Here is a 56814-nt window from a genome sequence, read left to right as displayed (position 1 = left end):
TGCGTGGTAAGCTTTCAAATCGTTTTCGATCTTGGCGGTCAGACCGTTATGCACCATGTCGTAACCGACATCGATGGCAGAGGCGAAACCAAGCGCGTCCGTGCTGCCATGGCTCTTGATGACGATGCCATTCAATCCCAGGAAAACGCCGCCATTGACCTTACGCGGATCCATCTTTTCACGCAGCACATCGAATGCGCTTTTAGCGAGAAGATAGCCGATCTTGGCAAAGAAACTGCGGGAAATCGCTTCGCGCAGCAAAGTGGTGATTTGGCGTGCCGTGCCTTCCGCAGCCTTCAGTGCGATATTGCCGGTGAAGCCTTCGGTGACGACCACGTCCACCGTGCCCTTGCCGATATCGTCACCTTCGACGAAGCCGCGATAATCGATGGTGGCGAGGTCCGCCTCACGGATAAGGCGACCGGCTTCCCGGACTTCTTCCTGGCCCTTCACTTCTTCGACACCGACATTGAGCAGACCGACAGTCGGGCGATCCACATCAAACAGCGCCCTTGCCATTGCGCCACCCATAAGGGCAAAGTCGAGAAGCTGCTGCGAATCTGCGCCGATCGTCGCACCGATATCGAGAACGATGCTTTCGCCACGCAGTGTCGGCCAGATGCCTGCAATCGCCGGGCGCTCGATGCGCGCCATGGTGCGCAAACAGAACTTGGCCATGGCCATCAGGGCGCCGGTGTTCCCAGCAGAAACAGCCACATCCGCCTCGCCGACCTTCACCGCTTCGATGGCACGCCACATGCTGGACACGTAACGGCCCCGGCGCAGCGCCTGGCTCGGCTTTTCATCCATCCCTACGGAGACTTCACAATCGAAGAATTCCGATTTTGCGAGAAGCTGGGGATGTTGCGCCAGAATATGATCGCACTTGTCCTTCTGCCCATAAAGCAGAAATGTCACGTCGTTGTGCCGCTCAAGCGCCTTTGCAACACCGGGTATGACAACATCAGGGCCGTGGTCCCCGCCCATGACGTCAATTGCTATTCTGATCACTCGTCCCTGATCCTTCTGACCGCATGGCGGTATTTTTCGGGCGAAAATACCGTTTCCGCGCACGCTTACAACTGAATTGTTCTCTTCTTACGAAGGCGTTCAGTCTTTTTTCCAGTCTTTCAACACCGCAAAGGGCGATGGTTTTTTATCATCCATTGGGGTCTTGTCGCCAAATCCATCAAAATCGACCCCCGCCTTTCGCGGATAGGGATCGATAGCAAGCGCGGCAAACTCGGCGACCACAACGCCTACATCGATCGTGTCACCGACAAACTGATCGGGAATATCCGGCCCGTCGGGATCAAGCACGATCTCGCCATCTTCATTCGTCGTCAGTCGCGCGAGCTTCGAACCTTCCGGAACGAAAATCTGCTCTACCTTTTCATCGATCACGCTGGAGACAGGTTCCAGCGTTACAACGCAGGCCTGTGTCACTCCGGCCTGCACCTGACCTTTGATTCTGATGCCGTCCCTCTTCCAACGCGTTACCTGCAATTCGCTCCTCAGATAATCGACGGAGAGAACATCCCAGAATTTCGCAAGCGCAGCCAGTTCTTCCGGGCTCGCCTCCAGACCAATCCTGACCGGATTGGCAGAAATATGGCCTACCTTGACGAGATAGGAAAAGGGCGCGTCATCATTTGCCGCATGGGGCGATTTCATTGAAAACCTCAAAATCCGGTGAAGGCAGCGTGGCGCTTCCCGTCACGACCGCATCTTCCGACTGCGAAGACAGCGTTTCAGACGCCATCATCATCCATTTCGCGAGAGCGCGCATGTCTGGCGCGGTCTCGTCTGCCTGCGGATATATATTGCGACGCAGCGCTGCCGCAAGAGCATCGGCATCCGCGCCATCGAGTGCGGCCGCGTAGGATTCCAGTCGGCCATAGAACATGCCTGCAAATTTCTTCATCCGTTTCGGCACGCCCTGGTCGCCGATGCCGAGTTCGCGCATGGAGTGATCGAGGTCCTGAAAGAAGGCGTCGACGATTTCCTGAGCGATCTCCTGTCCGCTGATGGATGCGTCCTTGGTGCGATGGAAATACAGAATCATGACGATTGCCAGCATCTCGAAGCGCCCCATCACCGTGTCGGGCACATCCATGTGGAGATAAAAACCCGGCTGACGCGCGGCTTGCGTCAATATCGCATATTGACGGTCAACGATGGCGCGATTGTTGTTTTTCTTCTTGAAAATCCCAAAAACCATCGAAAAATCCGAATATCGATCGACGAAATCGCGTCCCGCCCATCGCACTTGTTGCATGATCGTGAAAGCTGGTTTACCGAAGCATCCGAGAATTGCAATGCCGGGTCAGTCACGTTCATCATCGTGCTGAAACAGTAACGGAAAAGCGCTGGCAAACGGCAGCCGTCTCCGAAACATGTTGCATTCCATGGTGAAACGGGGAATTCCTGTCCCCGGATTGACATAATCGTGTGTACAGAAGCGGTACGACACGCAATGCCGGAAGGTGCCATTCATGATCGCAGTCGGGGAAACGCAGGTGAGCAAGCAGAAGTCGGGCGGAAAAACCAAATTTCTGAGCAAAACCGCCATCGCCGTCGTCATTGCTTCGAGCCTGCTTGCGGCCTGCTCCAGCACGACGGACGTTTTCCACAATGGCTATGTGCTGGACGAGCAGTCCCTGCAATTGATACCGGTCGGCTCCAGCCGTGAGCAGGTGCTGCTGACCATGGGAACGCCATCGACCACGGCAACCTTTGGCAATGAGGTTTTCTATTACATCTCGCAGAAGCGCGTTCGCAAAGCCGCCTTCATGAAACCGCAGCTGGTTGAGCAGAACATCCTGGCGATCTATTTCGACAAGAATGGCGTCGTGACACAGAAGGCGAACTACACGCTTCAGGACGGCAAGGTCTTCGACACGATTTCTCGTACCACGCCGACAGGCGGCAAGGACCTTACGTTCCTTCAGCAGCTGCTCTCCGGTGGTCCTGCGGGTGCCGGCATCGCCAAGAGCATTCTGGGCGGCAACAACAACAGCTACTGAGCAAGGCGCTCGTCCCAATTCGGAAACCGGGTATCGTCGCGATGCCCGGTTTTTTTGTGTTTGAAGAGCTCGCATTTGCGCGCAAACAAAAACGGGACCGTTACCGGCCCCGTTTTTTCAATCTTGCTCTGTGTCTTTAGCCCACTCATCGCGCTTTTGCGAAAATCGAATCCGATTTTCGAGCCGATGGTGTAGCCGACAGATCAGCCGACGATTTCGGTTTCAGCGAACCAGTAGGCGATTTCCTGAGCAGCAGTTTCCGGGGCATCGGAGCCGTGAACCGAGTTCTCGCCGATGGAGAGAGCAAAGGTCTTGCGGATGGTGCCTTCGGCAGCCTGGGCAGGGTTGGTTGCACCCATGATTTCGCGGTTCTTGAGGATGGCGTTTTCGCCTTCCAGAACCTGAACGATGGTCGGGCCGGAGGTCATGCCCTCAACCAGTTCGCCGAAGAAAGGACGTTCCTTGTGAACGGCGTAGAAGCCTTCTGCTTCGCGCTTGCTCATCCAGACGCGCTTGGATGCGATAACGCGCAGGCCGTTTTCTTCAAAAACCTTGGTGATGGCGCCAGTGAGATTACGCTTGGTTGCGTCCGGCTTGATCATCGAGAATGTGCGTTCAATCGCCATTATTGCGGTTCCTTGTCATAGAAAGAAAGTGGGCGGTGTTTACCCGCCCAAACGCCCGAAAACAAGGGGGCTTTCCGTAATTGGCAGAAGCTGCGTGACATTTCACGCCGCTGTCACACTGCGCCCCTTCGCGCCATGCAGATCGAGGCAGCGCTCGAACCAGTCTCGAACAGGATCCTTGGCAGCAAAGAGATCGACGCCGCTGGCGACCCTCGACCACTGAAGCGCTCCGAAGACGATATAGTCGGCGAAGAGCGGGCTTTCGCCACCGAGAAACGGCTGACGGCTGAGCATCTTGCGGATGGGCTCCAAACGAGTGGGAAAAGCGGCAATCTCCGCATTACGCTCGGCAATGACGTCTTCCAGTGCAGCACCGAGCGCCTTCGTTCGGCTTTCGCGGAAATAGGCTTGGTCCTGATCATCCAGCATGTCATGAATATCAAGAAGCGCGATCCGGACGATGGCCGGATGGAGCTGCGTCTGCGACCAGCTTTCGACAAAGCGTGAGAGCGCCTTGCCGCCCTCCCCGTTGAACAGCGACGGCTGATCCGGATAGGCCTCATCGAGATAGACCGCGATGTCGAAGCTGTCCTTTACCAGCCTGTCGCCATCACGCAAAACCGGCACCGTTTTCGAAAAGCCGTTTTCGATGCCGGGGATCGCGGTGAAAGCAAGCGGGCGCTCTTCGAAATCCAGCCCTTTATGCGCCAGCGACAGAACGGTTTTCCAGCAATGGGGCGAGAACGGACGGCTGATGTCACGGCCGCAGAGCGTGTAAAGCGTAATCGACATGGTCACTCCTGTTTTTTCAACACCATTGAACAGGCTGATGCGGCGAAAATCAAACCACCAGTCTTCATATCTGCCATCACAGAGTTTGAAGTGAGACGACCAGCGGTGAGACGGAGTTAGAAGCGATAGAGAAACAACTTCGTTTGACGGGCGTCATGCACTTCCAGAACATCAAGCGGAGTGACACCGGGAATCTCGAAGCTATTGGAGACAAGCAACGTTCCTTTACGCATCTCAGCCTTGGCCTTTTCGTAAAGGCCGGGCATCGGCACCGGCGACAGGAAGCAATAGACCAGATCATATTGAGACAGCTCGGCATCCCAGAGACTTTTATAGCGGATCGCCGAATTGGGGCGACGGTTCATCGCAACCAGAAGCTTGGAGATCAACGTCAGAAGCGGCGCCGTCTCATAGCCATCGACCCGGACACCCGGGTGAGCCTTTGCCAGATAGATGACGATACCCCCCGTACCGCTTCCGAGATCGGCACAGGATTTCGCATTTTCCCGGGATACCAGACCGCTAATCGCGTTCCAGGTCTGCCGGTTTGTCATATAAAACGGCACCTGCTCCTTGGCACCGTTCCAGAAGACCAGCACGCAGGCGATGAATGCCAGACCATAAGCCCAGGCCGGCACAACATCATTATAAACGACCGCGAAGGGAAGCAGGATTTGCACCGGCACCCAGAACCACCAGAGTCGGAGAAGACGACCGATAAGCGCTGAGAACACACCCTGCATCAGCAGGATTTCGAAAAGACCGAGTGGCAGCCGCCAGCCCATGCGCTGAACGATCACGAAGCCGCCGAGCACGATCGCCTGGGAGAGAACGAGCCTGAGGAGGTTCAATATCGGCTGGAGAATACGGCTCATGGGCGGGTTCTTTTTGACGGCATCACACCCCCTACCCTGTAGAAGCTCACGATGGCGCGGGGCTTGCCGCTTCTCCATCTTGCAAGCTCCCGTAAACTCGGCCAAAAGGCTGGCATGATTACGATTACCGACCTTTCAGCCCGTATCGCAGGCCGCCTGCTTCTCGACAATGCCAGCGTCTCGCTGCCTGATGGCGTCAAAGCGGGTCTTGTGGGGCGCAATGGCGCGGGAAAATCGACGCTATTTCGCGTCATCACCGGCGATCTCGGTTCTGAAAGCGGCAGCGTCACCATTCCAAAGCATGCGCGCATTGGCCAGGTGGCGCAGGAAGCACCCGGAACAGAAGATTCGCTGATCTCCATCGTGCTTGCCGCCGACAAAGAACGGGCGGCCCTGTTGCAGGAAGCGGAAACGGCGACCGACCCGAACCGGATCGCTGACATCCAGATGCGGCTCGTCGATATCGATGCGCATTCGGCGGAAGCGCGCGCCTCAGCCATTCTCGCAGGTCTCGGTTTTGATCAGGATGCGCAGTTGCGCCCCGCCTCTTCATTTTCCGGTGGCTGGCGCATGCGCGTAGCGCTTGCCTCGGTGCTCTTCGCCGAGCCCGACCTACTGCTGCTTGACGAACCTACCAACTATCTCGATCTCGAAGGCACGCTTTGGCTGGAAGATTACATCCGCCGCTACCCGCACACCGTCATTATCATCAGCCATGACCGCGATCTTTTGAACAACGCTGTCAATTCGATCATCCATCTGGACCAGAAGAAGCTCACCTTCTATCGCGGCGGCTATGACTCCTTCGAGCGGCAGAAGGCGGAAGCCGACGAATTGCAGATGAAGGCTAAAGTGAAGAGCGATGCAGCGCGCAAGCACTTGCAGAGCTACATCGACCGCTTCCGCTACAAGGCCTCTAAAGCCAAGCAGGCGCAAAGCCGTATCAAAGCGTTGGAACGCATGGGTACTGTTGCTGCCGTCATCGAAGATCACGTCCAGCCGATCACCTTCCCCGAGCCGGAAAAGCAACCCGCCTCGCCGATCGTCGCCATCCAGAGCGGGGTCGTCGGCTATGAGCCGGGCAAGCCGATCCTTAAAGGCTTGAATCTGCGCATAGACAACGACGATCGGATCGCGCTGCTGGGGTCCAACGGTAACGGTAAATCCACTTTTGCCAAATTCATTTCTGGACGTCTTCCCGCGCAAGCGGGGGATTTGCGTTTGGCCCCAGGTCTGAAGATCGGCTTCTTCGCTCAGCATCAATTAGATGATCTGATGCCGAATGAAACGCCGGTCGAGCATGTGCGCAAGTTGATGCCGCAGGCGGCGGAAGCACAGGTGCGTTCACGCGTGGCACAGATGGGACTTGCGACGGAAAAAATGTCAACCGCTGCCAAGGATTTGTCAGGCGGCGAGAAAGCCCGTCTGCTGATGGGGCTCGCCGCGTTTCATGCGCCGAACCTCCTTATCCTCGACGAACCGACCAACCATCTCGACATCGACAGCCGCCGCGCACTGATCGAGGCGCTGAACGATTATAATGGCGCCGTGATCCTGATCTCGCATGACAGACACCTGATAGAAGCAACCGTCGACCGCCTATGGCTAGTGAACAATGGTACGGTCACGAGCTTCGAAGGCGATATGGAAGAGTATCGGGACATCGTCATCGCGTCTGGCAAGAAGAAGGACGAGAAGGTCGAGGTCGCTGGGGACCAGGCATCCAAGGCCGATCAGCGCAAAGCCAACGCCGAAAAGCGCGCGCAACTTGCGCCGCTGAAGAAAAAGATCAACGAAATCGAATCCTTGACGGCGAAGCTTGAGAAACAGATTCAAACGCTCGACACGGAGCTTGCCGATCCGACGCTGTATGAAAAGGCGCCGGCCAAGGCAGCAGAAAAGGTCAAGCAGCGCGGAGAAGCGGCCGCCAAACTTTCTGCAGCGGAAGAACAATGGCTGCTCTTGTCCAGTGAATATGAAGACGCGATGGGTGGATAAATGAAACGTTACTTCCCCAGCGGGAAAGTAACGCACCGTTAACCATAATGAGAGAAAGCTCGGCAGCAACGTCATCCCTGATTTGCCGAGCTTTTCATGCGCTTCTCCTCACTCTTCGTGTCCGCAGCCATAGCGCTGTGCCTTTCCAGTTGCGCAGGCAAGCCGCAGGCCGACGGGTCGCTAAAAAGCGCCTTTGCCGCCACGATGCCCGACAAGCCAACTGCAGGTGCACATGATCCTGTCGCACTGTCGCCTGCGGCATGGATGCGTCCACGCAACCCTATGGGGCTTGCCGGTCGCGACATTGAGGTGTCGTCCTTAAAAGATATCGCTCTTGCCAATAAGGAAGTCGTGCTCAGCTTCGATGATGGCCCTGTCCCCGGAAAGACAGAGCGGATCCTCGCGACACTTAACGACTTTGGCGTGAAGGCTACCTTCCTGATGGTTGGCGAAATGGCGCAGGCGCATCCGGCCATTGCCAAGAAGGTCGTTGCCGAAGGACATACGATCGGTAGCCACACATTCAGCCACCCCAATCTGCGCAGCCTCGCATTCGACCGCGCAGTGGCGGAGATTGCCAAGGGTGAAAGAGCGGTGTCGAAAGCAACCGATACTGACGTGATGTTCTTCCGCTTTCCCTATCTCGCAGACAACAACAACCTTCGACATATGGTATCCGAGCGCGGTCTCGTCATCATGGATGTCCAGGTCGATTCCAAGGATTACTTCACCGACACGCCAGCCCTCGTCGCGTCACGCACGATTGCGGCCCTTCGTCACCGCGGCAGCGGGATTATCCTGATGCACGACATTCACAAGCGCACTGCCACCATGCTTCCAGCGCTGCTGACCCAGTTGAAAGCGGAAGGCTACAAGGTGGTGCATCTGGTGTACAAAAAGCCCGCTCAGAAGTCGTTGCTGGTTGCATCCATCAACTGATTTGCGGTGACAGCATCAAGCAACAGCTTGCCCGAATGGCGGTTTCTGATACAAGTCATAAAATATTATTTTTAGAGCATCACACGGGTCTTAAAAGCATGTCAGCCATCAAGCTTGCCATCGTCGGCGTCGGCAAAATCGTTCGCGACCAGCATCTTCCAGCCATTGCCGCCAATGCGGATTTCGACCTCATTGCGACAGCTAGCCGCCACGGTACGGTCGAAGGCGTGCCCTCTTACCACACGATCGAGGAATTGATCGCAGCCGTACCTGACGTCACAGCCGTGTCGCTCTGCATGCCGCCGCAATATCGTTACGAGGCTGCCTATGCGGCGCTCAACGCTGGAAAGCATGTCTTCCTCGAAAAGCCACCGGGCGCAACCCTTTCAGAAGTACAGGATCTGGTTCGCCTAGCAGACTCAAAGGGCCTTTCGCTCTTTGCCAGCTGGCATTCGCGTTATGCGCCCGCCGTCGAAGCAGCAAAGAGCTTCCTGGCCTCCACCAAGATCAACAGCGTTCACGTCATCTGGAAGGAAGATGTGCGCCACTGGCACCCGAACCAGGAATGGATCTGGCAGGCCGGCGGTCTCGGTGTCTTCGACCCCGGCATCAATGCGCTGTCGATCATTACCCATATCCTGCCGCGCGCGCTGTTCATCACCAAGGCAACGCTGGAATTCCCGGAAAATCGTGACGCGCCGATTGCAGCCGACATTCATTTCTCCGACGTGACGAAGGTGCCGGTTCATGCCGAATTCGACTGGCGCCAGACTGGCAAGCAGAGCTGGGATATTATCGCCGAGACAGAGGCAGGCCAGATGGTACTGTCCGAAGGTGGGGCAAAACTCTCCATCAATGGCGAATTGAAATTCGCCGAGCCTGAGCGTGAATACCCTGCCCTTTACGAGCGATTTGCCGAGATCATCAAGGCGAAGACGTCCGATGTCGATCTTGCCCCGCTGACTCACGTCGCCGATGCATTCCTGCTCGGTCGTCACAAGTTCGTGGATTCCTTCTACGACTGATCACAAGGTCATCGACAGATTTTGCTGATAAACAAATGGCCGGGAAGACCCGGCCATTTTCATTGATGCGATCTTCTCAACGAGACGGCTGAGTGTCAGCGGCCAATGGCCTTGCGCCATGCGGCGAAGGCCGTCTGATGCTCATCCTTGGTGCAGGGGTAAAGGCCGATGATCGTCTCACCCGCCTTGACGCGCTCCACGACGAAATCCTCATAAGCCGTCATTTCGACCGCCTCGTTGGCCACTTCGTCGGCAATGCCGGCGGGGATAACAATCACGCAATCTGCATCGCCGACGATGATGTCGCCAGGAAAGACCGGCGCGTCACCGCAGCCGATGGGGCCGTTGATCTCGATCGCCTCATGCTTGGTGAGGTTTGTCGGGCTGGATGGACGGGTGTGATAAGCCGGGATATCCAACTCGGCAATGGTTGCCGCATCGCGGAAGCCGCCATCGGAGACGATACCGGCACCGCCCCGCACCATCAGGCGGGTGACGAGAATGTCGCCGGCAGAAGCAGCACTCGCATCCTTGCGGCTATCCATGACCAGCACGTGACCGGGAGGGCAGGTCTCGATTGCCACGCGCTGCGGATGGGCGGGGTTGCGGAACTCGACCAGCTGGTTACGGTCTTCGCGCGCCGGCATGTAGCGCAGGGTAAAGGCCGGGCCCACCATGTTCTTGCCCTTGTAGCCAAGCGGGCGAACCCCCTGAATGACTTGGTTGCGCAGGCCGCGCTTGTAAAGCGCTGTGGCCAGCGTCGCGACGGAAATCGTCGATAGTTTCTCGCGGGTTTCGCTGTTCATGGTTGTGTCCTCGTCGTGATAGATAAAGGCATTTCACGCCTTGTGAATGGGTTCATCGATGAAGATGCCACCCTGATATTTTGCGATGGCCGCTTGCGGATCAGGCCGCGGCACGATCCGTTCGATTTCCTCACGGAAGCGCGCGGCATTGTCGCGGCGCTCCCAGCCGAGAAAATCTACATGGGAATTGTCCCACCAGGAATCGTCGTTGGCAGACACGCCCCAGATGATGGGGCAACCAAGCTTTCCCACGCGGAAGACCGCCTCGATCAGCGAGACGAAATCGTCATGGCTGAGCCAGGTGGAAAGCATTCGCCAATCCATTGGCTTTTCGGTACAGGAACCGATGCGGACAATCGCCGTCTCCTGACAGAACTTGGAGTGATAGAGGCTCGCCATCGCCTCGCCGAAAATCTTCGACACGCCGTAAAGACCATCGGGCAAGAAGGGCATCTCCGGGGTCAGTTGCGTGCCCTGGGGATAATAGCCAATCGTGTGATTGGTGGAGGCGAAGAGGATGCGTGGCTTTCCGTTGGCTCGCGCCGCTTCATAGAGATTGTAGACTCCACGTAGATTGGCGTCTTCGATCGGATCATAGGCCTTCTCAACCGAAATGCCGCCCAGGTGAACGATGCCATCGCAATCTTTCACCAGATCATGGACAGCGTGAGCGTCCTCCAGCGCACAGCGCATTACTTCCTCATGCGGCCCGGCCGGTGCGGCAATCTCAACCACATCCGACAGGCGGACGATTTCGGCAACATGACCGAGGCGCCCGCGCAGCATTCTGCCCAGCTGGCCGCCCGCACCTGTGATCAGCAAACGCTTCATCATCGACCCAATCCTTTAAAAGATATCCGGCTCGCCAGCGCTGCGGCCGAAATCCGTCTGGAGAAAATCGAAGTCGCAGCCCTTGTCGGCCTGGGTCACGTGCTTGGCGAAAAGATAGCCGTAGCCACGCTCGTAGCGAGGCGCCGATGGCTGCCATGCGGCGCGGCGGCTGGCGATCTCCTCTTCACTGACCAGCATGTCGAGGCGACGCGCCGGCAGATCGAGGCGAACGATGTCGCCGGTTTTCAACAGTGCCAGCGGACCGCCGACAAAACTCTCCGGCGCGACATGCAGCACGCAGGCCCCATAGGAGGTGCCGGACATACGCGCGTCGGAGATGCGCACCATGTCACGGTGGCCCTTCTTGATCAGGGCCTTGGGGATCGGCAGCATTCCCCATTCCGGAAAGCCCGGTCCGCCGAGCGGGCCTGCATTGCGCAACACCAGAACGTGATCGGGGGTGACATCGAGATTCTCATCGTCGATCGCGGCCTTCATGTCGGGGTAGCTGTCGAAGACAAGCGCCGGACCTTCATGGACATGGAATTTGGGATCGCTGGCCGCAGGCTTGATCACGGCACCATCCGGGCAGAGATTACCGCGCAAAACGGCAAGAGAGCCTTCGGCATAGACCGGGTTGTCGAGCGAGCGGATGACGTCGTCATTATAGACTTTGGCGCCTTCCAGGTTTTCACCCATGCTCCGCCCAGTGACCGTCAGCACCGAACAATCGAGGCGGCTTTCCAGCTGCTTCATCAGCGCGCGAAGGCCGCCGGCGTAATAAAAATCCTCCATCAGATAGTCCTTGCCCGAAGGACGGACATTGGCAATCAACGGGGTGACGCGACCGAGTGCATCCAGCTCGTCCAGCGTCATGGGTACGCCTGCGCGGCGGGCCATGGCGATCAGGTGCACGACGGCATTCGTGGAGCACCCGGTTGCCATGGCAACGATCGCCGCATTGCGGAAGGCCGCTGGGCTCAAGATGCGGTCAGGCGTCAGATTCTCGTCAACCATCTCGACGATGCGGCGACCGCAAGCGGCGGACATGCGCTGATGACCTGAGTCGACGGCAGGGATCGATGAGGCACCGGGCAGTGTCAGACCGAGAGCATCGGTGATCGCCGTCATGGTGGAGGCTGTGCCCATGGTCATGCATACCCCGGCGGAGCGCGCGATACCGCCCTGAACGCCGCGCCACTCCTCATCGGTCACGTTGCCTGCGCGCCGCTCGTCCCAGTATTTCCAGGCGTCGGAGCCGGAGCCGAGCGTCTTCCCGGCATAGTTGCCGCTCAACATCGGACCTGCGGGCAAATAGATCATCGGCACGCCAGCGGAGATGGCTCCCAGCACGAGGCCGGGTGTCGTCTTGTCGCAGCCACCCATCAACACCACGCCATCGAGAGGATGGGAACGGATCATCTCTTCCGTCTCCATCGCCAGCATGTTGCGGTAGAGCATGGAGGTTGGCTTGGTGAAGCTCTCATCGACGGAGAGCGACGGCATCTCGACGGGAAAGCCACCGGCCTGGAGCACGCCGCGCTTCACATCCTTTACACGTTCTGGAAAATGCGAATGACAGGTGTTGAGCTCCGACCAGGTGTTGAGAATGCCAATGACCGGCTTGCCGGCAAAATCCTCTTCGGAGTAGCCGAGCTGCATCATGCGGGAGCGGTGACCAAAGCTGCGCAGATCGTCGGGCGCGAACCAACGAGCGGAACGGAGTTTTTTCTCAGTCATGTCAAACATCCTGCCTGAGCGTCAGCCCGCTCGTCGTATCGAAAAGATGAACGTGTTCGATTGGTGCCGACATGCGGATCACTTCTCCAGGGGAGACCGAAGTCTGACCGGATAGGTGTAGCGTCACAGGCGTACCATCGCCCAGATTACCGTAGAGATAGGATTCGCCGCCCAGTTGCTCGGCTGTGCGTACCGACATTGTGAGCGAGCCCTCGCTGCCGTGCTTCACATGGTTAGGACGAATACCAAGTGTCACTTTCTGGCCGGGCGCATAGCCAAAGCCGGTCTGCGGCAGCGGAATGAGTTCACCCGTCGCGATCTTCAGCTGCGGTGTCGGCCCAGAGATCACCTCACCGGCGAAGAAATTCATTTTCGGCGAGCCGATAAAACCGGCGACGAAGAGGTTGGCTGGGCGATTATAAAGATCGAGCGGGACGCCAAACTGCTCGAGCTTGCCAGCGCGCAGAACAGCAATCTTGTCAGCCATGGTCATGGCTTCGACCTGATCGTGAGTCACGTAGATCATGGTGTTGCCAAGCCGCTTGTGCAGGGCGGAGATTTCACCGCGCATATCGACGCGCAGTTCAGCGTCAAGGTTGGACAGCGGTTCATCGAAGAGAAAAACGCGCGGTTCGCGCACCACGGCGCGACCGATCGCAACACGCTGGCGCTGGCCACCCGAGAGATCCTTGGGACGGCGCTCCAGCAACTGATCGATCTGCAGCATCTTGGACACCTGGGCGATCTTTTCGACGATCTCCTTTTTTGGCGTGCCGATATTTTCCAAACCAAAGGAGAGATTTTCGCGCACCGTCATATGTGGATAAAGCGCATATGACTGAAACACCATGGCAAGACCGCGGTCTGCCGCCGGCACGGTGTTGACGACATCGCCGCCGATGACGATATCGCCGCCGCTCAAGGCTTCCAGGCCGGAAATCATGCGCAGAAGCGTCGACTTGCCACAGCCGGAAGGCCCAACGAACACGCAGAATTCGCCATGCTTGATATCGAGATCGATCCCCTTGATCACATCCAGCGCGCCATATGTCTTTTTGACCTGACGAAGCTCAATACTTGCCATTGTCGTGTCTCCTCCCGAAGCTTATTTGCCGCCTGTCGACGCAATGCCGGTGGCGATGTATTTTTGCAGGAACATGAAGACCAGCGCGATCGGAGCGAGCGTCAGCACGGTCATGGCAAGCAGATTGCTCCATTCCGTCGTCATCTCTCCCTGGAAGGAATTGAGCGCCAGTTGCAGTGTAAAGTTGTCGTTGCGGGTCAATACGATGAGCGGCCATAGGAAGTCGTTCCAGCGCCACATGACCGCAAGGATTGCCAGAACCGCAAGGGCCGGAGCAGAGAGCGGCAGGATGATGCGCCAATAGATTTTCCATTCGCTCGCCTTGTCCATGCGTGCCGCATCGAGAATCTCATCCGGAATGGTCAGCATATATTGGCGCAGCAGGAACACGCCTGTCGGTGTCGCCGCCCCCGGAATGATGACGCCCCACAGACTGTTGATCATGCCAAGCTGGCTGGTGATGAGAAAGAGCGGCACGAGCACGACCGTCTGCGGGATCATCAAGGTACCGACGACCATCGCCAATACAGCACCCCTGCCCTTGAACTGGTATTTCGACAGGGCAAACGCCGCCATAGAGTTGACGATCAGCATGATCACGGTCGATGTCACGGTGATGAAGACCGAGTTCCAGAAGTAGAGTGGGAAGTTGAAACGCTGGAAAAGCTCCGTGTAGTTTTCCGTCGCCAGCGATACACGCTCTGCCGGCTTCAGCTCGTTGAACGGCATCTTCACGACTTCTGCCGGTTTCGCCGGGTCGATGACCTGCGCGACAAGCCCGATACGGCGGATCATGCCGTAGGTCTTGCCGTCCTTATCGGTATAGGCGGGCAGCGGTGCTGCCTGCCCGTCCACCACAAGGGTCTCCTGCGTATAGGGCAAAAGGCGTGGCGGAAAGCGCTGGAGATCAGCTTCCGTCTTGAAGGAAGAGAGGACAAGCCAAACCACTGGGCCGAACATCAGTATCACAGCGAGACCAAGATAGGCGTAGGATAGCCAGTCGGTCCAATGCAGCTTGCCATTGCGACCGCGTGTGCGGGTCAGAAATGCAACGATCCTAGCCATCGACCTTGCTCCTGTTTGCCCGGAATTGCAGCGCAGTCAGCACCACGAGAACGACGGCGAGAAGCAGCGAAGCTGCAGCTGCAAGGCCGAAGTTGCGGGGCGTGCCGGCAAAACCGGTCTGATAGATGTATTGAATGATGAAGGTCGTCGCAGAGCCTGGACCGCCGCCAGTGAAGGCGAAGATTTCGTCGAAGGTCTGGACGCCCTTGATCAGCGATAGAACCAGAACCACTAGCATCGTCGGCGCCAGAAGCGGCATGGTGATGCGGCGGAAGATGCGCCAAGGGTTGGCCTTGTCGAGTTCGGCTGCCTCGTAAACGTCACGCGGGATCGCCTGCAATCCGGCAAGCAGGATCAGCGTGTAGAAGCCCATATGCGCCCAGACCGAGAGGAAGACGGACCAGCCGAAGGCAAGGTTTGCTTCCAGAAGCCAATCTACCGAACTCAGACCCATGGATTCCATCGCGGCGTTCAGCACGCCGAAGCGCTGCAAGATCCACTTCCAGATCAGCGCCACGACGACGGGCGACAAAAGAACAGGGAAGAAGAACACGGCGCGGAAAAAACCACGGGCGCGGATATCGCGGTTGAGAATGATGGCGGTTATCAGCGAGAATCCGACCATGAAGCCCACCTGAAGCACGACGAAGAACAGCGTGTTCCACACCGAGCGCCAGAAGAGATCCTGCTGACAGGAATTGGGATCGAGATAATTGCCGCAGGACATCAGCGCGGAGAAATTCCCACCACCGACGAAAGGCCGATCGGCAAGCATGATCTGCTCGGTGCCGGTCACCGAATAGGCGACGTTCAGCAGGATCGGCAGAAACGCGAAGATGGCGAAGAGGATTAGGTTGGGGGTGAGAAACACCCAGGCAATCCGTCGATGTCCGAGAACCTTCTGCAAGAAGGAGAACGGCAGTTCGACAATGCCCATCACTGGCGCAATCAATTTATACATGGGGCTCCTCCTTCGATCCGGCGCGGCGCGGTATCGGCCGCGCCGGAAGGCGTTGGATCACTTCGCCTGCTTCAACATTTCCTCAACGTCCGTCTTGGCGCGGGCCATGGCTTCATCGACAGTGAGCTCACCGACGATGGCCTGGGTGACGCGCTGGACAGAGATGTTGAACATGGCGCGATTGTTCTTGTAGCCCTGATAGGTATAGGCAATCGGGCTGATGCCGGGAATCTGATCGAGCCAGGCATTCATGGCCTTCTGCGTCGAAGGGGTCGCGCCGGTATAGGTCACGCCCTTGTCCGCGACTGACTTCTTGGCCGGAACGTTGCGGGTACGCACCGTGAAGTCGAGGTAATTTTCGTCTTCAGCCAGGAAGTTCAGAATATCGGCAACAATCTTCGGGTTCTTGGTCTGCTTGAAGCCGACGATGCCGGTCCCACCAGGCATGCCGGTGCAGGCTGCACCACCGCAAGGCTGCGGAACAACTTCCCAGTCGAAGGCGTCGCCCACCTGACTGTCGAAGCGTGCTGTCTGCCAGCTGCCGGAATAGTAGTAAGCGAGCTGGCCGTTGATGAATTCCTGACCGGCGTCGCGATAGGTATTGCCCCCTTGGCCTGCCCAGACGTCACGCGCCATGGTGCCGTCCTTGTTCCACTCGACGAACTTCTTCACGAATGTCGTAAAGCCTTCATCGACCAAGATCGGTTTGCCTTCCGCGTCAAAAATCTTGGCGCCGTAGGAAATGGCCGGACCGGCGATACGGTGGCCGGAACGGTCGATCGCCATCGGGTAAGGCGTGCTGGTGGCCTTGGCAACGGCAGTCGCAGCCTTTGCCCAATCATCCATCGTCGCGTCCTTGCCGGGCACGGCAACATTGGCCTGATCGAAGAGCGTGCGGTTGATGAAGGCGCCAGTGATGGTCAGCTGGGTATGCATGCCGTAGATACCCTTGTCGTCAGGGCCGCTGCGATACCATTTTAGCACGTTGGAGAAATTGTCTTCCCAGTTCTTCGCGTCCACGTAGGGCGTCAGATCGAGATAATAGCGGTTGAGGCCGCCAAGGTCGGTGACGGTTGCGAAGTCAGGGCCGCTACCACCGGCGAGCTGAACCGGCAGACCTTCCAACAGTGCCTTGTAGGGCACGACGTCGGTGACGATCTTCACATCCGGATGCTGCTTTTCGTAGCGCGCGAGAATGTCCTTCAGGATTTCGCAGCCATTGCCATCATAGGCGCAGGTGAAGCGGACTTCCTGCGCGGCCTGAGCGCCACCGGCGAAAGACGCCGTCCCCAGGGCTAACGCTGCAAATGCGATCTTGTGTTGACTGATCATCTGGTTTCCTCCCGTTAGATGATTATGCTTTAGAGCGTCGTGCTTCCTTTGGGCCGCATGACGCTCTACTGCTTTGAGTCCACGCATCGTGGTTTCTGAAAAATCGATTCCGGTTTTCAGGCCGATGCGTTGGCGTCTACCGGCCGTGGAGCCCAACCCTTGATCCACTCACCTTCCGCCGCCTCTGCCAGCCGCACGGGCCTGCCCTCCCGCGCCGAGCGATAGATGGCTGTCACCAGTTCGATGGATTGCAGACCGTCATTGACGGTGACTTCCTTACCCCCGCGCCCCTCCATGGCGTCGGCGATGGCCTCGACGAAACCGGTGAAACCGTTTTCGCCTTCGCCGACTGTGGCAAGAACCGCATCGATCTGATCTTGGGTCGTTGGTGCGCGTGCTATGAAGCGCCACTTGTCCTCTGCCGGGCGGTAGGGCAGCGAACCGCTTTCGGCAGTAAAGCCTTCAAAGCAGAAGCGCAGACGCGATGTATCTTCCGCCGCACCGAGCGTCACCGAACTGGTGGCCAGCGCGCCGTTCTTCATGCGGAAGCTCAAGGCTGCGCAGTCTTCCGTCTCGATCGTGTTGACGCGCGTATCGGCCATGGTGAAAACTTCCTCGACCGGACCCAGCACGTGGCAGATCAAGTCATGCGCATGGATCGCGTGACCGAGGATCGCGCCGCCGCATTCGCCTTTCCACGTGCCACGCCAAGGGATGTCATAATAGCCCTTGCCGCGGTTCCAGTGTACTTCCGAGCTTGCAACATAGGCCTTGCCGGCAAGGCCGGCATCGATCAGCGCGCAAAGCTGACGCATCGCCGGGCCGAAACGATATTGGAAGACCGGGAAGATGCTGCGGCCTGTCGTCTTGACGGAGTCGAGAAGCGCATTCGCCTCTTCCAGCGAGCGGACCAGCGGCTTTTCGCAGACCACGTCCTTGCCGGCGGCGTGCGCCTTCAGCGTGATCGGAAAATGTAAGTGCGGCGGCAGGCAGACGTCGATCAGATGAATGCTCTCATCCGCCAGAACCTCGTCCAGATCCGCCGTAACGTGGATAGACGTGCCATAAGCAGCACCGCGCGCGCGCTCCACATCGAGATCGCAGATCGCCTTGACGGTGAAGCGCTCGGGTAGAGCGAGATACCCCTTCAGATGCTCGGCACCGATACCGGCGCCAACAATGGCGACGCCAATCATGCCTTTGCTCCTTCGGCCTTGGCTTGCGCCTGAAGCGACAGTTCGCAGACCTTGAAGACGTGTTCATGCGTCATCGCCGTTTCGGTGCGATTGCGAATGTCGTCGCATACGCGTCCGAAATATGGGAGGCCGGCGTCGGAGGCATCGATATAGTCGCAGCGATCGCCGTTGACGAGAATGAGACGGTCGGTGCCTTCGCTGTTACCGATATCGACATATTTGCGCAGCTCGATATAGCCCTCGGTGCCGAGGATCGTCAGGCGGCCGTCACCCCAGGTCGGCAGCGCATCCGGCGTATACCAGTCGACGCGGATGTAGCCGTGGCCCTTGTCACCGCGCAGCAGCACTTCGCCGAAGTCCTGCAGGCCCGGATCGCCTGGGTTCGCGTAGTTTGCGACGGTCGCGGACACGACTTCCACCTCGGTGGAGCCGGTGAAGAACATGAACTGGTCGATCTGGTGGCTGGCAATATCGGTGATGATGCCGCCATAGGCTTCGCGCTCGAAGAACCACGTCGGACGAATCTGACGGTTCAGACGGTGCGGGCCCATGCCGATGGTCTGGATGACGCGACCGATGGCGCCGGCGGCGACCAATTCGGCAGCCTTGGTGACACTTGGCACTTCGAAGCGCTCGGAAAAATCGACGGTCCAGATGCGATTGGTTTTCTTCACTGTCTGACGGATGCGCTCGAGTTGCTCGAATGTAGTGCAGCCCGGCTTGTCGGTCATGACATCCTTGCCAGCTTCCATCGAAGCGACGGCAAGGTCTGCGCGCTTGGAGGGGATATCGGCGATCACGACGAGATCAATGCTGTCATCTGCAAGAAGCGCTTCCTTCGTGGCCGCACGCGGCACGTCGGGGAAACGCTTGACGAAGCCTTCGACTACGTCAGGCTCGCCTTCCGTCCACCAGCCGACAAACTCAGCGCCGGCATCCATCAGGTTCTGTGCCATGCCAAAAATGTGGCGGTGCTCTATGCCGAGAGCCACAAACTTGATTGCTTTAGTCATCGTTGCAGTTCCACTTCCTTGCCGGTTTCGGCCGAGTTGATGATCGCGTCGATCAGTCCGTGAGATAAAAGAGCCGCTTCACCCGTCACGACCGGCGGGCGCGCTTCGTTGAGGGCGTCTGCGAAATCCTGGAACACGCCCTGATGCCATTCATGCGTGAAGGCCATTGGATCGGCGCCGCCGCCGGTGCCAGCGGCTGCGCCGCCAAATATTTCCTGTCGTCCATCGCGCCAGTCGAGATGCAGCAGACCGGAAGCGAGCCGGAGGCTGGCGTTATCGAAATGCAGGAGGATCGATTCCGCCGAACCTGGAAAGCTCGCGGTGCTCGCAACCAGCGAACCAACCGCGCCGCTTACAAAGCGAAGGCCCGCAGAAACGTAATCTTCCGTTTCCATCCGGTGGAAACGGGTCGTCGCCGCCATGGCCTGAACGCGGGATACGGGACCCGTCAGGCTCAGCGCAAGATCGATGGTATGAATGGCCTGAGAAATCAGAACACCGCCGCCGTCACGCGCCAGAGTACCGCGACCGGGCTCGTCGTAATAGGATTGGGCGCGCCACCATGGCACGGAAATCTCGCAGAGACCGAGCTCCCCAAGCGTTCCGCCTTCAACGAGCTCGCGCGCCTTCTGCGACGCAGCCCGCATGCGGTGCTGGAAGATGATACCGAGCGTGATGCCGGCATCACGGCAAAGCCGTACCAGATGCTCAGCCTCGTCCGTGTTACGGGCAACTGGCTTTTCCATGAGGATGTGCTTGCCGGCGCGTGCGAAGACTTCGACAATATCCAGGCGCGCATTCGGTGGCGTCGCGATAATGGCAAAATCCACATCCCGGTCAGCAGCCGCCTCGCCGACCGACGAGTAGACTTTAACGTCATAGCCCGCGCTCTCAGTGGCCTCTTCAGCCAGCGCTTTAGCGCGACCGGAACCGCTATCGACAATACCCTTCAGCCTGATTTTGTCAGAACTTCCTGCACAGGCTAGCACATGCGTCTTCGCCACCATTCCGGCGCCGATTATGACGCAGGTCTTGATATTCTGCATTTTAGGGAGCCTCCCTTCCCATTGCGGCATAATTTGCATACCGGTATGCCGGTTGTCAACTCACTTGTGTTCCGGTATACCGGTTAAAAATCGCTGGAGTGAAAATGCCCAAAATTCCGATGACAAGCGGCTCTGTCCCGACCATGGAGAGGCTGGATCTGAACCGCCCCGTGGTGGATCAGATCTACTCCGCACTGAAGTCCGCCATCCTGTCGCGTGAGCTTTTCCCGGGTCAGGCCGTATCCGAAAACGAGATTGGCCAGTCCTTCAATTCAAGCCGCACGCCGGTGCGCGAGGCATTAAGCCGCCTTAGAGACGACGGTTTGATCGTCACGCTTCCCAGCCGTGGCACCTACGTCTCCAAACTTTCGGAAAAGAATATCCGCAGCTCGCAGTTCATCCGCGAGGCGCTTGAGGTCGCAGCCGTCGAGAAGCTGTGCCACATCGGGCTGTCAGCCGAGGCGGAGCAAGAGATCGAGCATGCGCTGAACGGTCAACGCAAAGCGATGCAACGCGGCGATCGCAAGGCGTTTCGTATGCATGACGATCAGTTTCATAGCGCACTTGCGGCAGCCACAGGCATGGAGAGGCTTGAAACGCTGCTGATCCGCGAAAAGGCAGGCCTTGATCGCCTGCGTGCTCTCGCCATTACCGACGAGGCGCATATGGCCGGGTTGCTGAGCGAGCACGAGGCTGTCTATGGAGCGGTCCAGGACGGCAATGGAGCGCTTGCGGCAGAGGAATTGCGCAAACATCTGCGACGCGTGCTCGGCATTCTGGCGCAGGTCTTTGCCAACCATCAGGACTATTTCGAGTAAGCCTGCGCCGCCACCGACACTGGATAAATGATCATGACGACTGCACCCTACGGACAGCTTCCTGCCGAGACACTTGCCATGTCACAGGCAACACTGCTCTGCGACACGATCAGCACACTGGCGGAATCCCCTGTCTGGGATGAGAAGCGCCAGGTCCTGTTCTGGTGCGACATTCTCGGCAAGACGGTGCGATCGGCTGCGCTCACACATGGCCAGTATCGCGAATGGTCTTTCCCAAGCACGGTGTCTAGCCTCGGACTTTGCGACGATGGCGACCTCATCATCGCTTGCGGCATGGATATTGTTGTCCTCGATCCAGATAGCGGTGCCATCAGTCCGCTGTGCAGCATTCCTTCGCCGGAAGACGCTCCTTTCCGACTGAACGACGGACGCATCGGCCCTGATGGTGCCTTTTGGGTCGGCACCATGCACAATGTGCCGCTTGCGCAGATGGAGCCACGCGGCGAACTTTGGCGGGTGACGGCAAGTGGAGCAGAGCGCATGCAAACCGGCCTGACCTGCCCCAACGGCCTTGCCTTCTCTGAAGATGGTTCGGTGATGTGGCAGAGCGATTCCATTCAGCGGTGGATCCGGCGCCGCGTCTTCGACAAGAGCGGCGGCACCTTCGACGAGGGTGTACTGGTTGCGCAGATGACCGAGGAAACGGGCAGGCCCGATGGTGGCTGCCTCGATCGTTCTGGCATTTATTGGAGTTCGGGCGTGTCCGCTGGGCTTATCAATGCGTTTTCGCCCGACGGCACGCATCTCGGCGCGACTGCGGCGCCCGTCCCGCACCCGACCATGGGCTGCTTCGGTGGGCCCGATTTCAGCACTTTTTTCCTGACTTCGCACCGTCACAACATGTCTTACGAACGGCTGCAAAAGGCGCCATTATCCGGCGGCGTGTGGGTCATTCCGACAACCACGACCGGTTTTGCCGGGTTTCGTTTTCGTCGTTGATGCGCTGGAGGCTCACGCCTTTTTCTGCCAGCGGCCTTCCGGTGATTGCTGCCAGTAAGTAAGAGCGTGCCCCTCACCTTTCAGCTTCTTCCACTGTGCCCTCGCCGCCTCGAGTTGTCCGGCATCATAGCCATCGAACATGAAGACGATTCGCTCGTAAGGCTCAAGCGCTGGCGGCTCTGCGCCATCGACAAGAAACCGGACCGTTGCCTGATTGACGTTGCCTTCGCTTGAGGTGAGCAGCACCGGCTGATCGGACGAATTTGCGGCGGCATCGGTGGCGTGCGGCAGAAAGCTGTCGTCGCGAAATGTCCAGAGAAGTACGTCGAGCGCATCGCGCTTCTCATCGCTTCCCGTCTGGACCGCGACCTTCCAGCCGCGCTCCAGCGATTTCTCCAGAAGCGGCGGCAAAGCATCCTCCAGCTTGGATTCCGTCAGATGATAAAACAGGACTTCCGTCATCGGGACATTGCCGCCGTCATACGTCACCTCAGTCTTCGTAGTGGGCGCGGACCAACTCATCGAGAAGCCGCACGCCGTAACCGGATCCCCAGGACTGGTTGATCTCGGTCAAAGGCGAACCCATAGCTGTTCCGGCAATATCGAGATGTGCCCATGGGGTATCACCGACGAAGCGTTTGAGGAATTGTGCGGCTGTGACCGAACCGGCCAGCCGACCGGCGCTGTTCTTCATGTCAGCAAATTTCGAATCGATAATCTTGTCGTAATCCTTGCCGAGCGGCATGCGCCATAGTCTTTCCTGCGTGGTCTCACCGGCGCCGATCAGTTGACCGGCCAGTTCATCGTCATTGCTGAAGAGGCCCGCCTGAAGATTGCCCAGCGCCACCGTGATCGCACCGGTCAGTGTGGCAAGATTGATCATGAATTTCGGCTTGAAACGATCATTGGTGTACCAGAGCGCATCCGCCAGAACGAGACGGCCCTCGGCGTCGGTATTGATGATCTCGATTGTCTGGCCGGACATGGAAGTGACGATGTCGCCGGGGCGCTGCGCGTTGCCATCCGGCATATTTTCCACCAGCCCGATGACGCCGATGACATTGGCCTTGGCTTTGCGCGCAGCCAGCGTATGCATAAGGCCCGTCACCGCAGCCGCGCCACCCATATCGCCCTTCATGTCTTCCATACCGGCGCCGGGCTTCAGCGAAATCCCGCCGGTGTCGAAGACAACGCCCTTGCCGATAAAGGCAATCGGCTCATCCTTCTTGGAGCCGCCATTCCACTGCATGATGGCAAGCCGTGGCGGGCGAACCGAACCCTGCGCGACGCCCAAGAGAGCGCCCATGCCAAGTTTCTTCATTTCCTTTTCGCCAAGGATTTCAACCTCAACGCCGAGTTTCCTCAAGCTTTCAGCTTTCTCGGCAAACTCGACGGGCCCTAGCACATTCGGCGGCAGATTGACGAGATCGCGCGCCAGAATCACGCCGTCGGCAACAGCCTGAGCGGCGTCGAACGCCTTCTTCGCCTCTTCATGGGCAACCGTCACGATCGTCACATCGACCCGCTTCGGCTTCTTTTCCTCGTCGGAGGACTTCTTGGTCTTGTAAGTATCAAAGCTATAGGCACGCAGCAGAAGTCCAAGCGCGAAATCGGCAGCGGTCTTGCCTTTTACATCGAGGCCCGGAACATCGAGATAGACGACAACCTTTTCCGCCTTCTTGAAATTTGCAGCAGCGCTACCACCGGCTCTCAGCCAATCATGGGCTGTCAGCTTCGTTGCCTTGCCAAGACCGATGACGACGATGCGATCGGCTTCGGATCCCTGTGGTGCGAGCACGTCGAGAACGCTCATAGACTTTGCCGCAAAGCCCGATACCTTCGCGGCCTTTTCCAGCACGCCAGCAGGATCGACATGCGCTTGGCCTGCCGCCCCGTCTTCTCCGGACGCGCGAAGAAGAATGGCGGTGGCATTCTCACATGAGGCAGAAGCGGCGAAGGAAATATCGAAACTGGCGGACATCTTGATGCTCATCTTGCTGTTTTTTAAGGGGTGCGCGGATCATGAGCCTTTCCGCCCGTGACGCAACCCCGGCATGGCGCGTTGCAGTGTCAAATTTGTGGATGGAGAGCGGTGGCCTGGAACTGACGAAAAAGTTTTTCTCGCCCCTCTCCACAAAAAGCCACAGCGACAGGAAAAATGACGGTGCAGAAGAAATTTGTGGCGGGTGCGGAGTCGCCAAGCGTGATCCATACGATTACATAGGGCCAAATCCCTGCGAGGGGAAAAGAATGAAAAATGTGACCAGGGACTAAATGGCGCTTCTCGAACGCTACATATTGCGACGCACGACGCAGATGGTTCTCGTCGCGCTCATGCCTGTGCTGGCTATCATCTGGACGATCCAGGTTCTGCAAAGAATCAACCTCGTCACCGATAGCGGCCAGTCCATGGGCTCATTCATGACGCTTGCGACGATGCTGTTGCCGACGCTCATACCGGTCGTCTTGCCATTCGCGCTGGTCATCGGCGTGACGCAGACGCTGACGGCAATGAATACCGATTCCGAACTGGCGATCATCGATGCATCCGGCGCTCGTCGCACCATCATATACAAGCCCGTCCTCATTCTCGGTGCGGTGTTGAGTCTCGTCTCCTTCGGCATCACCAATTTCGCCGAACCGCCTGCTCGCGCCGCGGCGCGGCAAATGGTGGCGGAGGCCTATGCCGATCTGTTGTCTTCCGTCATCGAAGAAAAGACTTTCCGCACGATCCAGGATGGACTCTACGTGCAGATCGGCCAGCGTCAGGGCCGCATCTTGCGCGGTCTTTTCGTGGCTGACCGACGCGATCCGAATTACGACCTCATCTATTATGCAAAGGAAGGCATGATTGACGAAGGCGGTACATCGCTGACCATGCGCGACGGAGAGGTCCAGCAGAAGACACCAGACGGGAAGGTTTCCGTCGTCAAATTCCTGTCCTATGCCTTCGATCTATCAACCATGTCTGAGAAATCCGACAAGGAGCCGTCGCTTTCTGCCAGTGATGCCAGCCTCTCCTTCCTGCTCTCGCCCGATCAGGATCTGGACGGCTACAAAAAGAACCCCGGCACGTTCCGATCGGAATTGCACCGGCGTCTCGTCGACTGGATGTTTCCCTTTGTCTTTGCACTGATCTCGCTGGTCGTCGCGGGTGATGCGCGCTCCCATCGCGAGGCGCGACTGCACCCGATGGTGGTCGCGTTGGTGACCGCCTTCATGCTGCGCTGGCTTGGCTTCTATTTTACCAATCAGGTCAAGCAGAGCGCCGTTTTCATACCGCTTGTCTATGCCGTACCGGTGGTGAGCGGGCTTATTGCCGCCTATCTGCTCGCGACAGGCCGGAAACTTCATATGCCAGCCTTCATCCAGCACGCGAGCAGAATGCTTCAACGCCGTATCAGCCCTCCAAAGGCTAGCGGCAATGGAGGACAAGGCGCATGATCTTCGGAACGCTTGCCCGTTACTTTCTTCGCCGCTATGCCGTTACGACCTTCTGGTTTTTGCTCGGCGTCTCCTCGATCATTTTTCTGGCCGATTTCAGCGAAACGGCACGCCGCATGTCGGCTCTTCCCGGCTATTCCGTGCCTGCCGCGCTCGGCCTGACAGCGCTCAGGCTGCCTCTTATTCTGCAGCAGACCGTCCCATTTGTCGCACTTTTCGTCGGCATGACGACGCTGATTTCGCTCAATCGCCGTTACGAGCTGGTCGTGACTCGCGCAGCCGGTATCTCCGTCTGGCAGTTCATGCTCCCCTTTATTACCGGAGCGATCCTGCTCGGCATTCTGTCCATCACAGCGCTCAATCCTCTAGCGGCGTGGGGAGAAAGCAAATCGCTTTCGGTTGAAGCAGGATGGCGCAACGATGGCAGCGGGCCCCGCCAGCAACAGGTCATTCCCTGGTTGCGTCAAAGCAGCGGCGGCCAGGATACGATCATCGGCGCCAAGAGCTTCGAGGACAACGGCACGCTGTTGAAAGATGTGGTGCTCATTCACCTCGATAAGAGCGGCAATATCCTTTTCCGGCAGGACGCAAGCTCTGCGAAATTGGAAGATGGTTACTGGCTTCTTAACGACGTTTCAGAGATTCGACCGGGCCACGTGCCCACGCATCAGGCAACAGCGAGAATCAGTACCAATTTGAGACAGGAATTCGTTCAGGAGCGTTTGACGCAGCCGGAAACCGTTGCTTTCTTTGATCTTTCCAGAAAGATCGAAGTGGCAAAATCATTTGGCCTGTCATCGAAGGCGCTTGAGACCCAGTATCATTTCATGCTCTCGATGCCGTTTCTGCTCGTAGCGATGACCTTGATTGCAGCGACTGTTTCTCTAAAGTTCAGCCGTTTTGCACAGTCTCGTTCCGTGATTCTCGGTGGAATCCTTTCCGGCTTCGTGCTTTATGTGGTAACCGTGCTTGTAAGGGCATTCGGGAGTAGCGGCGTTGTTCCGCCCTTCGTTGCGGTCTGGATTCCAGTGATCGTAGCGTTGGCATTAGGGGCAACCATTCTGCTTCATCAGGAGGACGGCTAGTGGCGGTATTTGACCGCGGGAATATCAGACGGCTTGCGGCAGCCCTTCTGACAGGGGCTTCTGTGTGCGCATACGTTGCGACCGCATCCAGCGCTTTTGCTGATGACGGCGTGATGGTCGGCGACGCTCAAGACCAATCAAAACTCCTGCTAACAGCAAATGAACTCACCTATAATCGCGACGCTGAACAAGTGATCGCAACGGGTGGCGTGCGCATGAAATATTCGGGCTACCGCATGGTGGCCCAGCGTGTTGAATACAACCAGGGAACTGGTCGGGTGGTTGCTCGCGGCGATATCGAGTTGATCGAGCCGGGTGGAAACCGTATCTATGCCGACGAGCTGGATGTCACGGACAACTTCTCTCAAGGCTTCGTCAATGCCTTGCGTGTGGAAACGACTGACAATACCCGCATAGCAGGCGAAAGCGCCGAGCGCGTCAATGAGGATGTCATGATCCTCAACAACGGCGTCTATACGGCATGTCTTCCCTGCTCCGAACGACCGGACAAGCCGCCATTATGGCAGGTCAGAGCCGAGCGCGTGATCCAGGACGGCAAGAGCCAGACCGTGCGACTTGAGAAGGCGCGTTTTGAGCTGTTTGGCAAGCCGATCGCCTATCTTCCTTTCATCACGGTTCCCGATAACCGGGTAAAGCGCAAGTCGGGCTTTTTGTTCCCGCAAATGAGCATAACGGACAAGCTCGGCTTCGGGATTGGCGTTCCCTACTATCAGATCCTCGGCGATAGCGCCGATCTGACCGTCACGCCCACCTACTATACGGCCCAGGGCCTTCTGCTGCACGGCGAGCTGCGTCAGCGTTTCGAAATGGGAACGCACACGCTCACATTTGCCGGCATCGATCAGAAGGACCCCTCCCGCTTCGATGCAGGAACCAGCGACTCGCTGAACGACCGTCGTGGCATGGTAGCCAGCAAGGGTGACTTCAAGATCAATCCTCGCTGGTCCTTCGGCTGGGATGTCATGGTGCAATCGGACAATAACTTCGCACGCACCTACGACCTCAAAGGCTACAAGAGCGAAACGCAGACCAACAAGCTTTACCTCTCCGGTCTCGGTGACCGTAACAGCTTCGATGCCAATGCCTACTACTTCAACGTTCAGGACAAGGACGACTTCGAAGCCGAGGAACGCCGACAGGCAATGGTTCACCCGGCCATCGACTATCGCTACTTCGTACCGGACCCGGTTTACGGCGGCGAGCTTTCGCTGACGACCAATCTGACGAGCCTGACAAGGCGTGATCAGGATGCCTATTTGCTTGGAACATCCAACCGATTCCCAGGCCTAGAGGGAACCTATACGCGGCTATCTACCGAAGCGGAGTGGAAGAGGACCTATACGTTTGACAGCGGCGTCCAGTTGACACCGCTTGCAGCGCTTCGGGGAGACATCTTCTCCACCGACATGAGCACACAGGGTTTTGCTTATAACAGCATGATCAATGACGATGCGGCGTTCCGCGGCATGGCCACATTCGGCCTGGAGGCGCGCTACCCGATCCTGTTCACTGCTCAGAACAGCAACCATGTCATCGAGCCGATTGCACAATTGTTCGTGCGTCCGGACGAGCAATATGCGGGCCAGCTTCCGAACGAGGATTCTCAGGCCTTCGTTTTTGACGCGACCAATCTCTTTGAACGCGACAAGTTCACCGGCTTTGACCGGATCGAAGGCGGCACACGCGCCAATCTCGGTTTCCGCTACAACGGTACCTTCAATAACGGCTATGGCATTCGTGCGATTGTGGGTCAGTCGTACCACCTGGCGGGCGAAAATTCTTTCGCATCCACGGATCTGGTCAATGTCGGCGCCGACTCCGGACTTGAGTCTGATCGATCCGACTACGTGACTATGGCAGCAATCGATGCACCGATCGGCCTGTCCTTCTCCAACAGCCTGCGTCTCGACAAGGATAATTTCGAGATCAACCGCATGGAGAATAGTGTTCACTACGCGGACAACCGTTTCACCGGGAAGGTCAGCTACACGCAGGTCAAGGCACAGCCGAATTATGGCTATGATCGTGATCGTGACATCATCCAGACCTCCGGCAAGCTTCGTCTCAATGACAACTGGGCGCTGTTCGGGGCGATCAACTACGATCTGAATAATAAGTTCTCCAGCGAACGTCGTATCGGTGTTCTGTATCAGGACGAATGCACCATCTTTACCGTCAGCTATTCCGATGAAGGCAATCTGAGCACGGTACGTGAAGCGGCAAACGACTGGTCGATCAATGCCCGCATCGCCTTCCGTACGCTCGGCGATATCAGCGTCGGCTCCGCCGCAGAGGATTGGAGCAAGGCAGACATTGGCTGGCAACCGAACACTTACTGATTGACTGCTGGAAATTATCGAGATGCGGCGGGATTTTCCCGCCGTTTTCGTTTGATGGGCGAAACATCAGTCGTGTGCAGAGATAAGCAAAGATTATGCGTGTGAGAGCGCCTGCTGGACCATGGGATTGACGATTTCTCGGTAAAACGGGTCACGCTCGCTCAGCCAGGGCTTTCGTCACGCTTTTGCCGCAGATATCGACGATCTCGTATCGGCGAACGATTGCCGTAGCAATCATTCCAGTGATATACACGGGCACGTTCATATTTAGGTTCGCAGCGTAAGGACAGACAACGCCGCAAGGTACGGCTGTAACCTTCATGCAGCGGGAGTTTCAAGAGCACTGTCTGGGCACTCGTCCCACGTCATGCCGAGAGGGAGAGAACAGGATGAACTTCGGAAAGAAGGCGATGCGTGGCGTCGCGTTTGCCTTTGCGATCTTCGCAGTTCCCATGATTGTCGCACCACAGGCAAATCGTGCTTTTGCCGATAGCGCGGTTAAGATCGTCGTCAACAAGACACCAATCACCTCCGACGACATAGCGCGCCGCGTCGCTTTCCTGAAACTACAGCGCCAATCCGGCAATCTCAATGACAAAGCGCGTGAGCAGTTGATCGATGAGGCGCTGAAGCGCGACGAGATCGCCCGCGTCAAGGCGTCTGTCAGCACTGCGGATGTGGATGCAGCTTTCGCGCGCTTTGCTGCCACGAACAAGATGACGAAAGACCAATTGACCAAAGTATTGGCCCAGGCAGGCGTTGGCGCTGACCACTTCAAGTCGTTTATCGCCATCCAGATGAGCTGGCCGCGCCTTGTAAACGCGCGATATGGCGGCAAGAACCGCATGTCGACTCAAGATTTCGTCACGAGGCTCAAGGAACGCGGGCAAAAGCCCGTCACGACGGAGTATTTCCTTCAACAGGTTATCTTCGTGGTGCCGCAGTCGAAGAAGTCCATCGTTGGCAAGCGCAAGAGCGAAGCGGAAGCATCTCGCAAGCGTTACCCCGGCTGCGAACAGGCAAAGACTTTCGCAGCGACGATGCTGGATGTGTCGATCAAGGATCTCGGTCGTATTCTTGAACCGGAACTGCCGGCAGAATGGAAAGACATGGTCATCAAGGCGCCTGTGGGCGGCACCACCGGCACCCTCGTGACCGACAAGGGCGTGGAATATCTCGCGGTCTGCAAGAAGCAACAAGTGTCCGACGATTATGCAGCGGAAATCGTTTTCCGGGCCGAGGACCTGACCAAGGCCGAGAAGGGTGAAAACCCGAATGAAAAGAAGTATCTGGATGAGCTTCGCAGCAAGGCGCAGATTACCAGAACGTGAGTGAAGTGCGGCGCTCCTTACTGTTGCGCCCCTCTATTGACATAGATGCTACCGTCGGCAGGATCTCCCTGCCGGTTACGGCATAACAGGTGAAAGCTCCAACGCATTGTCTTCGCTCAAGCTGCCTCTTGCTCTTACCCAAGGCGACCCCGCTGGAATCGGTCCCGATATCGCACTCGCAGCCTGGGCGAAGCGCGCGGAATTTGACGTTCCACCGTTCCTGTTCATCGGCGATCCAGAGGTCCTGACGAGCAGAGCGAATATACTCGGCATGCCCGTCAGCGTGGTGACGTGCGAAGCAGAAGAGGCGTTCTCTGCCTTTTCGTCCGCCCTTCCCGTTCTTGCCGTTCCCGTCGGCTTTGACGTTCAGGCTGGACAGCCGCATGTAGGGGCTGCCCATTCGACCGTAAAAGCCATCGAGATCGCAGTTTCACTCACGATGGAGAACAAGACTGCGGCCGTCGTTACAAATCCCATCGCCAAATCCGTCCTTTACGAAGCCGGGTTCGGGTTTCCAGGCCACACGGAATTTCTTGCCGATCTGGCATTGAAGCATACAGGCCAGGCAGCAAGGCCGGTCATGATGATTGCTGGCCCAAAGCTGCGGGTCGTGCCTGTGACCATTCATATTCCACTCAAGGATGTCGCGTCGGCTTTGACCCAAGACTTGATCATCGACACCTGCCGCATCGTTGCCAACGATCTGAAGAGCAAGTTCGGTATGGATGCTCCGCGGCTGGCGGTGGCCGGGCTTAATCCTCATGCGGGAGAGGACGGCGCTATCGGCCTGGAAGATCGCGACATCATCCATCCGGCGACCATGCGACTGCGCAAGGATGGTATCGATGCATTCGGCCCGCTGCCCGCCGATACGATGTTCCATGATGCAGCGCGCAAGCGTTACGATGTCGCCATCTGCATGTACCACGATCAAGGTCTAATACCGGCAAAAGCGCTCGGCTTCGATGATTCGGTCAATGTCACGCTCGGCCTGCCCTTCATCCGGACTTCACCCGACCACGGCACAGCCTTCGGCATTGCTGGACAGGGTATAGCCAGTCCGTCCAGTCTCATCGCAGCGCTGACGATGGCGGCACAGATCGCCGAGCGACAGGCCTCGTGATGGCAGCCATCGATGGTCTTCCGCCTCTGCGCGACGTCATCCAGCGCCATGGTCTCGACGCGAAAAAATCGCTGGGCCAGAACTTCCTCTTCGACCTTAATCTTACCCAGAAGATCGCGCGCACCGCGGGCCCGCTCGACGGCGTGACTGTTTTCGAGGTTGGTCCAGGGCCTGGCGGCTTGACGCGGGCCATCCTTTCTCTTGGAGCGAAAAAGGTGATCGCAGTCGAACGCGACAGCCGTTGCCTGCCAGCGCTTGCGGAGATCGCAGATCATTATCCAGGGAGGCTTGAGGTCATCGAGGGCGATGCTCTCAAGACTGATTTCGAGACGCTGGTTCCCAAGGGCGAACCGATCCGTATTATCGCCAACCTTCCCTATAATGTTGGCACGCAGCTTCTGGTGAACTGGCTTTTGCCGAAAGAATGGCCACCATTCTGGCTGTCCATGACGCTGATGTTCCAGAAGGAAGTCGGGCAGAGGATCGTTGCCGAGGAAGGCGATAATCACTACGGTCGCCTGGGCGTGCTCGCCGGATGGCGCACAGTGCCGGAAATGGCATTTGACGTGCCACCGCAAGCCTTCAGCCCGCCGCCCAAAGTCACCTCGACTGTCGTGCATCTGTTGCCGAAGACAAAGCCGTTGCCTTGCGATGTGGAGAAACTTGAGAAGGTCACGGAAGCCGCCTTCGGCCAGCGAAGAAAGATGCTGCGTCAGAGTGTGAAGAGCATCGGTGGAGAAGCGCTGCTTGAAAAGGCTGGCATTGACCCCACACGACGCGCCGAAACGCTTTCAGTAGAAGAGTTCGTACGATTGGCAAACAGCTTGTAATCCTTGCTGAGCGACAACTTGATCGACATCCATCTCGCGTCGAGTCGCGCCGAGAAGGACGCCCTGAACAACGCCGGTTTTTAAACACAGGTGCGATCACTCTTCAGGCACCATGCACTGTGTCATCCAGCAGACAAGCCAGACACTGGTCCTGGCCCATTCCTCGAATCGACCAATTATCGCCAGCCAAACCGGCTTGCCTGGATTGCGGTTCTGCGGGAGGACCAATCTGGATGCCTTGGCTGTCCGCCAGAAGACATCGAGAGTGCCTGAGCCTCTACGGCTGTCCTGTCATGCCGCGTCCAGCCACGCACGATGGGCCCTACGCTTAGAACCATGCACTCACGTGGAAAGCTGCACAGCAGTCGCCTTTGGGCGAAAGACGCCACCGACGACAAACCTTAGGATAAAGAGCTGGCGACATGCGCCTTTGATGATTAAAGCTGCGGCTCTTCTTCGAGCAGGCTTCTGACAAAATCGAACATGCCGTGGCGTCGGTCGCGGCGGACACGTTCGGCCTTCACGATGGCTTCAACCGCCGAGAACGCCGCCTGGAGGTCATCGTTGAGGATGACATAGTCATAATCGCGCCAGTGCTCGATTTCGGCGCGCGAGTTGGCAAGGCGTGTGCGGATGACTTCTTCGGTGTCTTCGGCACGCCGATGCAAGCGCGATTGCAGTTCGGTCATCGTTGGCGGCAGGATGAAGATCGAAACGACGTCCGCTTTCATCTTGTCCTGAAGCTGTTCGGCGCCCTGCCAGTCGATATCGAACAGCATGTCGCGACCTTCAGACATTGCCTGTTCCACGGGCGCACGCGGCGTCCCATAGAAATTGCCATGCACCTCAGCCCATTCCAGAAGCTGATCGCTGTCGCGCAGTCCCTCGAATTCGCGCTTGGTGATGAAGTGATAGTGAATGCCTTCGATTTCGCTTTGCCTGCGCTGGCGCGTGGTGACGCTCACAGAAAGGCTGATATTCTTATCCCTCTCCAGCAGGTTTCGAGCAATAGTGGATTTGCCTGCGCCGGATGGCGAGGACATGACCAGCATCAGACCCCTGCGGGCGATATGGACGGGAGAGCTATTCGCTGGCACCATAGAGCCTACTCCAGATTTTGAACCTGTTCGCGGAACTGATCGATCACGACCTTCAATTCGATACCAGCAGCGGTTACAGCACTGGCATTGGATTTGGAACAGATCGTATTCGACTCGCGGTTAAATTCCTGTGCAAGAAAATCGAGCTTGCGTCCGACCGGCCCGCCTGTGGCAAGAAGTTCCCTCGCGGCAGAAACATGTGAGGTCAGCCGGTCGATCTCTTCACGCAGATCGGCTTTGGTCGCAAGCAATGCGGCTTCCGCATAAAGACGCTCGCGATCCAGTCCGCTTGTGCCGTCACCGATCAGGGCGATCTGGGCTTCCAGCCTTGCGCGAACATGCTCCGGCTGGCGGGACGGATCAGCATTGATGATCGACGTCAGTTGTTCGATCCGGTCGATATGGGTCGACAGAAGCGCATAAAGAGATGTCCCCTCGCGCTCACGCATGGATCTCAGGGCCGCAACGGCAGCCGAGAAGCCAGCAACGATATCGGCATTGCGCGCGCTCTGAACCTCTTCTGTTTCCACCGGCTCGCGAAACTCCACTAGACCGCGCACCGACAGCAACGTGTCGAAGCTGATCGGCGCATCGCTGATCGCACTGCCCAATTCCTGCTTAAGGGCAAGGACCGCATCCAGTGCATCACGGTTGACAACAGCCTCAAGCTTGGTTTCGGAGGCTGACAGCGAAAGGCCCGCTTGAATGTTACCTCGAGACAGGGTTTGCGATGCGATGTCGCGAAACGCCGTTTCCAGTGCCTCCATGCCTGACGGCAGACGCAGACGCAGATCCAGTCCCTTGCCGTTTACGGAGCGTAACTCCCATGCCCAGCGGTACCGCCCGGAGGTCCCTTCGCTGCGCGCGAAACCCGTCATGGATTGCAATGTCATGCGATTGTCCCCCAGAAGCTCTATGCGGTCACGCAAAGCGCGACCGCAACAAAGCCAGTCTCATCAATTGGCAGGTTTTTCTGCTTGATTGCCGCCGGGTTGACCATCGACAACCGTATCGGACGCGGTCCCATTTGCGGCCTTTTCAGCCTCGATCTTGCGCCAGCGACGCACATTGCTGTTGTGCTCGTCCAGCGTCTTTGCAAAGACGTGCCCACCCGTGCCATCGGCAACGAAGTAGAGATCATCTGTCCGCCATGGGTTGGCAGTCGCCTCAAGCGCCGCACGGCCAGGATTTGCAATCGGATGAGGCGGCAGACCGCGGATGATGTAGGTATTGAAGGGCGTTTCTTTCTGAAGATCCGATTGATAAATCGGCCTATCGGACGGTTTACCCTCGCCACCGAACAGACCGTAGATGATGGTCGGATCGGATTGCAGTCGCATGTTCTTCTTCATCCGATTGTAGAACACCGAAGCGACATGACCGCGCTCATCATCCTTGCCGGTCTCCTTTTCAACGATGGAGGCAAGCGTGACGAATTCCTCGATCGTCTTCAGTGGAAGGTTCGGATCGCGGCGCTCCCAGAGCATCTCCACGAGCTTGGTCTGAGCTGCGCGCATCTGGCGAACGATTTCGTCACGCTTGGTACCGCGGGTAAAGGGATAAGTATCAGGACGCAGACTGCCCTCGGGCGGCAGTTCGCTCGGCAAGTCACCCTCCAGAACCGGATCGGTAGCAAGCCGCGCAAACATCTGCTTGACCGTCAGGCCTTCCGGGAAGGAGACGGTATAGAGAATAGACTTGCCCGATTCTAGCAGAGACAGAATATCCTTCATCGAGGCATGTGCCTTGATTTCATATTCGCCGGGCTTCGGTGTCTGGCCGGCGGCCATGTAGCGATCTGCCATGAGGCGGAAGATGCGGCCGTTGGAAATCGCTTCGCTACGCTCCAGCGTGTTGGCAATTTCCGCAAGACCGGCGCCGTTGCGCACCGTGATCGTGGTGTTGGTCTGCAACGGGCCCGGCTCGTGGAACGCATGGATCATGTAATAAAAGCCAGCGACACCCACGACCGTGACGGCAACGATCAGTGTCATCAGAAAATTCAGGAAGATCACCGCCTGGCTGTGGGCCTTGCGCGAACGCTTTGGCGGCTCAGGAACTTTTTCAGGTCTCAAAGCCTCGGTCGGCGATTTTGGAATGATCGGTCCACCCTTGCTCTCATAGGAGCTGTCGCGATCATAGGGTGGCAGATTGTTCTCTCTATTATCGCTCACCGGCGGTCCTTTTCAGTTCGGCATTACAACGGCTTATTTGAGCAGGCAATGCGGCAAAAACAGGTTCGGCAGGCTATTCTGCACTCTCTCAGGCTGGAGGGATCGAACACATCTTCGTGGACGAAGACAGGATACTCCAAGGATCCAGTTCTTTAAAAAGAATGCTTGCGCATCTTCATTTCTAAAGGACTGGTCGATCAGTCATCCCGGATCACGACCGGGAATGCTGACAGCGTTCTGATCGATTCTTGGAAGGGCGGCAAGGGGCCGCTCCTTCCTGAATTGGGTTGGGTTATCCCAACCTCAGCCTTCGTAGCGGCGCAGTACAAGAGACGCGTTGGTCCCACCGAAACCGAAGGAATTCGACAGCGCCACATTGACGTCGCGCTTGCGCGCCTTGTGCGGCACGAGATCGATCTCAGTCTCGACGTCAGGATTATCGAGATTGAGTGTCGGCGGGACAATGTTGTCACGGATGGCCAGCGTGGCGAAGATCGCTTCGATCGCGCCTGCTGCTCCAAGAAGATGTCCTGTCGCCGACTTGGTGGACGACATGGAAATCTTTGAGGCAGAGTCCCCCACCAGTCGCTCGACGGCACCGAGTTCGATCGTGTCTGCCATGGTGGAGGTGCCATGGGCGTTGATATAGTCGATATCTGCAGGCGTCAGCCCTGCACGCTTCAGCGCCATGGACATGCAGCGATAGGCACCTTCGCCATCCTCGGACGGAGCCGTGATGTGGAAGGCGTCGCCGGAAAGACCATAGCCGACGACTTCGGCATAGATCTTCGCGCCACGGGCCTTGGCATGTTCCAGCTCTTCCAGAACGACGATGCCCGCACCTTCACCCATGACGAAACCATCGCGGTCACGGTCATAGGGGCGCGAAGCCTTCTGTGGATCATCATTATGCTGGGTGGACAGCGCTTTGCAGGCAGCAAAACCGGCAAGCGCGATACGGCAAACCGGCGACTCCGCACCTCCTGCGACCATCACGTCGGCGTCGCCGAGCGCAATCAGACGGGCTGCGTCACCAATGGCGTGCGCGCCGGTGGAGCAGGCGGTAACGACCGCATGGTTTGGGCCACGAAGCTTATGCTTGATGGAGACCTGGCCGGAGACAAGATTGATCAGCCGACCGGGAATAAAAAATGGTGAAACGCGGCGCGGACCTTTATCGCGAAGGGTATAGCCAGCCTCGACGATACCTTCCAGACCGCCGATACCGGAGCCGATCAGCACGCCGGTCATGATCTGCTCTTCGTCCGTCTGCGGATGCCAGTTGGCGTCGTTCAGCGCCATGTCGGCGGCGGCGATACCGTAAATGATGAACGGATCGACCTTGCGCTGTTCCTTCTGTTCCATCCAGTCGTCAGGATTGAAAGTGCCATCGGTACCATCCCCAACAGGAATCCGGCAGGCGATTTTTGCCGGTAGATCGTCAACTTCGAATTCCGTGACGAGGCGAGCGCCATTCTGACCGGCCAAAAGCCGCTCCCAGGTCACTTCCGTTCCACAACCAAGGGGAGATACCATGCCGGTACCTGTGATAACGACACGTCTCAACGTCAACTTTGCGCCCTCATAATCCGATCATTCGAGCATTTCCGGCCAAAGCATGTTGGCTTTTTGCATACGGAAATACATCACAACAAAGAGTTAGAGCAGTGTGGGTGAACCCTTGTTCACCGAAATTGCTCCAGGTGTCTGGCTCAGCGTCATTCACGCCTCATCCAGCCGAAAACGGCCGCATGATAAAATATTGGCCCGGACAGGCCGGGCCACATCGGGAAGGCATCGCGGCCTTCCCTAGATCCATTCAATGATTAGGCCTGAGCCTTTTCGATGAACTTGACAGCGTCGCCAACAGTCAGGATCGAGTCAGCTGCGTCGTCTGGAATCTCAACGCCGAATTCTTCTTCGAACGCCATAACCAGTTCAACGGTGTCGAGCGAGTCAGCGCCCAGGTCGTCGATGAAGCTTGCGCCTTCAACGACTTTGTCGGCGTCAACGCCAAGATGATCAACTACAATTTTCTTTACGCGTTCTGCGATATCGCTCATGTCGGTTTCCTCGACCTTTACTTTGAAAGGAATGCCCCTTCAGGCACCCTGCCCTGTTAAAACCCCCAAGCGCCTTTCAAGGCAGGCACCGTGGGCAAACCCGTTCAACCCGGCCAAGCTAACATCGTCGCAAGAAATCGCAACGGCTGCCTGTCACTCCGGGACGACTGTTCACAGTCTTCGCCCGCTTAACACGGTTTCCAGCGGGAAAAAAGCCTTAAAATAACGCTAACACACGCGCTCTACAGGCAATTTTCTTGTTTCCACTCATCAAAAGCCAGGCTGTGAAAGCGCCATCTTGAAAAGGCGGTAGGCGCTTTCACCTGTTGTCTCTTCCCATCATGCCGCCCGAAGTTACCCGCGGATTAACGGCATGGTGCATTAGATCATCGCCATACCGCCGTTCACGTGCAGCGTTTGTCCGGTCATGTATCCGGCCTCGTTGGAGGCGAGATAGAGCACGGCAGATGCGATTTCTGCGCCCGTTCCCATGCGCTTCATAGGGATCGCTCCCATGATCGCTTCTTTCTGCTTGTCATTCAGCTTGCCGGTCATCGCGCTTTCGATGAAGCCTGGCGCCACGCAATTGACGGTGACGTTGCGTGTGGCGATTTCCTGGGCGAGCGACTTGGAGAAACCGATCATGCCGGCCTTCGAAGCGCAATAATTCGCCTGACCGGGATTTCCGGTGACACCGACGATGGAGGTGATGTTGATGATGCGACCGAAACGACGGCGCATCATAGGATGGGTCAGCTCACGAGTAAGCCGGAACATTGCGGTCAAATTGACCTCGATAACATTGTCCCAGTCCTCGTCGCTCATGCGAACGAAGAGCCCGTCCTTGGTGATGCCGGCATTATTGACGAGAATATCGACGCCTTCGAGTTCGGCTTCCGCCTTCTCCCCGAGCGCCTTGACCTCTGCGCGATCGGCCAGATTGGCCGGGAAGATCTTCACGCGTTCGCCGAGCTCGGACGCAAGTGCCTCAAGCTTTTCGACACGGGTGCCGTGGAGACCGACGATTGCGCCCTGCGCATGAAGAAGACGGGCGATTTCTTCGCCGATGCCGCCGGTCGCGCCGGTGATGAGAGCCTTGCGGCCAGTCAGATCAAACATTCTGTTCGTCCTTTGTTGTATCTTGTAAACTCAGCCGAGAAGCGTCTGCAGTGCGGCATCGATATCCGCAGGCGTGTTGACGGCAACGCCGGTCACCGTCTTGTCGATGCGGCGGGCGAGCCCAGTCAAAACCTTGCCCGAGCCGATTTCATAAAGCGTGGTCACGTCATTTGCGGCAAACCACTCGACCGTCTCGCGCCAGCGAACCTGCCCGGTCACCTGCTCAACTAGGAGCGATGCAATCTCATCGGCATCGGAGACTGGGGCAGCCCGGACGTTAGCAACCACCGGCACGACCGGATTGTTCTTCTTGACCGAGGCCAGTGCCTCACGCATCGCTTCGGCGGCGGGCGCCATCAAGGCTGAATGAAATGGTGCTGACACCGGCAACATAATCGCGCGCTTGGCGCCCTTTTCCGAAGCCAGGGCCGCCGCCTTTTCCACTGGTGCCTTCGCGCCGGAAATCACCAGCTGTCCGCCACCATTGTCGTTGGCGATCTGGCAGATGCCACCGTTCGCAGCTTCGCGGCAAATGGCTTCCACATCGCCATGCTCAAGACCGATGATGGCTGCCATGGCACCCTCACCGACCGGAACTGCAGCTTGCATGGCATTGCCGCGGATGCGCAGGAGACGGGCGGTATCGGCAAGCGAGAAAGTGCCGGCAGCACAAAGCGCTGAATATTCGCCAAGCGAATGGCCCGCGACATACGATACTTTTTCCGCCAGATCCAAGCCGCGCGCTTCCAGCGCGCGCATCACGGCGACGGATACGGCCATCAACGCCGGCTGGGCATTGGCGGTCAACGTCAGCGTCTCTTCCGGACCGTTCCACATGATGTCGGACAGCTTCTGTCCCAGTGCTTCGTCTACTTCATCGAAAACCGCGCGGGCTTCCGCGAAGTTCTCTGCCAGATCCTTGCCCATGCCGACGGCCTGGCTGCCCTGACCCGGAAATGTGAATGCGATAGCCATGGAATGCGGTCCTTCTTTTTTGGCCTGTTTTTGGGCCTTCACTTCCATTCTGGCGCTTTCCATTCACAGTTCGGCCCGCAAAGTCAAGACTTTGCGCTGTTTGACGGCCGCTTGCGCCTTGTTTGACCGCCCTCTTCCACAGAGATTGAAGTGCAATATTTTTTCTTGCACTGCGGCAATTCCGCATTACTTTCTGCCAACCTTCCAAGCAAAACGAGACATTTCCATGAAACAGAACACGTTGGGACGCACGGGCATTTCCGTGTCGGAAATCTGCCTTGGCACGATGACATGGGGTACGCAGAATACCGAGTCCGAAGCCCATGAGCAGATGGACTACGCACTCGATAACGGCGTGAACTTTTTTGATACCGCGGAGCTCTACCCGACGACGCCGGTCTCTGCCGAAACACAAGGGCGCACGGAAGACTATATCGGAACCTGGTTCCAGAAGAGCGGCAAGCGTAGCGAGGTGGTCCTGGCCACCAAGGTTGCGGGTTCTGGTCGTGATTACATTCGCGGCGGGCGCGATATCGACGCGGCAGCCATTCGTGAAGCGGTCGACACCAGCCTCACGCGTCTGAAGACCGATTACATCGATCTCTACCAGATCCATTGGCCGAACCGTGGCACTTACCATTTCCGCGGCGCGTGGAGCTTCGATGCCTCCAAGCAGAACAAAGAAAAGACCCTCGAAGAGTTCAACGAGAAGCTCGAGACACTCAGTGAACTGGTGAAGGCCGGAAAAATTCGCGCCATCGGACTTTCCAACGAAAGTGCTTGGGGTACGCAGAAATACATCGATATCGCCGAGGCCAAGGGGCTGCCACGCGTCGCCTCGATTCAGAACGAGTATAATCTTCTCTATCGCAGCTTCGATCTCGATCTTGCGGAAGTAGCGCATCACGAGGATGTGGGCCTGCTTGCCTATTCGCCGCTTGCAGGTGGAATCCTGACCGGCAAGTACCAGAACGGTGCGCGCCCGGAAGGATCGCGCGGGTCGATCAATCACGATATCGGCGGACGGCTGCAGCCTTTGCAGGAGGCTCCGGTCAAGGCCTATCTGGAACTGGCGTACGAGCTCGGCATCGATCCCGCGCAGCTCGCCATTGCCTTTTGCCTTACCCGCCCCTTCATGGCGTCCGTCATCATCGGTGCGACGACTATGGAGCAGTTGAAGACAGATATCGCCGCAGCGGAGGTCACCTTGTCCGATGAAACGCTCAAAAGCATTGCGGACCTCCACCGGCAATACCCAATGCCGATCTAATCGAAGCCCGTTCACCAGGCTTTTTGGAGCGGCGCGCTTGCATTCGCAGCGAAATTCAGTATAAGCGCGCTGTTCACAACACCCGGTCTTATGGCTGGTGGCTGAACGGAGGGCTGGTTTCGATTTCGAAACAGCAGGAACCATAAGGTTTTTCCGGCCTCCCGTGTCTCCGCTCTCGACCGTCTCGAACAACGCTTTTCTTGCCTCCGGTTTTCCGATCAAGAGCAGTCGTTGAGGCTTAGCGCCGTTGCCGGGTGATGAATGAAACGCAAGAAAGGCAAAGCTTAAATGGCTCTTTACGAACACATCTTCCTTGCCCGGCAGGATATCACTGCCCAGCAGGTCGACGCACTTGTCGAACAGTACAAGGGCGTTATCGAATCGTTCGGCGGCAAAGTCGGACGCATCGAGAACTGGGGTCTGAAGTCCCTCACCTACCGCATCAAGAAGAACCGCAAGGCTCACTACGCTCTGATGGACATCGACGCTCCGGCGGCTGCCATCCACGAAGTCGAGCGCCAGATGCGCATCAACGAAGACGTTCTTCGTTACATGACCATCGCTGTGGAAGCCCACGAAGAAGGCCCGTCTGCCATGTTGCAGAAGCGTGACCGCGACGACCGTCCGCGTGGCGACCGTCCCGATCGTGGCCCCCGTGAAGGTGGCTTTGGCGACCGTCCGCGTGGCGACCGCGAAGACCGTCCGCGCCGTCCGCGCGAAGACCGTGCATAAGGAGAAACAATAATGGCTGACGCATCCTCTTCCCAGGCACGCCGCCCGTTCCATCGCCGTCGCAAGACGTGCCCCTTCTCCGGCGCAAATGCTCCGAAGATCGACTACAAGGACGTTCGTCTCCTGCAGCGCTACATTTCCGAGCGCGGCAAGATCGTTCCTTCGCGCATCACTGCCGTTTCCCAGAAGAAGCAGCGCGAACTCGCTCAGGCGATCAAGCGTGCACGCTTCCTCGGCTTGCTGCCTTACGTCGTAGCGTAATTTAAAGTTTCGAGGTCGCGCCTTGCGCGGCCTCGTTCTTTCCTGCTCTGCCCGTATGGCATTTCAGGAACTCTCAATTCCTTCCGCGTCGGGCGCGGATCGACAAAGACCAAATCCCATGTTGGGGACGACGTTCAGATGAACGGTCCTCTAACTGCTGAAAACAAGCAGGACAGCGACGTTGAGACAGTTGAACCAGACAGTGCTGATCACCGGCATTCTTGCCGGCATATGCGCCGCGTTTCTGACGCTTGGCGCAACGGCACAATCGTCGATGTCGTTCCTGCTTTATGCCGCGTCTGCCATGCCGGTTCTCGTCGCCGGCCTGGGCTGGGGCAATGCTGCCGCCATCGTTGCCATCGTTTCAGCTGCCTTTCTCGGCGCACTTGCGGTTTCCCCGCTCTTTGCGGTGACGATTTCAATCTTTACGCTTATCCCAGCTGGCTGGCTCTCTCATCTTGCCAATCTCGCACGGCCTGCAACCGAAATCGGCGGGCCGAAAGACCTGATGGCTTGGTATCCGCTGTCCGGCATCGTGCTGCATCTTTGCGGCCTGATCACGGTATCCGTCGTCGTCCTCGGCGTCATGATCGGCTATGGCCCGGATCTCGTCTCCCAAATCGTCGATCTGATGATGGCGTCCGTGCAGGCCAGCGAAGCTTCTTTCAAGCCAGACCCGACAGCGCTTGCGCAGACGAAGTCGCTTCTGGTTTTGATGCTGCCGATGATCCAGGGCGGTCTGTGGGTGATGCTCTTGTTTGCAGCCTACTATTTTGCAAGCCGCATGGTCCGCTCCTTCGGCAAGGGCCTACGCCCACGCGAAGATATCGCAGCGGCGCTTCGTATGCATCGCAATGCGATCTTCATTTTTCTCGCAGGCATCGTCCTCACCTTTTTTGGCGGCGTTCCCGCCATGATCGGTGCGGTTGTCTGCGGCACGTTCGGTGCGGGATTCATCATAGCGGGCTACGCTTCGCTGCATCACCGTTCCAAGGGTAAGGATTGGCGCCTGCCGGTTCTCGTCCTCGCATACCTATCAGCGGTCTTCATGTTTCCGCTGTTCTTCATACTCCTCCTGGGATTGAGCGACGTGCGCAGCACGATTTCACTCACTCCTGCGCGGAACTCCGATCAAACTAACGAAACCAACTCCAATTGAGAAAGGATCAAGAAGATGCAAGTCATTCTTCTCGAGCGCATCGCAAAGCTTGGCCAGATGGGCGAAACCGTAAAGGTTCGCGATGGCTACGCACGTAACTTCCTGCTGCCGCAGGGCAAGGCGCTGCGCGCCAACGCTGCCAACAAGGCACGTTTCGAAAACGAGCGCGCAACGCTCGAAGCCCGTAACCTCGAGCGTAAGTCCGAAGCCCAGAAGGTTGCCGACGCACTTGAAGGCAAGAGCTTCATCGTTGTTCGCTCCGCTGGCGAAACCGGTCAGCTCTACGGTTCTGTTGCTGCCCGTGACGTCGTCGAGATCCTCGGCGCGGAAGGCTTCAACGTTGGCCGTAACCAGGTCGAACTCAACACGCCGATCAAGACCATCGGTCTGCACAACGTCACGCTTCACCTGCACTCGGAAGTCGAGCTTCAGGTTGAACTGAACGTTGCCCGTTCGGCTGAAGAAGCTGAGCGTCAGGCCAAGGGTGAAAGCCTCACCTCCGCTGACGCCATCTACGGCGTTGACGAAGACGCACTGCGTCCGGAAGACTTCTTCGATCCGGAAGCTGACCGCGACGGCGACGACGACTAATTTCTGCGAGCGTTTTAAGGCTCGAACACAAAACCCCGGATGGTGACAGCCGGGGTTTTTGTTTGGGTTTTGTATTATTCGCTAGAGGCCTTCGCCTCGGCCATTCCTGCGATCGGCCGGCGTGTCGGCAACGTCATTGCAATCACCCCCGTGAGAATACAGACGAGACCTATCATCGTGCTCGCGTACAGTTGCTCGCCCAGGAATATAACACCGATCGCTACGCCCACGGGTACGCGCACATAGGCCTGGGCCGTCGTTCCGAGCGACCCGAGAGTGCGAACGAGGCGGAAGTATATCGTGAAAGCGAGTGCAGTGGAAAACATCGAGAGCCCGATGAGTGCGGTAATCGAACGCGCTGAGGGCACTAGCTCCCACGGGCGGTCAACCACCAGACTGATGGGTATGAGAATCACGGCTCCGCAGATCAAAGAAGCAGCAGCCGGGATCATAGAATCAACACCCTTGAAGTTCTTCCCGAAGATCGCCGCGCCCGCATAAAAAGCCGTGGCTAGAATGACTGCCACCTGCGCCAACACGACATCGCCGAAACCATTCAGCGCCTGAACGCCAATCATGACAACCGTTCCAACGAGCCCGATCATCACACCAAACAGCTTTCTGCCATTGACCATCTCATGACGGGTAATGATCGCGGTTAGCAGAAATGTGAAAACAGGCGTCAGCGAATTGAGAATAACTGCCAATCCGGCATCGATGTGATGTTCTGCCCAGGCAATCAGCGTGAATGGCAGAACGCTGTTCAGCACCGCCTGGATGGCGAACATCTTCCAAAGTGCTGGATCCCTTGGAAGCCGCAAGCCTCGCCAGAACATGACGACGGTGAGGATGCTACCGGCAATCGCGGTGCGCGCTGCAATCAGCGTCAGAGGAGGGATCGTCTCAATGCCGATCTTGATGAAGGTGTAGGAGCTGCCCCACAGGCATCCCAGCAAAACCAGCAGGGCAAGTTCGGGCAGCAATTTTTTATCGACCATTCTATCAGTCTCTCCATCAAAGCGATCCTTTTTTATAGAACTGCGCCGCGAGGGGAAGCTTCGGTATCGACCGAACAATGTGCCGCTGACGAGCGGATGCGGGAGTGATAATGGTGTTGCATGACCGGTTTCGCCTCCCCGAATACTCTTGCCGCCATAGCCAGCCTGATTGGCGATACGACGCGTGCCAACATGCTCTGCGCGCTGATGGGGGGACAGTCTTTGACAGCGGGGGAACTTTCGCGAGATGCAGGCGTCACGCCACAAACCGCAAGCGAGCATCTAGCGAAGATGGTCGACGCCAACCTTCTGACAACCGTAAAACAAGGTCGGCATCGCTACTACCGGCTTTCGTCCGCTCAGGTTGCTCATGGTATCGATTCGCTCATGTCGATTGCTGCAGTCGGTCCGAAACGGCATCATCCGATGGGGCCGCGAGAAAAAGACATGCGTATCGCCCGCAGCTGTTACGACCACATCGCAGGACGGCTTGCCGTCGCGATCACAGACAGCCTCAGCGACAGCGGAGTGATTCTGCTGTCGGACGAAGGCGCTCTTGTAACAAAAAAAGGCAAGGACTTTTTGGGAGAGTTCGGGATCGATCTGAGCGACGGTTCACGTCCGAAGCGGCCGCTCTGCCGCACCTGCCTGGACTGGAGCGAACGGCGTCATCACATCGCCGGACGTGTCGGTGCCGCACTTTTCCAACGCATGCTGGATCTCGGATGGGTAGCACGCAGGGCCGATAGCCGCGCTCTGACGATCACGCCTAAGGGTGAGAAGGGATTTCGAAACATCTTCTGCCTGCCCGCGGATTGGCGGGAAGGCTGAGCGAAGCCGACGACCTAGCAAGACAAAGCCTTCAAACCGGCCGTATAGGCTGAAAGGCTTGACTGTGGAAGCCGTACCGCAGTCTATTTAGATGCGGCCTCTTCCGCTACGGGAGCCTTGCTCTTGTCGACGCGAACGACCACCGACATGCCCGGAGACAACTCTTCAGCGGCGCGCTGGTCCGGATCGATCGACACGCGCACGCCCACCCTCTGCGCGATCTTCACGAAGTTGCCAGTCGCATTGTCTGGCTTGATCACGGCAAATTCGGAACCGGCAGCTGGCGAGAAGCGCTCGACCCTGCCCTTCAATTTGCGATGATGGAGCGCATCGACGGAAATCGACACAGGCTGGCCCACTGCCATGCCCGCAAGCTGGGTTTCCTTGAAGTTGGCGACAACCCACACATCATGCGGCACGACCGCCATCAGCTGGGTTCCTGCGGCGACATACTGGCCTACACGCGCGCCCACTTCACCAAGCTCGCCATCGCGCGGCGACTTGATCTCGGTGTTCTGCAAATCGATTCTAGCGAGCTCAACCGCCGCCTGGGCGTTGGCAACGGCAGCCTGGAGCGAACTACGATTGACGATTATGGTCTGCAGATCCTGGCGAGCCACTTCCAGCGCCGCCTTGGCCTGCGACAACCCTGCGCGGGACTTTTCAAGATTGGCCTGAGCTTCTTCTTGCAGGCTTGAGGTTCCGACGCCGCTGCGAATCAGATTGTCCTGGCGATCGGCAGCCAATTGCGCCTGTTTCAGCGAGGCTTCGGCGCTATCCACAGCGGCCTGGCTGGAGGCAATGTTGGCACGGGCGGCGTTTTCCTGCTGGCGGGAATTATCCGAGGCGGCGGTCTGCCCGGCAAGTGTGGCTTCTGCCTGCGCCAGTCTCTGGCGGAAGATGCGGTCATCGATCTTGACCAGCAGATCTCCTTGCTTGACCTCCTGATAATCCTTCACCGGCACATCGACGACATAACCACTCACTTGAGGGCTCATGGTCGTGACATAACCGCGCACATAGGCATTGTCGGTCATTTCGACATGACTGGAGAAGGGTGGCAGGCGCCAGGCATAAAGCACCAACGCGACGCCAGCGACACCGCCGAGAAGAACGATTAGGGTAACAGGTGTGAAAATCTTTTTTAGCATTTTTAAGTCTCTGAAGGATCAGGATTGGGAAACGGTTGCGGCACTTTGACCGCCCGACATCAATGGTTTGAGGCGCAGCCATGCGAGGTGTAGAAGCAGCGCGACGAGAGCGGCGGCAGCGCATATAGCGATCAGCAGAAACGTATCGTTATAAGCGAGAATATAGGCCTCTCGCGATACCTGCTGGGCAAGAAGGGTCACACCCTCCGCTCGCAGAAGCGTCGGATCGGTGAGCACATGGCTGTAAGCACCCGAAAGCTGGCTGATGCGCTGCGCGACCTGCGGATTTTGCAGAAGGATGCTTTCCACTAGGATGTTGGAGTGGAATTTTTCCCTGAGCGTCACAAAGGAGCCCAACAGACCAGTCGTCAACATCGATCCGGTAATCTGGGTGAACAGGAAGATGGTGATGAAGTTGACGAGATAGGGCGGACCTTTTGCCAGTGCCGCGCCAAATCCCTTGGCCATAACGGGGGGCAGAAACATGGCCGCGCCGAAGGCGATCATTGCCTGACTCAGATACATTTGTTCAGGCCGGGTCAGATTGGTCGATGTGCTGTCCATGAAGGCTCCGAGCGCAATACAGGACAGGGCGATGACATGTGCGGTTTCGACATATTTCGTCAGCATCAACAACGCGCAGGTCGCACCGCCCAGAACGGTCGCGAGAATGATGAGACCATAAAGGTCCGCTGTCTGTTCGTTGAGGATGCCAAGTTGCTGATAGAGGCTCACTGCGGTGGACGACTGCTCCGAAGAGACGGCGCGATAGATCAATAAGACCGCAATGAGATGCAGATTGGTGCGCGAGAAAATCCAGCGCAGATCGAGCATAGGATTCTTTCGTGGCAATTCGATCATGGTCATCACGGTCAGGAGGCTGATCGACGTCGCCAGAAGCACTCCAAGCCACCAGGTTTCGAACCACCAGTAGAACCGGCCAAGCGTGAGAAAGACAGCGAGACAGCCAAGACCTCCGGCAAATAGCAGATAGCTCAGAATGTCGAGGCGCTCGATCACTTTCACCCGTGGCGGAGCCGTTAGCGGAAGGAGGTAGATGATCGGCAATACGGCAAGCGCTAGCCCCACTTCCATGCTGTAGAGCGCCTGCCAGCCATCGATCTGGAGCAGCGGCGGCGAGACGATGCGCGCGAGCGGCGATGCTAGAAGCGTTCCCGTAAGCGCGATGCTGAGGCCAAGCGTCAGCTTTCGCTGTGCGGGGAAAGCTTCGAGAATGTAGAGAAAGCCAAGCGACGACAGAGGTGCCGCCGCCATGCCGCTAACGAAACGCACGACAATGGCGGAATGCAGATCCGTAACAAAAAGGTTGAGGCAAGAGGCAAAAACGAAGGCGATGATGCTGATTTCCGCAAATGGCCGCAGGCCATATTGCTGGCGGACCTTGAAGAGCGCAATCGAGAAGGTCGCATAGGGCGCCATGTAGGCTGCCGAAAGCCAGGCCACCTCCGCCACCGTTCCAGAGAATTCGCCTTGCAGCTGATAGATATTGGCCATGACGATGTTCATGCCCATGCCCTGGGTAATGAAGAAGGCAAGGCCGGCGGCAATATACATCAGTTTTTGGCTGAAGGATTTCTCGGCGGGCTGAACCGGCGGGAGGGCCGCATCGTCCTTAGGCTCGGGTGCAGGTACAGCCGCGGGAGTGGTCTTATGCTCCTCTTCATCCAGAGGCACGTCGCGCTGATACGTTATGGCATTACTCACGACGTCGCCTCCTCTTCCGAGAGTTTCTGCAGATTGTTGGTCAAGCGTCTGACCACGTTGAGCGCCACCCGGATTTCATCGGTGGAAACATCCAGCGCGATCTCTGCCCGCATGGCCTTCGCCTGCGCATCCACTTCTTCGAATGTCTGTACTCCGGAGGCTGTCATGTGAATTCGCTTCGCCCTCCGATCAACTTCGTCAGAACGCCTTTCGATGAGCTTTTGTTTCTCCATGGCATCCAACAGCCGCACGAGCGTCGGCGTTTCGATTTCCAACTCTTCCGCGAGCTCCTTTTGCGTCAGCGGACCTCTTCTCGAAAGAGCAAACAATGTCCGAGCACGCGCCAGCGTCAGCCCTTTTTCAGCAACGCGAGCATCGAAGAACGAGCGGAGCTTGCGGTTGAAGGCCGCCATCTCATCAAACAGCTGTTCTTTTTCGGTAATTCGGGACACCGTACTTAAGCCTTATAATTAGTACACTACTTATTTTATCCCTACCTATTTCGGTCTCTGCTAAAATTCAAGTGTCTTTGGTGGATTGGAGCCATGCTTTAAAATCATGGCAGAGAGTGAGTGATTCGCGCCGCCTTCATCGCATTGTCCGAATCATCCTGTGGATTAATGGGGACAACCTACTATGTTGGGGTCCCCGCCTCTCTTTAGGTAAGGTGAGGACCGAGTGTTGCCTTCAGGTCATTGACGACAACGCCGCCACGCTTCAAACCGGCAGGCTTGCCGCAGACAGAAGGCCAACGCGCCAGCAGAAAATCGACATGGATTTTTCGCAAAGCTGAATGCGCAGATGGAAAAGTTAGAGCGTGTCATGTGCATTCTGAAGGATGCGCTGCGCTTTAAAGGGAGATCGCGAGACCATGAACGACGCCGTGAGAAAGATCACCCCAGCGCCCGCCGCCGAACCGCTTTACCGCGAGGCGCCAAACAACATCGAAGCTGAGCAGGCGCTGCTCGGCGCGATCCTCGTCAACAACGACGCCTATTACCGCGTGTCGGACTTCCTGAAGCCGGTGCATCTTTACGAGCCGCTGCATCGCAAGATCTTTGAAGTCGCGGGCGACATCATACGCATGGGCAAGACGGCAAACCCCGTCACTATCAAGACTTTTCTTCCGGCAGATGACAAGGTAGGCGACCTGACTGTTGCTCAGTACCTGGCGCGTCTTGCCGCTGAAGCCGTCTCGATCATCAACGCAGAAGACTATGGCAGGGCGATTTACGATCTGGCGCTGCGCCGCGCGCTGATCCAGATCGGTGAGGATGTGGTCAATATCGCCTATGACGCGCCGCTCGACATGCCGCCGCAGGCGCAGATCGAAGACACAGAGCGCCGCCTGTTCGAGCTGGCAGAAACCGGCCGCTACGATGGTGGCTTCCAATCGTTCAACGATGCGGTGGCGCTTGCCATCGACATGGCTGGCGCTGCCTTCGAGCGCGATGGGAACCTGTCCGGCATTTCTACCGGCATCCATTCGCTCGATGCCCGCATGGGCGGCTTGCAGCGTTCGGACTTGATCGTGCTTGCCGGACGTCCGGGCATGGGCAAGACCTCGCTTGCCACCAATATCGCCTATAACATTGCCGCGGCCTATGAGCAGGAAGTGCAGCCGGACGGAACCTATAAGGCCAAGAATGGCGGCGTCGTCGGTTTCTACTCACTCGAAATGTCGTCCGAACAGCTCGCAACCCGTATCATCTCCGAGCAGACTGAAGTCTCATCTTCGAAAATCCGTCGTGGTGACATCACCGAAGCCGATTTCGAAAAGCTTGTGGCGTGCAGCCAGATGATGCAGAAGGTGCCGCTCTATATCGACCAGACCGGTGGTATCTCGATTGCCCAGCTTGCAGCCCGTGCGCGCCGTCTGAAGCGCCAGCGCGGTCTTGATGTTTTGGTCGTCGACTACGTTCAGCTGATGACGGGATCCGGCAAGGGCGGCGAAAACCGCGTGCAGGAAATCACCCAGATCACCACCGGCCTGAAAGCGCTCGGCAAGGAACTCAATGTTCCGATCATCGCACTCTCACAGCTCTCTCGTGCGGTGGAAAGCCGTGAAGACAAGCGCCCGCAGCTCTCCGACCTTCGTGAATCGGGCTCCATCGAGCAGGACGCCGACGTGGTGCTCTTCGTGTTCCGTGAGGAATATTACGTCAAGAACATGGAGCCGCGCGATCCCGCCGACCCGAAATATGCGGAATGGGAATCGCTCTTCGACAAGGTCAAGGGCACAGCCGACGTGATCATCGCCAAGCAGCGTCACGGACCGACCGGCACCGTCAAGCTCGCCTTCCAGGCCGAGTTCACCCGATTTGCTGATCTCGCCGATCCATCCTTCAGTCAGTACGAAGAACACTGATATCGCCTCTGCCTGGTGGTTTGGCGGCCATCAGGCAGAGTCTTTTCAAGAGGATAGCGGCGGCGGCTCAGAAACAGATTCGCTTGCTTCAACCGCTTTCAAGGTGACGACCTGATCCTGCGCACGGATGGAGCTTTGGCGATGCGTGATCGCGATGATCGTCAGATCACCGTCCAGTTTGCGCAGCTGATCCATGATTTCCCGCTCAGTCTCTTCATCCAGTGCAGAACTCGCTTCATCCAGGAGCAGGATGGACGGCGCACCATATAAGGCGCGGGCGATAGCGATACGCTGGCGCTCACCGCCCGACAGCTTCAGCCCCCTCTCCCCGACGATCGTATCGAATCCATCCGCCATGCCTTCGATCCGTTTCAGGATGGCGGCCTGCTCGGCGACTTCGCGTAGCCGCTCTTCATCGTTGGGGCGACCCAGAACAATGTTCGTGCGCAGACTGTCATTCAAAAGCTGAATTTCCTGTGGGACGATCCCGACTAACGAGTACCAACGGTCCTTGCCGATCTCTCTCAAGTCGGCGCCATCGACAAGGATGTGTCCCTGTTGTGGCACCATGGTCTTTTGCAGCAGCTTGAACAGGGTGGATTTGCCGGAGCCTGTCTCACCGATGATGAAGGTAAAGCGCGCCGGTGATGCCGTGAAAGAGACGTTACTGACGCCACGGCCATTGTCGTAACGGAAACCGACATTCCAAAGTTCGATCGTCTCCGGGTGCGAGACTGACTGCTCGGCTGCCACTTCTGCCGGCTCCTCCGGCTCCAACCACATGCGCGCGCAGGGCATGAAGCGCGCCAGAGAGCGTATGGCTTCTCCGATCGACTGCCCGATCATTTCGAATGGGATGTTCAGTTGAAGCAACAGCATGTTGAACAGCACGATATCGCCGACGGAAATCGTTCCTTGCTGATAGCGCGGCAAGAGGAGATAGAAGCTGAGCATAAGCTGGAAGCAAAGCGCCAGAGAGAGTGCCGCGATGAAGCCGATACGCCGCAACGAGTAGAGCCGCCAGTTCTGATAGATCGCACTGGCATTTTCACCGAAGCGCTCTTGCATCCAGGCCGTGCTGCCCGTGTGCCTTAACGGCTCGATCATGCTGACTGCGTTGCCGACAAAGCCGGCATTCTGCTGCCCCGCTTCGATGGCCCGCTCCAGATAACGGCTGGTGAAGCGGTTTGACGCAATTGTCAGTGCTATGAATACTGCGCCGTAACAGAAAACGATCAGGATCAACTCGGGGCTGATCGCCGCGCCGAGAACTATGATACTGAACAGAAAATTGGCGAAGCCCGGCACGAAATAGATTAGGACGATCTGCATCAGGATCGAAGCTGCGGATGCGCCCTGAGTTTGTGCTTGCTGGATCTCCGCAGGATTATGATCAGTGAAGAAAGTACCGTGCTTGCGCGTAATCCTTTCGAAGAAACGTGTCGTTGCTACAAATTCCAACCGCTCCGAATGGATCACGGCAAGATACTGCGTGCAACGTTGTGTCCCCGTCGCTAGAGCCGTGAGAATGGCATAAAGGGAAAACGCCATGATCCATGGACCGGCCTCTTTCGGCACGTCATCGATAATGCGCGAGAACACATAAGGGCCGGATACAGACAGCAACGCGCCTGCGAGAATGGTCACGATTAGCAAGAGGATCGAGGGCCATGCAGTCCTCAGATCTTGTCGATAAATCTGCAGCAACGGGCTCAGGGCGATCTTGTAGTTCTTGAACAAAACGGTGCTCCCGCTTTTCACAAACTAGAAAGTCGTCCTTCAGGACATAACGTCTCCGGTTGGTTTGCACAACCCTTAGGCGACAATGTTACAGCCCAAGCGCGCGCAATAGCGCCACCGTCACAACGCCCGTGCCTGCGGCAGGCAGAAGCGAAAAACGGGTGGCGGCAAGAGCGGTGACAGCGCAGCCGATGGATTCCGCAAGACCGTTGGTAAAGGCTGTGGGGGTGACGACAGCCATCAGCACCGCAGGCGGCACAGCATTGAGCGCTCGCGTCGCCCTGTCCGTCATATGCACGTGGCGGATCAGGACGAGGCCGCCGAAGCGCGTGAGGACTGTCGCAAACGCCATGGCGAGGATCGTCAGCAGCGTGTTGGGATCGAGGCTCATTGCGCCGCCTCCCCTTCGTCACGGGAGAAGGCGGCAACGGCCAGTCCGGCCAGCGCGCCGGCTGCGATATACCAGGCGCCGGGAACATATCGATGGGCGAGGAAGGCAGCGGCGGCACTTGCGACGAGAACGAAGCCCGTTTGCCGGCCCTTCCAAAATCCCATCAGCAGCACGATGAAGACGGCTGGAAAGGCGAAGTCGAGACCGATGACGGTGGTATCGCCCATGACGGAGCCAAGCATCGCGCCCGCGAGTGTCGCAAGGTTCCAGACCGTATAGATGGACAGAGCGGCGGCGGCATAGAATGCCGGACGCAAGGGGCCGGTCATACTGCGAAACTCTGCGAGCGCCCAGGACTCGTCCGTCAGAACCGGCATGGAGAGCCAGCGCTGCCATGGTTTGAAGCTTCCCATTTTCACGGCGATGGAGGCGCTCATCAGTATGTGCCTGAGATTGACGAGGAGCGCCGCAAAGCCAAGCGCTGCCCAGCTTGCCGGATGCGTCCACAAATCCATGGCCACGAATTGCGCGCCACCGGCGAAAACGAAGAGCGACATCAGGCAGGTCTCCAAAGGCGAAAGACCCTTGCTGACGGCGATGGCACCGAAGACCACGCCGATCGGCACCATGGCGACGAGCAATGGCGAAGCAGCCTTCAATCCGGCGATCAGTTCCTGTGGTTTTTCAGGCGGGGTCTTGCTCAACATATCATTCTCCTGTTCAGCAGATGCATCTATGCTGCCACCGAATTTCCGTATTGAACGAAAGTGACCTGGTGTTTCAGGCCGCGCGAAACTGGCCGGGCGTCACGCCCGTGCGCGCCTTGAAGTGGCGGGTGAAATGCGCCTGATCGGCAAAGCCGCATTCCAGTGCAACCGAGGCCGGGCTTTCGCCCTTGCGCAACAAATGTCTTGCCCGGCGAATGCGGATATCAGTGAGATAAGCATGCGGCGTGATGTGGAACTCGCGCCGGAAAGCGCGGATCAGATGCGCTCGGCTTAGACCGGCCATAGCTGCGAGTTCTTCCAATCCGATATCCAAGTCGAAATTATCATTGAGATAATCCCGCGCCTGATACACGGCCGTCTTCTCACGTGTCTCGACGGGCAGAATGATGGCGCTGCCGTGCCGGCAAAACAGTTCAGCCAGAACGGAGAACATCCCCTCATCTGCCTCTAGCGCCCCTGCTCCGTTGTCCAGCCTGCGATGAGCAATCTGGAAAGCCTGCGCCATCTTTGGGTCGTGCGGCAGGAACTTCGGAAAGGACGGTGTCCCGTGAAAAGCACGGCGTGTCACGTCTTCGATGACTTCCGACAACAGTGCTATATCCGGATAGATCATTCGATATCTGTAACCGTCACCGCCGGGCGCGCCATCGTGGATCTGGCCGGGATCGATAAGATAAAGATGTCCGGGACCGGTGCGCTCTGTCGTGCCCTTGATGGTCGAAATCTGTGAGCCGTTTTCGATGGCGCCGATTGAAAATGTATCATGCGCGTGCGGCGAAAATTCATGCGTCAGGAACGTTGCCGTCATGCATTCCATGCCTTTGAAGCGCTTGTCGCGCCAAAACCGAGTGGTTTCAGCGCGTGAAAGCGGCATGTGCTCCGTGGCCTGTTCCTGCGAAACATTGTGCATAGCCAGGGTTTAGCCCAATCCGTCATGACCGTCTTGAACAAAAGTGATAGACCACGGCAACATTTAAAAGGTGCAAGACCATGACAGACGACCTTGACGATAGCATCTCCGAGATGGGGGCAGACGCATTCGAAACCGCGCCGGTTCGGCTCACCGTCGATCTCGCAGCCCTTGCGGATAACTGGCGCGATATGCAGCGCCGCTCCGGCAAGGCGCGGGCGGCGGCGGTGGTGAAGGCGGATGCCTATGGCATGGGGATCGAAGATTGTGGTTCAACGCTTTATTACACAGGCGCCCGCGATTTCTTTGTCGCCAGCGTCTCCGAGGGCGTCACGCTTCGTCCCCACGCGCCGGAAGCCCGGATCTTCGTTTTGTCCGGCATCTGGCCAAGCCAGGAGCGCGATGTCTTCGCCCATGATCTGGTACCGGTCATTGCCTCGGAAGAGCAGCTTACCTTCTGGATGAGCGCCCTTGCGGAACGCGGCGATCATCCTTTTGCGCTGCATGTGGATACGGGTTTCAACCGGCTTGGGCTTCCACTTGAGGACGCGCTTTATCTGGCCGATGATCCCACGCGCCCCGCAAGCTTCGATCCCGTACTGGTCCTGTCGCATCTCGCAAGCGCCGACACCCCCGCCTCGCCAATGAACAAGGCGCAGCTTGAATCATTTCGCAAAGTTAGCGCGGCTTTCGAAGGTATCGAATCAAGCCTCTCAGCCTCGGCCGGAATATTCCTTGGTCCGGACTACCACTTCAATCTGACGCGCCCCGGGATTTCTCTATATGGCGGTGAAGCAGTCAACGACATGAAGAACCCGATGCGGCCCGTCGCCAAGGCGGAAGCTCGGATCATCCAGATTCGCCAGGCAGGTGAAGGTGAAACGGTAAGTTATGGCGGAACCCACCGTCTGACGCGTGCAAGCCGTCTGGCGATCGCCGCCGTGGGTTATGCCGACGGCTACCAACGCTCGCTTTCCGGCTCCGGCATCCCACTGCGTGAGATGGGTCGCGGCGGAGCGGAAGGGTTTATCAATGGGCACCGTGTGCCGGTTGCCGGTCGCGTCACCATGGATCTCACCATTTTTGACGTCACGGATGTTCCGGAACGCGAAATCCGCGCCGGTGACTATATCGAGCTGTTCGGGCCGAATGTGCCTGTCGACGACGTAGCGCGGGCCGCAGGCACGATCGGTTACGAAATGTTGACGAGCCTTGGGCTGCGCTACGAGCGGCAATATCTGATCGGCGACGAGTGACATTTTCCGGCTCTTGGAAAGCTGCAACGATCTGTGCTAGACGAGAACAAAACGGGATCGAAATTCACGATCGCCGACTGTACTTTCAAGGAAAAGACTGACATTCATGGCCAAAGCCAAGACACAATTCGTCTGCCAGAACTGCGGTACCGTTCACACAAGATGGGCCGGAAAATGCGAAGGTTGCGGCGAGTGGAACACCATCGTTGAAGAAGACCCGATGGGTGGAATTGGCGGAGGACCTGGCAAGACTCCAAAGAAAGGCCGACCGGTCACTCTCACCTCGCTTTCCGGTGAAATCGAGGAAGCGCCACGCATTCCGACCGGCATGAGCGAACTGGATCGTGCAACGGGCGGCGGCTTCGTGCGCGGATCAGCGGTGCTGATCGGCGGCGATCCAGGGATTGGCAAGTCGACTTTGCTGATGCAGGCTGCGGCAGCACTCTCGCGCCAGGGCCATCGCGTCATATATGTGTCGGGCGAAGAGGCCGTGGCACAGGTGCGGCTGCGGGCGCAACGCCTTGGCGCTGCTGAAACCGATGTGCTCTTGGCTGCTGAGACTAATGTCGAGGATATTCTCGCCACCATTTCAGAGGGCAAGCGCCCCGATCTGGTCATCATCGATTCCATTCAGACACTGTGGAGCGACACCGCCGATTCCGCCCCCGGCACGGTCACGCAGGTGCGCACCGGCGTTCAGGCAATGATCCGCTTTGCCAAACAGACGGGCGCCACCATGGTGCTCGTCGGCCATGTGACCAAGGAAGGCCAGATCGCCGGGCCCCGCGTCGTTGAACATATGGTCGACGCGGTGCTCTATTTCGAAGGCGACCGCGGACATCATTATCGCATCCTGCGCACGGTCAAGAACCGCTTTGGCCCCACTGATGAAATCGGCGTTTTCGAAATGTCGGATAGAGGTTTGAGGGAGGTCTCCAACCCCTCGGAACTCTTTCTGGGCGAGCG

The 56814-nt window shown here is 57.6% G+C and carries 54 protein-coding genes (2 of these 54 running past the window's edge); 21 read left to right on the top strand and 33 right to left on the bottom strand.

What is annotated here, in order from left to right; translation table 11 throughout:
• From plsX to QZ869_RS09030, 3 genes are all read right to left on the bottom strand, one after another.
• Positions 1-1011, bottom strand: partial view of a phosphate acyltransferase PlsX gene (plsX, locus tag QZ869_RS09040; protein ID WP_296022243.1) — the 5' portion only. Its footprint begins 51 nt before the window's first position; 1011 of the gene's 1062 nt are visible here — the first part of the coding sequence; it begins with the start codon at positions 1009-1011; its stop codon lies off the left edge, out of view.
• 99 nt (positions 1012-1110) lie between these two features.
• Complete coding sequence (locus QZ869_RS09035) at positions 1111-1674, bottom strand: DUF177 domain-containing protein (RefSeq protein ID WP_296040062.1); 564 nt, start codon at positions 1672-1674, stop codon at positions 1111-1113.
• Complete coding sequence (locus QZ869_RS09030; protein WP_296104133.1) at positions 1649-2221, bottom strand: ubiquinol-cytochrome C chaperone family protein; 573 nt, start codon at positions 2219-2221, stop codon at positions 1649-1651. The genes QZ869_RS09035 and QZ869_RS09030 overlap by 26 nt, the downstream gene beginning before the upstream one ends.
• A gap of 274 nt (positions 2222-2495) precedes the next feature.
• Here QZ869_RS09030 and QZ869_RS09025 point away from each other — a divergent pair, with 274 nt between their 5' ends.
• The gene (locus tag QZ869_RS09025) at positions 2496-3026 is read left to right on the top strand and encodes an outer membrane protein assembly factor BamE (protein ID WP_296022251.1); all 531 of its coding nucleotides are present in this window, start codon (positions 2496-2498) and stop codon (positions 3024-3026) included.
• Between the two features lie 203 nt (positions 3027-3229).
• Here QZ869_RS09025 and ndk read toward each other — a convergent pair whose 3' ends face one another.
• The 3 genes from ndk to QZ869_RS09010 form a co-directional block, all read right to left on the bottom strand.
• Positions 3230-3652, bottom strand: a complete 423-nt coding sequence (gene ndk / locus QZ869_RS09020) for a nucleoside-diphosphate kinase (RefSeq protein WP_062425595.1) — start codon at positions 3650-3652, stop codon at positions 3230-3232.
• Positions 3653-3754: 102 nt separating this feature from the next.
• Positions 3755-4444 carry a glutathione S-transferase family protein gene (locus QZ869_RS09015; protein ID WP_296073781.1) on the bottom strand — a complete coding sequence of 230 codons (690 nt, stop codon included), beginning with the start codon at positions 4442-4444 and terminating at the stop codon, positions 3755-3757.
• A 116-nt stretch (positions 4445-4560) separates the two neighbouring features.
• Positions 4561-5319 (bottom strand): class I SAM-dependent methyltransferase, encoded by a 759-nt coding sequence (locus tag QZ869_RS09010; protein ID WP_296104130.1) that lies wholly within the window; start codon positions 5317-5319, stop codon positions 4561-4563.
• A 114-nt stretch (positions 5320-5433) separates the two neighbouring features.
• Here QZ869_RS09010 and QZ869_RS09005 point away from each other — a divergent pair, with 114 nt between their 5' ends.
• The 3 genes from QZ869_RS09005 (at position 5434) to QZ869_RS08995 (ending at position 9281) form a co-directional block, all read left to right on the top strand.
• Positions 5434-7317 (top strand): ABC-F family ATP-binding cassette domain-containing protein, encoded by a 1884-nt coding sequence (locus QZ869_RS09005; RefSeq protein WP_296104626.1) that lies wholly within the window; start codon positions 5434-5436, stop codon positions 7315-7317.
• Between the two features lie 96 nt (positions 7318-7413).
• On the top strand, positions 7414-8256 hold the full coding sequence (locus QZ869_RS09000; protein ID WP_296081454.1) for a polysaccharide deacetylase family protein: 843 nt from the start codon (positions 7414-7416) through the stop codon (positions 8254-8256).
• Between the two features lie 98 nt (positions 8257-8354).
• Positions 8355-9281: a Gfo/Idh/MocA family oxidoreductase gene (locus QZ869_RS08995; RefSeq protein ID WP_296104128.1), complete on the top strand. Its 927-nt coding sequence runs from the start codon at positions 8355-8357 to the stop codon at positions 9279-9281.
• Positions 9282-9376: 95 nt separating this feature from the next.
• On the opposite strand, the gene QZ869_RS08990 is transcribed toward QZ869_RS08995, so the two are convergent.
• The 10 genes from QZ869_RS08990 to QZ869_RS08945 all read right to left on the bottom strand — a co-directional run bounded on the left by QZ869_RS08990 (position 9377) and on the right by QZ869_RS08945 (position 20355).
• Positions 9377-10087 carry a ribonuclease activity regulator RraA gene (locus QZ869_RS08990; protein ID WP_296104125.1) on the bottom strand — a complete coding sequence of 237 codons (711 nt, stop codon included), beginning with the start codon at positions 10085-10087 and terminating at the stop codon, positions 9377-9379.
• Between the two features lie 33 nt (positions 10088-10120).
• Positions 10121-10921 carry an NAD(P)-dependent oxidoreductase gene (locus QZ869_RS08985; RefSeq protein WP_296104122.1) on the bottom strand — a complete coding sequence of 267 codons (801 nt, stop codon included), beginning with the start codon at positions 10919-10921 and terminating at the stop codon, positions 10121-10123.
• A gap of 12 nt (positions 10922-10933) precedes the next feature.
• Positions 10934-12658, bottom strand: a complete 1725-nt coding sequence (gene araD, locus QZ869_RS08980) for an L-arabinonate dehydratase (protein WP_296104120.1) — start codon at positions 12656-12658, stop codon at positions 10934-10936.
• Position 12659: 1 nt separating this feature from the next.
• Positions 12660-13742 (bottom strand): ABC transporter ATP-binding protein, encoded by a 1083-nt coding sequence (locus QZ869_RS08975; RefSeq protein ID WP_296075090.1) that lies wholly within the window; start codon positions 13740-13742, stop codon positions 12660-12662.
• A gap of 21 nt (positions 13743-13763) precedes the next feature.
• Positions 13764-14807, bottom strand: coding sequence for a carbohydrate ABC transporter permease (locus QZ869_RS08970; protein ID WP_296104116.1), 1044 nt, complete (start codon positions 14805-14807; stop codon positions 13764-13766).
• Complete coding sequence (locus QZ869_RS08965) at positions 14800-15768, bottom strand: carbohydrate ABC transporter permease (protein WP_296100962.1); 969 nt, start codon at positions 15766-15768, stop codon at positions 14800-14802. Before QZ869_RS08965 ends, QZ869_RS08970 begins: the two co-directional genes overlap by 8 nt.
• Positions 15769-15825: 57 nt before the next feature.
• Positions 15826-17100, bottom strand: coding sequence for an ABC transporter substrate-binding protein (locus tag QZ869_RS08960; RefSeq protein ID WP_296104113.1), 1275 nt, complete (start codon positions 17098-17100; stop codon positions 15826-15828).
• A gap of 116 nt (positions 17101-17216) precedes the next feature.
• The gene (locus QZ869_RS08955; protein WP_296104111.1) at positions 17217-18296 is read right to left on the bottom strand and encodes a Gfo/Idh/MocA family oxidoreductase; all 1080 of its coding nucleotides are present in this window, start codon (positions 18294-18296) and stop codon (positions 17217-17219) included.
• Entirely contained in the window at positions 18293-19309 is a 1017-nt protein-coding gene (locus tag QZ869_RS08950; protein WP_296104109.1) for a Gfo/Idh/MocA family oxidoreductase, read from the bottom strand. The genes QZ869_RS08955 and QZ869_RS08950 overlap by 4 nt, the downstream gene beginning before the upstream one ends.
• Positions 19306-20355, bottom strand: coding sequence for a Gfo/Idh/MocA family oxidoreductase (locus QZ869_RS08945; RefSeq protein ID WP_296104106.1), 1050 nt, complete (start codon positions 20353-20355; stop codon positions 19306-19308). The genes QZ869_RS08950 and QZ869_RS08945 overlap by 4 nt, the downstream gene beginning before the upstream one ends.
• A 104-nt stretch (positions 20356-20459) precedes the next feature.
• Here QZ869_RS08945 and QZ869_RS08940 point away from each other — a divergent pair, with 104 nt between their 5' ends.
• The gene (locus QZ869_RS08940; protein ID WP_296104105.1) at positions 20460-21173 is read left to right on the top strand and encodes a GntR family transcriptional regulator; all 714 of its coding nucleotides are present in this window, start codon (positions 20460-20462) and stop codon (positions 21171-21173) included.
• Positions 21174-21206: 33 nt separating this feature from the next.
• Positions 21207-22133, top strand: a complete 927-nt coding sequence (locus QZ869_RS08935) for an SMP-30/gluconolactonase/LRE family protein (protein WP_296104103.1) — start codon at positions 21207-21209, stop codon at positions 22131-22133.
• Between the two features lie 12 nt (positions 22134-22145).
• Here QZ869_RS08935 and QZ869_RS08930 read toward each other — a convergent pair whose 3' ends face one another.
• A complete protein-coding gene (locus QZ869_RS08930) occupies positions 22146-22595 on the bottom strand; it encodes a DNA polymerase III subunit chi (RefSeq protein ID WP_296019578.1) in 450 nt (149 codons plus the stop codon).
• A gap of 28 nt (positions 22596-22623) precedes the next feature.
• On the bottom strand, positions 22624-24114 hold the full coding sequence (locus QZ869_RS08925; protein WP_296104099.1) for a leucyl aminopeptidase: 1491 nt from the start codon (positions 24112-24114) through the stop codon (positions 22624-22626).
• A gap of 293 nt (positions 24115-24407) precedes the next feature.
• Here QZ869_RS08925 and lptF point away from each other — a divergent pair, with 293 nt between their 5' ends.
• From lptF to rsmA, 6 genes are all read left to right on the top strand, one after another.
• Entirely contained in the window at positions 24408-25577 is a 1170-nt protein-coding gene (lptF, locus tag QZ869_RS08920; protein WP_296104096.1) for an LPS export ABC transporter permease LptF, read from the top strand.
• The gene (gene lptG, locus QZ869_RS08915) at positions 25574-26662 is read left to right on the top strand and encodes an LPS export ABC transporter permease LptG (RefSeq protein ID WP_296019367.1); all 1089 of its coding nucleotides are present in this window, start codon (positions 25574-25576) and stop codon (positions 26660-26662) included. Before lptF ends, lptG begins: the two co-directional genes overlap by 4 nt.
• The gene (locus QZ869_RS08910; protein WP_296040029.1) at positions 26662-29022 is read left to right on the top strand and encodes an LPS-assembly protein LptD; all 2361 of its coding nucleotides are present in this window, start codon (positions 26662-26664) and stop codon (positions 29020-29022) included. The genes lptG and QZ869_RS08910 overlap by 1 nt, the downstream gene beginning before the upstream one ends.
• Positions 29023-29432: 410 nt before the next feature.
• On the top strand, positions 29433-30353 hold the full coding sequence (locus QZ869_RS08905; RefSeq protein ID WP_296040075.1) for a peptidylprolyl isomerase: 921 nt from the start codon (positions 29433-29435) through the stop codon (positions 30351-30353).
• A gap of 106 nt (positions 30354-30459) precedes the next feature.
• Entirely contained in the window at positions 30460-31476 is a 1017-nt protein-coding gene (gene pdxA, locus QZ869_RS08900; protein WP_296104094.1) for a 4-hydroxythreonine-4-phosphate dehydrogenase PdxA, read from the top strand.
• Complete coding sequence (gene rsmA, locus QZ869_RS08895; RefSeq protein ID WP_296104092.1) at positions 31476-32306, top strand: 16S rRNA (adenine(1518)-N(6)/adenine(1519)-N(6))-dimethyltransferase RsmA; 831 nt, start codon at positions 31476-31478, stop codon at positions 32304-32306. The genes pdxA and rsmA overlap by 1 nt, the downstream gene beginning before the upstream one ends.
• A 437-nt stretch (positions 32307-32743) precedes the next feature.
• On the opposite strand, the gene gmk is transcribed toward rsmA, so the two are convergent.
• The 7 genes from gmk to fabD form a co-directional block, all read right to left on the bottom strand.
• Positions 32744-33406, bottom strand: coding sequence for a guanylate kinase (gene gmk / locus QZ869_RS08890; RefSeq protein WP_296104089.1), 663 nt, complete (start codon positions 33404-33406; stop codon positions 32744-32746).
• 5 nt (positions 33407-33411) lie between these two features.
• On the bottom strand, positions 33412-34299 hold the full coding sequence (locus QZ869_RS08885; RefSeq protein WP_296019380.1) for a YicC/YloC family endoribonuclease: 888 nt from the start codon (positions 34297-34299) through the stop codon (positions 33412-33414).
• A gap of 63 nt (positions 34300-34362) precedes the next feature.
• Entirely contained in the window at positions 34363-35580 is a 1218-nt protein-coding gene (gene mltG, locus QZ869_RS08880) for an endolytic transglycosylase MltG (protein ID WP_296040022.1), read from the bottom strand.
• Between the two features lie 303 nt (positions 35581-35883).
• On the bottom strand, positions 35884-37146 hold the full coding sequence (gene fabF, locus QZ869_RS08875; RefSeq protein ID WP_296040073.1) for a beta-ketoacyl-ACP synthase II: 1263 nt from the start codon (positions 37144-37146) through the stop codon (positions 35884-35886).
• A gap of 260 nt (positions 37147-37406) precedes the next feature.
• Positions 37407-37643, bottom strand: a complete 237-nt coding sequence (locus tag QZ869_RS08870) for an acyl carrier protein (RefSeq protein WP_027675866.1) — start codon at positions 37641-37643, stop codon at positions 37407-37409.
• Between the two features lie 381 nt (positions 37644-38024).
• Entirely contained in the window at positions 38025-38762 is a 738-nt protein-coding gene (gene fabG, locus QZ869_RS08865; protein ID WP_296100946.1) for a 3-oxoacyl-[acyl-carrier-protein] reductase, read from the bottom strand.
• Between the two features lie 30 nt (positions 38763-38792).
• Positions 38793-39737, bottom strand: a complete 945-nt coding sequence (fabD, locus tag QZ869_RS08860; RefSeq protein ID WP_296104086.1) for an ACP S-malonyltransferase — start codon at positions 39735-39737, stop codon at positions 38793-38795.
• A gap of 226 nt (positions 39738-39963) precedes the next feature.
• On the opposite strand from fabD, the gene QZ869_RS08855 reads away from it, so the two are divergent.
• The 5 genes from QZ869_RS08855 to rplI all read left to right on the top strand — a co-directional run bounded on the left by QZ869_RS08855 (position 39964) and on the right by rplI (position 43750).
• Entirely contained in the window at positions 39964-41007 is a 1044-nt protein-coding gene (locus tag QZ869_RS08855) for an aldo/keto reductase (protein WP_296104083.1), read from the top strand.
• A 288-nt stretch (positions 41008-41295) separates the two neighbouring features.
• A complete protein-coding gene (gene rpsF, locus QZ869_RS08850) occupies positions 41296-41739 on the top strand; it encodes a 30S ribosomal protein S6 (RefSeq protein WP_296019404.1) in 444 nt (147 codons plus the stop codon).
• A 12-nt stretch (positions 41740-41751) separates the two neighbouring features.
• Positions 41752-42000: a 30S ribosomal protein S18 gene (rpsR, locus tag QZ869_RS08845; protein ID WP_003502063.1), complete on the top strand. Its 249-nt coding sequence runs from the start codon at positions 41752-41754 to the stop codon at positions 41998-42000.
• 181 nt (positions 42001-42181) lie between these two features.
• Positions 42182-43159, top strand: a complete 978-nt coding sequence (locus QZ869_RS08840) for a DUF2232 domain-containing protein (protein WP_296104080.1) — start codon at positions 42182-42184, stop codon at positions 43157-43159.
• Positions 43160-43174: 15 nt separating this feature from the next.
• Positions 43175-43750, top strand: coding sequence for a 50S ribosomal protein L9 (gene rplI, locus QZ869_RS08835; RefSeq protein ID WP_296019410.1), 576 nt, complete (start codon positions 43175-43177; stop codon positions 43748-43750).
• 74 nt (positions 43751-43824) lie between these two features.
• Here rplI and QZ869_RS08830 read toward each other — a convergent pair whose 3' ends face one another.
• Positions 43825-44748: an EamA family transporter gene (locus QZ869_RS08830; protein WP_296104077.1), complete on the bottom strand. Its 924-nt coding sequence runs from the start codon at positions 44746-44748 to the stop codon at positions 43825-43827.
• Between the two features lie 120 nt (positions 44749-44868).
• Between QZ869_RS08830 and QZ869_RS08825 the strand changes: the two genes are divergently transcribed.
• Positions 44869-45579: a winged helix-turn-helix domain-containing protein gene (locus QZ869_RS08825; protein ID WP_296081420.1), complete on the top strand. Its 711-nt coding sequence runs from the start codon at positions 44869-44871 to the stop codon at positions 45577-45579.
• Between the two features lie 83 nt (positions 45580-45662).
• Here QZ869_RS08825 and QZ869_RS08820 read toward each other — a convergent pair whose 3' ends face one another.
• The 3 genes from QZ869_RS08820 to QZ869_RS08810 all read right to left on the bottom strand — a co-directional run bounded on the left by QZ869_RS08820 (position 45663) and on the right by QZ869_RS08810 (position 48907).
• Entirely contained in the window at positions 45663-46730 is a 1068-nt protein-coding gene (locus tag QZ869_RS08820) for an HlyD family secretion protein (RefSeq protein WP_296081418.1), read from the bottom strand.
• 18 nt (positions 46731-46748) lie between these two features.
• The gene (locus QZ869_RS08815; RefSeq protein ID WP_296040071.1) at positions 46749-48305 is read right to left on the bottom strand and encodes an MFS transporter; all 1557 of its coding nucleotides are present in this window, start codon (positions 48303-48305) and stop codon (positions 46749-46751) included.
• Positions 48306-48451: 146 nt separating this feature from the next.
• Entirely contained in the window at positions 48452-48907 is a 456-nt protein-coding gene (locus QZ869_RS08810) for a MarR family winged helix-turn-helix transcriptional regulator (protein ID WP_296040006.1), read from the bottom strand.
• Positions 48908-49326: 419 nt separating this feature from the next.
• Here QZ869_RS08810 and QZ869_RS08805 point away from each other — a divergent pair, with 419 nt between their 5' ends.
• Positions 49327-50823 carry a replicative DNA helicase gene (locus tag QZ869_RS08805; RefSeq protein WP_062425631.1) on the top strand — a complete coding sequence of 499 codons (1497 nt, stop codon included), beginning with the start codon at positions 49327-49329 and terminating at the stop codon, positions 50821-50823.
• Between the two features lie 45 nt (positions 50824-50868).
• Here QZ869_RS08805 and QZ869_RS08800 read toward each other — a convergent pair whose 3' ends face one another.
• The 4 genes from QZ869_RS08800 to QZ869_RS08785 form a co-directional block, all read right to left on the bottom strand.
• Entirely contained in the window at positions 50869-52563 is a 1695-nt protein-coding gene (locus QZ869_RS08800) for an ABC transporter ATP-binding protein (RefSeq protein WP_296104073.1), read from the bottom strand.
• Positions 52564-52651: 88 nt separating this feature from the next.
• Entirely contained in the window at positions 52652-52954 is a 303-nt protein-coding gene (locus QZ869_RS08795) for an AzlD family protein (RefSeq protein ID WP_296019429.1), read from the bottom strand.
• Complete coding sequence (locus tag QZ869_RS08790; RefSeq protein WP_296104070.1) at positions 52951-53661, bottom strand: AzlC family ABC transporter permease; 711 nt, start codon at positions 53659-53661, stop codon at positions 52951-52953. Before QZ869_RS08790 ends, QZ869_RS08795 begins: the two co-directional genes overlap by 4 nt.
• 73 nt (positions 53662-53734) lie before the next feature.
• Positions 53735-54592: an AraC family transcriptional regulator gene (locus tag QZ869_RS08785; RefSeq protein ID WP_296081411.1), complete on the bottom strand. Its 858-nt coding sequence runs from the start codon at positions 54590-54592 to the stop codon at positions 53735-53737.
• An 80-nt stretch (positions 54593-54672) separates the two neighbouring features.
• Between QZ869_RS08785 and alr the strand changes: the two genes are divergently transcribed.
• Together alr and radA are read left to right on the top strand one after the other, a co-directional pair.
• The gene (gene alr / locus QZ869_RS08780) at positions 54673-55848 is read left to right on the top strand and encodes an alanine racemase (protein ID WP_296104065.1); all 1176 of its coding nucleotides are present in this window, start codon (positions 54673-54675) and stop codon (positions 55846-55848) included.
• 106 nt (positions 55849-55954) lie between these two features.
• Positions 55955-56814, top strand: partial view of a DNA repair protein RadA gene (radA, locus tag QZ869_RS08775; RefSeq protein ID WP_296019439.1) — the 5' portion only. It continues 547 nt past the right edge of the window; the window shows 860 of its 1407 coding nt (coding positions 1-860); its start codon is at positions 55955-55957; its stop codon lies off the right edge, out of view.

Origin of the sequence: uncultured Agrobacterium sp., from assembly GCF_913777885.1 — a bacterium.
In the GTDB taxonomy this organism is placed as follows: domain Bacteria; phylum Pseudomonadota; class Alphaproteobacteria; order Rhizobiales; family Rhizobiaceae; genus Agrobacterium.
Note: the sequence above shows the minus strand (reverse complement) of the source record. Positions and strands in the feature narration are given on the sequence as shown.

Excerpts from the sequence above, each read along its gene's own strand:
- QZ869_RS09035 (WP_296040062.1), bottom strand. The coding sequence starts at position 1,674 with ATGAAATCGCCCCATGCGGCAAATGATGACGCGCCCTTTTCCTATCTC.
- QZ869_RS09025 (WP_296022251.1), top strand. The coding sequence starts at position 2,496 with ATGATCGCAGTCGGGGAAACGCAGGTGAGCAAGCAGAAGTCGGGCGGA.
- QZ869_RS08975 (WP_296075090.1), bottom strand. The coding sequence starts at position 13,742 with ATGGCAAGTATTGAGCTTCGTCAGGTCAAAAAGACATATGGCGCGCTG.
- QZ869_RS08830 (WP_296104077.1), bottom strand. The coding sequence starts at position 44,748 with ATGGTCGATAAAAAATTGCTGCCCGAACTTGCCCTGCTGGTTTTGCTG.
- QZ869_RS09015 (WP_296073781.1), bottom strand. The coding sequence starts at position 4,444 with ATGTCGATTACGCTTTACACGCTCTGCGGCCGTGACATCAGCCGTCCG.
- QZ869_RS08855 (WP_296104083.1), top strand. The coding sequence starts at position 39,964 with ATGAAACAGAACACGTTGGGACGCACGGGCATTTCCGTGTCGGAAATC.
- QZ869_RS08930 (WP_296019578.1), bottom strand. The coding sequence starts at position 22,595 with ATGACGGAAGTCCTGTTTTATCATCTGACGGAATCCAAGCTGGAGGAT.
- araD (WP_296104120.1), bottom strand. The coding sequence starts at position 12,658 with ATGACTGAGAAAAAACTCCGTTCCGCTCGTTGGTTCGCGCCCGACGAT.
- QZ869_RS08905 (WP_296040075.1), top strand. The coding sequence starts at position 29,433 with ATGCGTGGCGTCGCGTTTGCCTTTGCGATCTTCGCAGTTCCCATGATT.
- QZ869_RS08805 (WP_062425631.1), top strand. The coding sequence starts at position 49,327 with ATGAACGACGCCGTGAGAAAGATCACCCCAGCGCCCGCCGCCGAACCG.
- QZ869_RS09030 (WP_296104133.1), bottom strand. The coding sequence starts at position 2,221 with ATGGTTTTTGGGATTTTCAAGAAGAAAAACAACAATCGCGCCATCGTT.
- QZ869_RS08790 (WP_296104070.1), bottom strand. The coding sequence starts at position 53,661 with ATGTTGAGCAAGACCCCGCCTGAAAAACCACAGGAACTGATCGCCGGA.
- QZ869_RS08885 (WP_296019380.1), bottom strand. The coding sequence starts at position 34,299 with ATGACATTGCAATCCATGACGGGTTTCGCGCGCAGCGAAGGGACCTCC.
- QZ869_RS08795 (WP_296019429.1), bottom strand. The coding sequence starts at position 52,954 with ATGAGCCTCGATCCCAACACGCTGCTGACGATCCTCGCCATGGCGTTT.
- fabD (WP_296104086.1), bottom strand. The coding sequence starts at position 39,737 with ATGGCTATCGCATTCACATTTCCGGGTCAGGGCAGCCAGGCCGTCGGC.
- QZ869_RS08960 (WP_296104113.1), bottom strand. The coding sequence starts at position 17,100 with ATGATCAGTCAACACAAGATCGCATTTGCAGCGTTAGCCCTGGGGACG.
- QZ869_RS08955 (WP_296104111.1), bottom strand. The coding sequence starts at position 18,296 with ATGATTGGCGTCGCCATTGTTGGCGCCGGTATCGGTGCCGAGCATCTG.
- QZ869_RS09010 (WP_296104130.1), bottom strand. The coding sequence starts at position 5,319 with ATGAGCCGTATTCTCCAGCCGATATTGAACCTCCTCAGGCTCGTTCTC.
- lptG (WP_296019367.1), top strand. The coding sequence starts at position 25,574 with ATGATCTTCGGAACGCTTGCCCGTTACTTTCTTCGCCGCTATGCCGTT.
- rplI (WP_296019410.1), top strand. The coding sequence starts at position 43,175 with ATGCAAGTCATTCTTCTCGAGCGCATCGCAAAGCTTGGCCAGATGGGC.
- QZ869_RS08965 (WP_296100962.1), bottom strand. The coding sequence starts at position 15,768 with ATGTATAAATTGATTGCGCCAGTGATGGGCATTGTCGAACTGCCGTTC.
- QZ869_RS08825 (WP_296081420.1), top strand. The coding sequence starts at position 44,869 with ATGACCGGTTTCGCCTCCCCGAATACTCTTGCCGCCATAGCCAGCCTG.
- QZ869_RS08945 (WP_296104106.1), bottom strand. The coding sequence starts at position 20,355 with ATGCAGAATATCAAGACCTGCGTCATAATCGGCGCCGGAATGGTGGCG.
- QZ869_RS08870 (WP_027675866.1), bottom strand. The coding sequence starts at position 37,643 with ATGAGCGATATCGCAGAACGCGTAAAGAAAATTGTAGTTGATCATCTT.
- gmk (WP_296104089.1), bottom strand. The coding sequence starts at position 33,406 with ATGGTGCCAGCGAATAGCTCTCCCGTCCATATCGCCCGCAGGGGTCTG.
- rpsF (WP_296019404.1), top strand. The coding sequence starts at position 41,296 with ATGGCTCTTTACGAACACATCTTCCTTGCCCGGCAGGATATCACTGCC.
- alr (WP_296104065.1), top strand. The coding sequence starts at position 54,673 with ATGACAGACGACCTTGACGATAGCATCTCCGAGATGGGGGCAGACGCA.
- QZ869_RS09005 (WP_296104626.1), top strand. The coding sequence starts at position 5,434 with ATGATTACGATTACCGACCTTTCAGCCCGTATCGCAGGCCGCCTGCTT.
- QZ869_RS08995 (WP_296104128.1), top strand. The coding sequence starts at position 8,355 with ATGTCAGCCATCAAGCTTGCCATCGTCGGCGTCGGCAAAATCGTTCGC.
- QZ869_RS08985 (WP_296104122.1), bottom strand. The coding sequence starts at position 10,921 with ATGATGAAGCGTTTGCTGATCACAGGTGCGGGCGGCCAGCTGGGCAGA.
- QZ869_RS08925 (WP_296104099.1), bottom strand. The coding sequence starts at position 24,114 with ATGTCCGCCAGTTTCGATATTTCCTTCGCCGCTTCTGCCTCATGTGAG.
- QZ869_RS08785 (WP_296081411.1), bottom strand. The coding sequence starts at position 54,592 with ATGCACAATGTTTCGCAGGAACAGGCCACGGAGCACATGCCGCTTTCA.
- QZ869_RS08820 (WP_296081418.1), bottom strand. The coding sequence starts at position 46,730 with ATGCTAAAAAAGATTTTCACACCTGTTACCCTAATCGTTCTTCTCGGC.
- ndk (WP_062425595.1), bottom strand. The coding sequence starts at position 3,652 with ATGGCGATTGAACGCACATTCTCGATGATCAAGCCGGACGCAACCAAG.
- rpsR (WP_003502063.1), top strand. The coding sequence starts at position 41,752 with ATGGCTGACGCATCCTCTTCCCAGGCACGCCGCCCGTTCCATCGCCGT.
- fabG (WP_296100946.1), bottom strand. The coding sequence starts at position 38,762 with ATGTTTGATCTGACTGGCCGCAAGGCTCTCATCACCGGCGCGACCGGC.
- QZ869_RS08940 (WP_296104105.1), top strand. The coding sequence starts at position 20,460 with ATGCCCAAAATTCCGATGACAAGCGGCTCTGTCCCGACCATGGAGAGG.
- lptF (WP_296104096.1), top strand. The coding sequence starts at position 24,408 with ATGGCGCTTCTCGAACGCTACATATTGCGACGCACGACGCAGATGGTT.
- QZ869_RS08970 (WP_296104116.1), bottom strand. The coding sequence starts at position 14,807 with ATGGCTAGGATCGTTGCATTTCTGACCCGCACACGCGGTCGCAATGGC.
- QZ869_RS08950 (WP_296104109.1), bottom strand. The coding sequence starts at position 19,309 with ATGACTAAAGCAATCAAGTTTGTGGCTCTCGGCATAGAGCACCGCCAC.
- rsmA (WP_296104092.1), top strand. The coding sequence starts at position 31,476 with ATGGCAGCCATCGATGGTCTTCCGCCTCTGCGCGACGTCATCCAGCGC.
- QZ869_RS08935 (WP_296104103.1), top strand. The coding sequence starts at position 21,207 with ATGACGACTGCACCCTACGGACAGCTTCCTGCCGAGACACTTGCCATG.
- QZ869_RS08815 (WP_296040071.1), bottom strand. The coding sequence starts at position 48,305 with ATGTATATTGCCGCCGGCCTTGCCTTCTTCATTACCCAGGGCATGGGC.
- QZ869_RS09000 (WP_296081454.1), top strand. The coding sequence starts at position 7,414 with ATGCGCTTCTCCTCACTCTTCGTGTCCGCAGCCATAGCGCTGTGCCTT.
- QZ869_RS08990 (WP_296104125.1), bottom strand. The coding sequence starts at position 10,087 with ATGAACAGCGAAACCCGCGAGAAACTATCGACGATTTCCGTCGCGACG.